Below are 57,671 nucleotides of genomic sequence, written 5' to 3'. Positions count from 1 at the left end.
TCGTGGGGTGCTGGTCCCAAGGAGCCTCCACGGGGGAAGATGGGGACGTGGCTTCAGGGTTTCATCTCGGCGCCGGGCAGGTTGGTCCGACACAGCAGAGTTCAGTCAGCTGTGGCGCGGCCTGCCTGGCTGTGGCCAGGATGTTACGAGAGCCGCAGATCGCTGAGTGGGTGTGTGCTGGGTCGCCGTACGATCGTCGAACTGCACTGGAACGCTTTGGCGAGTTGGAGCGCGCGTTGATGCGCCGTACGAACGGCGTGTTTTCCCCGACAGGTACGGCCCAATTGCCCTGGCCTCGGGAGTGGGGGACGTCACCGTGGGGCGCCAAAGCCGGGATGGAACGATGGGGTGCCGATCCAGGGACCCGTTACCGAGTGCTGCCAGCTCGTCAGATGTCGGCGGCGGCGCTGGGGGAGTTGTTCGACCGGACGGTGGCGCGCTCACGGCCTGGGGCGCCCGTGCTGGTGTACGTCGGCAACGATCTGGCCCCGCGACATGTGTGTCTGGCGTTTGCGGATCGTGATGGGCGGGACGTCTTGTGGTATGAACCCTCATCGGGACAGGTGGAGGTTCCCAGCCGGGAGGCGTTCCTGACCTCCCGGCTCGACCTCGGGGGATGGGACCGCCCTTGGCTGGTCGTGGCGCCAACGGCACAGCAGTCCCGGATAGCACAGCAAGCGCGCCGGTGGATGTCCCTCCCGGTGCCTAGCGCTCGTCCTATCTTGTTGCGGCAGCGATATTCGTCCAAGCAGTGAGGGCAGCCGATGGCAGCGCCAAGGGCGTTCGACGGCGCATCAGTGAGCGATGATGACGTTCTCGCCGGGCTGGATGTCGAGATTCTTCAGGTCGGCAAGCATCTTCTTAGCTTCGTCAAGGTCGCCAGCGGACACCTTCAGCACGATGAGGCCACGAGTCTGGTCGACGTAGGAGGATTGAAGCTTCGCTCCAAGCTTCTCCTCAGCCTTCTTGCGAGTGGTGGCGAGGTCATCGGCTTTGGCGCCGACGATCCGCGTTTCGATGCGGTGGTGGTTGATCTGGCGAGCGGCATCCTCATCGGCGACATTGACGACCAGTTTGCCGCGTTTCTGGTCGATGTAGGAGCCGGTGTAGCGAGAGCCGAGAATCCTGGCGACGTCGCGGGCGTTAGCAGCGTGATAGGGCTGTTCACGGACGCGGACGAGTGCGTCTTCCTGGCTGAGGCCGTGGGTCTTGGCCAAGTATTCAGCGGAAATCTTTTCGATGAGGTTCTGCTGGTCGGTGGCTGACGGGTCAGCCGTGGCCTGCCCGGGGGCGGAGGAGGTCGGAGATTCACCGGGGCTGGTTTCAGCAGCGGACGCAGGCAGCGCCGTCCCGGAGATCGCGGCGACAGCGAGCGCAGCGATGGCGGGAAGTCGACCGGACTGGAAGCGGGGTGTGGGGCGTCGGTGTTTCACGCCCCCTAATCTTCCTGATTCAGCTGGGATGAGCCTGGGTGAATCGGTGGTGATTACCTGGAAATCTATTGCAGGAGTAAGAGATTCAGTCTTACTTCAGTCGGCTTGGAGAGAGTTGACAAGGCTGAAGGGACCGAGCACCCCTCGGTGCCCGATCCCTTCAGCGCGATGACGACTACCGCGGTCAGTCGACCTCGGGTGCCAACACCTTGTTTTGCCCCTTGGGCTGGAGAGTCGTCCCGCTGATGGTGATGGTGCGTTCCTTCACCAGAGGCTGGTTCTTCTCATCCATGATGGTCCGCAGCGGTTCCCAGGCCAATCCGGTGGCCGCCTGGGCGAAGACCGAGATGTTGCGGGCGTTCGCCGGCAGCGTGATCACCGTGTTGAACGGGGCGGTACGGTCCTTGCCGTTGCCTTCCCATTCCTTGCGGGTCTTGAGCTCCTTGCCCTTGGGGTCGAAGGAGATCTCATCCCAGGAGACCTTGAATCGGCCGACGTAGCCGCCGACGTGGTTCAGCCGCAGGGATCCGTTGCGGTACTCGGTGACCTTGGTCTCCACGTACTCGGCGCGGTTGTTGATGACGGCCTGGGTGTTGTCCTTCAGGAACTTGGCCGTGTAGGAGATCGGAGCTCCCGGGTTGGTGCGGCTGTAGGTGGCATCATTTTCGATGACCTTCTTCAGCTCAGAGACCTTGCCGGTGAGGACCTTGACCTGCTCCTTGGAGGAGCCGCCGTAAACGACTGCTTTGAAGGAGGAGTTCTCGAGGATCTTCTTGTACTTGGTCTCGATCTTGCCGCCCTGACCACGCACGAGAGCCTTGAACGCCGCTTCGACCTCGTTGGACTTGGAGGTGGTCTCCAACTTCACAAAGATCTGACGACCGTAGGACATGCTGGAGATGTACGCCGGAGGCTTGGCGTCGGCGATCCCGCTGTCCTTGATGGTCTGGGTGCTGACCCCGTTGCCAAACATGTCGGAAGGAGCCTTGGGGTCGTCCACCGAGACGGTGTAGAAGACCTGCTTGAACGCCACCACGGCGCTCTGCTTCTTGCCCTCATGGATCGCGCCGAAGTCGAGGTCCAGCTTGGCCATCGGGATCTCGAAGCTGAGGCCAAACTTCGCCTTGAGCTGCGTTTCGCTGTACGCCATGGTCTCGTCGTACTGCATGGCCGCAGCCGGGTTCGGGTACTTCGGGGCGACGTCCTTATTCCACCGCTCCAGTATGGTGTTGACCGCACCGTTGACATCTGAACGGGTCGGGTTCTTCACCACTTCCCGGTTTGCCTGGCCGGCTAGACCGGGAAGGTCCACAGTCACCGTGGCCGGCTTGCGGTCAGTGCTGACGACCGTGGGACGGTTCTCCACCAGGTTCCGGTCGGCCAAGACGATCGCGCCAGGGAAGGCGGAGGTCGCGTTGGACGACGTGATGGCGATGTCAGTGTCTTTCGGGCCGATCGAGCGGACCTTCTTGCTGACGACGCGGAACACGCCGTTGTCCATGTCGCCCTGGTTGGGGACCGGGTTGGAGACCTTCTCGCCGTCGTACTTGAGCACGTCCTCGGGCTTGTAGTTCAAGCCGCGGATATACCGGTCGACGTCATTGCTCGACGGGCGGGTCGGAGCTGGCGGTTTGATCGGGGGCTTCGCCGGCTTGCTGGTCGGGGGAGCCGGTGGCTTCGGCGGTGTCCCGGCAGGTGAGGCCTGTGCGGCCGGCGCTACCAAGGTGATGGAGGCCAAGGCGGCAACAGCGGTCGCGGCCAGGGTGGGTTTAAATGTGATGGTCATCCTCGATCCTTCACGAGGTGGTCCTATGGGCAACCGCGGAAGTGGACCAAGGAATTGCGCCCTCGACCGCAGTGAACGCTGACGTTAGCACGCCTCGGTGAGGTCGATATGGGGCTTTCCAGCGGAGCCGGACGGGTGACCTGCTGTGCCGTCGTTGAGGGCACCCATCAGCGAGTACCCCTGCGGAGCAACAGTTTCCATATCGTTAGCTGGCTTGCTTGACCGGGCTCCGATGATCCTTGATCGAGATGTCCTTCGATGCAATAAGACGCATGCGTGGTGGTCTTATCCGACCCTTCTGCGTGCATATCGACATGACGTCACAACGGCCTGAAAATATCGAAGGTTTTCAACTACTTTTATGAAAAAGCGCGTGGGGTGGGCCATTTCGGTCCACCCCACGCGCTTGTTGTGGTCAATCAGGGCAGTGCCAGCTGCGCGTCGCGCACCTCCACCGAGGCTTCTTCGACGTAGGACGCCTGCTCGACTCGGCCCGCAGCGAACAGATCGCGCTCAGCAGCACGCAGCTGCCCCAAGGCTGCTGCGGGAGCAGCAACAGTGACCGAAGTCACGCTGGCTTTCATGCCCACCTTCGCATCCGACTTGGCTTTGCGAAGCCCAGCGAGGACTTGGCCCACCGTCCCCAGCAACGCAGCGTCACCGTCGGTCCCCGCTGCCAGACCAGGCTCCTGCGCGGACGGCCACGCCGCGCGATGCACCGATCCGCTGCGCCACCACGACCACACTTCCTCGGTGGCATAGGGCAGGAAGGGAGCCAATAGCCGCAACATCACGTCCAGAGCAATCCGCAATGCGGCTCGTGCGGACGCAGCCGCCGCTTCGCCCTGCCCGCCATGGGCACGTTCCTTGACCAGTTCGATGTAGTCGTCGCAGAACGTCCAGAAGAACTTTTCCGTGTCCTCCAATGCCCGGGTGTGGTCGTATGCCTCGAAGCCTTTCGTTGCCTTCTCGACCACTTCGGCCAGCGCAGCAAGCATCGCCCGATCCAGTGGTGCGGTCACCAGAGCTGCCATGTCACGATCCGCACCGGAGCCCGGTTCTCCGAAACCGAGTGCGAACTTGCTGGCGTTCAGCACCTTGATCGTCAGCCGTCGGCCGACCTTCATCTGCCCGGTGTCGAAGGCCGCATCAGTCCCCAACCGTGCGGAACAGGCCCAATACCGCACCGCGTCTGAGCCGTGCTGCTGCAACAGGCCTTCCGGGGTCTCTGCATTGCCCTTGGACTTTGACATCTTCTTGCGATCCGGGTCGAGGATCCACCCGCTGATTGCCGCGTGTTTCCACGGCAACGACTCCTGAAGATGGTGGGCTCGCACCACCGTCGAAAACAGCCAGGTACGAATGATGTCCTGGCCCTGCGGGCGCAAGTCCATCGGGAAGATAGTGGCGAAGAGCTTCTCGTCACCGCCCACCGCACCCCATCCGGTGGTGAACTGCGGGGTCAATGAGGACGTCGCCCAGGTGTCCATGATGTCCGGGTCGCCCGTGAAACCACCTGCGGCATCTCGCTGGTCAGCGGTATAACCTGCTGGAACATCCACCGACGGATCGACGGGAAGATTCTGCACCGGCGGGACAATCGGTGCCTCGTGCCGGATCTCACCCGCTTCGTCAATCGGATACCACAGCGGGATGGGGATTCCGAAGAACCGCTGACGGCTGACCAGCCAGTCACCGTTGAGGCCGCCAACCCAGTTTTCGTATCGGACCCGCATGAAATCAGGGTGGAAAGCCAACTCGCGGCCACGGGCGATGAGCGCATCCCGCAGCTCAGCGTCCCGGCCACCATTGCGGATATACCACTGACGGGTCGTGACGATCTCCAACGGTTTATCGCCACGTTCGTAGAAGTTTGCCATCCGCTTGGTCGGGGTCGGCTCACCGTCCAGGTCGCCGCTGCTGCGCAGCGCGTCCACAATGGCGGTCCGTGCGGCAAAGGTCGTGCGACCCGCCACGTTCTGCGCATAGAACTGCGCGCCCTCGCCGGTCAACCAGTCGGGGGTGTCCGCGGTCAACCGGCCGTTCCGCGAGATCAGCGAACGCATCGGCAATTGGAGTTCACGCCACCAGGTGACGTCAGTGAGATCACCGAAGGTGCAGCACATCGCGATACCAGCGCCCTTGTCCATCTCCGCGTCCGGGTGGGCGAGGACAGGCAACTCCACCCCAAACACCGGGGAGGTCACCGTCGTACCAAACAATGCGGTATAGCGCTCATCGTCTGGGTGAGCAATCAGCGCCACACAAGCCGGCAGCAGCTCCGGACGCGTGGTCTCAATGTAGATCGGCGACCCATCCGCACGGTGGAAAGCCACCCGGTGGTAATGCCCCGGGTAGTCACGAGCCTCCAGCTCAGCCTGTGCGACTGCCGTTTGATAAGTCACATCCCACAGGCCAGGCGCTTCGGACTGATAAGCACGGCCCGCCGCAAGATGCTCCAAGAACGCTTGCTGGCTGACCGCGCGCGAGCGTTCGTCGATGGTGCGGTAACTGATATTCCAGTCCACCGACAGACCCAGCCTGCGCCACAACGCCTCGAAGGTCTTCTCATCCTCCACCGTGCGCTCGTCGCACAGTTCGATGAAGTTACGTCGGCTGATGGCTTCCTGCTTGGACGCGTCTTTGACGTCCTTGGCGGACATCGTGCCGCGATACTTCGGTTCGTAACCTTCGACATACGGCAGCGAGGCGTCGCCCCGCACGCCGTAGAAATTTTGCACCCGCTTCTCCGTGGGCAGGCCGTTGTCGTCCCAGCCCATCGGGTAGAACACCTCTTTGCCAGTCATCCGCTGATAACGGGCCACGCAGTCGGTGTGGGTGTAGGAGAAGACATGGCCCACATGCAGGCTGCCGCTCGCAGTGGGGGGTGGCGTGTCGATCGAATAGATCTGCTCACGCGGCAGGGCGAGCGCCCGGTCACGATCAAACCGATAGACCCCTTGCTGCTCCCATACCGGCGCCCACTTGTCTTCGAGACCGTCTACCGACGGTTTCTCAGGGATGCGGCTCGTTCCGGTAGGTCGCTGGTGATCGGCAGGGTGCGTCATGAGGTGAATCCTCCCAGATCACCGGGCCCGGCATCCAATCGATTCGCTGAGGCGTATCGACACCTCCGCTGTCCGATTAACTCCGGGCCCAGTCCTGCGGGTGCAGCCCCAGCAGAGGATCTTGGGGTTCAATGCCGTGCACGTTCTTCTTGTACGCCGACACCTGCGCCGCCGGGTTGGGCAGCCACAGCACGGGCAGATCCTCAGCGATGAAGTCGTGATAGCTCCGTAGCGACTCGTCGTCGCCGACGGTCTGGGTGGCGGCGATGAGCTTGTCGGCCTGCCCGTTGCTGTATCCACCTAGGTTGGCGCTGCCATCCGCAGTGAACAATTTTTCTCCCGACGGGAACGGCGGGAAATACCACGACCCCTGAGCGCCGAAGAAAGACATGTCCCAGGGGCATTCCCCGCCCCCAGCTGAGCATTTCGGGCTGGCCGCCGCCACGTCGGAGACCTCCTTGAGGTTGACCTGGATTCCCGCTTTCGCGAATTCACCTTTCAGTGAGGTCATCATCGATGTGCTTGCAGAGAACCCCGACTGACTCACTACTGTGAAAGACAATGGCGTACCCGCAGCGATACCCTCTCCGCAGTTCTTGTCGCCCTTGCCGGCCTTCTCGCAGGTAGTTGTCCCGTTCGGCGCCACCTTCCAGCCGTGCTCGGTGAGGAGCTCCACGGCCTTTTGTGGCTCATAGTCGTAGGGGCAGGTGCTTTCGACGTCGGTGTCACCAGGTTTGCGCGGCACTGGGCCGCATGTCGGAGTGGCTGCGCCATGCCATGCCGTGCTGGACAGATTCTTCTGGTCGATCAGATACTGCATCGCTTGGCGGACGTACTTCTGTTTAAAGATCGGACCAGATTTCGGATTGGCGAAATTCACTGCCATATACGTGATCGACCAGCCGCGCCATGGAGACACCGTATATCCCTTCGCTTCGATCGCGGCGCGTTGCCCCAGATCGGGAGTGGGAATGTAGCCATAGTCGAGTTGGCCTGCCTGCAACACCGCGAACTGGGCCGCATCATCTGGATAAGGCTTGAACACCACTTCGCTGAGCTTGGGGCGATCTTCGCCTTCATAGCGAGCTGACGGTTTCAGGCGGGTCTCGCCGCGAGGATTGAACGAGGAGATCGTCCATGGCCCCGAGGTGACTTTCCATAGTGGATTCTTTGCATATGCCGCAGTGTCCTTGCTGGCCGCGGTCAGGAACGCGAAGATCTTCTTCGCACCCTCCGGTTTGCGGTCCAGATCGCCGACCGGTGCGTTCGCCGCTGTCTTGCCCCAGATATGCTGCGGCAACGGAGCCATCGTGTTCAGCTGAGTGCCCAGGAACCATCCGGGGGAGTAGGCCTTATCTGTGGTGAGCGAGAACTTCTTCGCGTCGATCACCTTGAAGGAAGTCACGTTGTCGGGGAAACCGCCTTTGCGGTAGTCAGCCCACTCGGTCTTATTGGCTTTGATCAGGTTCCACCACAGCTCAACATCCCGACTACTGATGGGCTTACCGTCAGACCACACTCGGTCCCGAAGCTCGATCGTGATGGTCTTGCCATCCCTGCTGAACTCAGGGTAGTGAGCCAGCGACCGTCGCTCGTTGATATTTCCCTTTGAACTTTCTCCTGCATTATGGACCACCCCCTCCACGGTGTACGAATACAACCCTGGGTACAGCGCGCTACGCAAAATGTCGTTCTCACCCTGGGCATGCCCGGTCGTGGTGATCGGCAAGATCCAGTTCGGAGTTCGCAACACGACGTTGACGCCGCCACCCACACCAGGGGATTCCGACGGTCGTGGAGGCGCTGTCTCCGGACTGGAACAACCGGCGAGCAGGATCACCACGCTCGCAGTCGCGGCCACGACCTGAACGGCGCGGTTCGGGGGCCGGTGGGCGAAGGTCACGGTGCTCTCCTCCGAGGTGACACATGTCGAACGGTGTCGGTCAAGACAATGAAGTGGTGCGCCTCAGACACGGCCTCGGGCCGCGCGCCGGACACACTCGGGGTCGCCACGAACGTAACAGTTCGGAGGCAGATGGCTCTCGTCGTCCTGGACGAGCATGCCATTCGCGCTTGCCGCACCGACTACATCTTGGACAAAACGGGGCCCGTCACCGGTGCCAACAGCTGTCGCCCGAAGGTCTGACCCAGGTGGGGGGCTTACGGTATCCGGTTATGTCTCACGCCCTCTGGTCAGGTCAGGCCGCCGTGGAAATCGGCGTCGTGGTCTTCTTCCTCGCCTTCCTCCCCATCGTCGTCTGGCAGCATCGCCGGTACGGCGACTGGAATCGCCGCCGACTACTGGGTGCTGCTCTCGTTTCGGTGTATGCGGCGTCCCTGGCGACGTACACCTTGTTGCCGCTGCCCGATGTCACCGAGGCCTGGTGCGACGCCCACGGGAAGACCCCTCAGTGGGAACTGTTTCACTTCGTCACCGACATCAGCACCCGAACGGCCGGACTGTCCTGGCGTAAAGCGATGGTGCACCCGGTGGTCCTTCAGGTCGTTTTCAACGTGATTTTCTTCGTGCCCTGGGGGATCTTCGCCCGCAGGTGGGCACACCTGTCGATCCTGGGATGTACGGCGAGTGGATTGGGCGCCACGGTCCTGATCGAAACAACCCAAGCCACCGGTTTGTGGGGAATGTATCCGTGTGCCTACCGCCTAGGGGACGTGGACGACCTGTTCCTCAACACTTCAGGAGCTGTCATCGGCGCCGTCCTGGCACCGGCGTTTTTGTGGTGGATGCCCGACGCCCGGGAACTGGTGCACACCCGGCAGCAGCCGCGACCGGTCACCGTACGGCGTCGATGGACCGGGATGGCCGTCGACGCCACGCTGGCGTTGGTCACGGCCTCCGTCGTCGTGATCAGCGGAGACTTCCTCGGCGAGATGATCTGGGGCCAGGACGCTGACGCTTTCTCCTGGGGGCCCTTCCTGGGCGCTGCTGTGGCCTGGCTGCTGGTGTGGTTGATCCCGGCCGTGGTCGGCGACGGTGCGTCTATCGGGCAGACGATGGTATGGCTGGCACCACGGTGGCCCGTTGCCGATCGGCCGATGCCCCGTCGAGGGTCAGTGGTGCTGCGGGTGCTGCGGGCTTCGGTGATTCCTGGGGTGTGGACTGCCAGTTTCCTCCTGCCAGAGTTGGAGCCGGTCTGGTTGATAGTCGCCTTGATTGCGGTGGTCTCCGTGCCGTTCACCCACCACCGCAGCTTGTCTGGACTAGTGACTGGGGCAGTATTCGTGGACGTGCGCGGTGAGTCCAGGCACGCGAAGGGACGTCATGCCCCGGTGTCCTGAGTGGACCCAGTGTGCTTGCACTTCGAGGCGCCCACCCGGCATGGTGAATCTTGGATAGAGGAGGAGCTGATGCTGCTGACCGGTAGGTCCAGTGCGGTGGAACTAGTCGATGGCAGGGTCCGTCTCTACCAACTCGTACCTGACGGGCGGGTCCTGCACATCGACACTCCAGTTGCCGACTTGGCCAGAGCAGACAGCGGCAAGGCGGTCAATCAGGACACCGGCATGCACCACGCCGTCCTCAGGTTGATCTTTGACTCGCCGAACCTGCGTTGGCTAGATGAAGTGGTGGGCCGAGACCCTGTTTTTGTTGTCTGCGACGGGGATGATCCAGCGCCCCACGACGCCGCGAGGGTGCTCACTCACGCCATCATCACGGCCCGACGGATCCGACTCGACTTGCCTGACGCGACGCCCGTGCCAGTGCTACCCGGCCAGCCTCGCAGCGACCTGCAAGCGGCAGCAGCCAGAGTCGTCGGGATCTGCCCAGGGCCAGACCTCCTGACAGAACTTCACCCGCTCCTGCTTCCCACCGAATTCGTTCTAGAGATCGCGCCGATCGCAAGAGGACTCCTCGTCGCTACCACCGCACGAGTCCTGGAGATGCCGTACCACCAACCTTTACTGCGAGAAGTCCCCGTCGACGCCCTGGCCGCGATGACCCTGTCACCAGACGGTCGTCAAGCCATCCTGATCTGGGTCCGTGGCCACACCCCGCTGGACCCGGGAGACCCCCGCGACCTGGCACGAATAGCCTCCGCCGTCGAATTCGCCATCAGCAGAAGACGAGACGACGACGTGGCGGGGCCAGCACGACCAGACGTACGAGTGTTGGCACAGGAATGGGAGACGCTTCACCAGTACTACGAACTGGGAATGACCACCCCTGAGGATGCCGCCCGCACCGCCGACGGCATCCTCAGCTCGCTGCCTTCCTAAGACCATTCGACGGCCTGGCACCTCAGCCGGCGACAACATATGCCTGAGGCGCCGGATCATGTGCCGGAGTCCACGGCAACGATGGGGCGCCAGCATGAAGCTCCAGTGCTCGCCACGGACTCAGCGGTGCCAGAAAGAGCATCTGGATGTCTTCTTGGCGGATCACACTGGCTGCGCTGGCTTCTGCGAGGTCACCCCGGGCACACCAAAATGTATATCCGGTGACGAATGACCGTCCGAACTGCGCCCAATTGCGGTGATACAGCCGTGCCTGCTCCAACGTGGCCAGCGCCAGCTCCCACCCTTCCTCAACTGCCAGATAACCGGCGGTGACTGAGGCGCGAACCACAAAAACAGCCCGAGCCTGATCCCATGCCCGGATCTGAGCTGGCAACGGCCCCGACATATGAGAGCAGGCTCCTAATTTGATCGCCTGGAGCCAGGATTCATAGGCCATGACGTAATAACTCTCTGAGACGTCTCGGTGACGTGCCGCAGCTTCCAAAAGATCATGGTGGCGCTTCCGGGCCGGGTTTGGATTGTCCCTCGGGAGAGGTAACGGTCGGGGTCCTTCGGCTTCGACCGCTTCAAGGACCAGGGGGTGGACGAGTTCGTAATCGGGGGCATGCATGCCGCGCACCAGCGATTGAATGGTCGAGACTGCCTCGTCATGACTCGTCACGCCCCACGAGCCGGACAACACTCGGATAGCCTCCCTCCGGGAGGGTTCGCCAGTCGTGGCGGAGATCATGTCGAGGGTGTCATGCGGTGCCTGCCAGTTGTTCGCATACCACGCGCTTAACGCCAACGCGCGGATTTTCTCCTCGCACAGCCCAGTGTTCTGCCACACCTGGGGATAAATGTCATCCTGCAAAAAGACGTCAAAGGTGTGGATCAGGCGAGAACTGGTCGGTGGCACGAGCCCAGGGTAGTGCGGTGACGCCCAGTGAGAGCCATGTGACGTAGACTTGGCTGCATAGGCGCTTGAGCCGTTATCAGCGGTGAGCCTCCGGAAGAACGGTGCGACCCATCTCCTTGAGCGACAGCGGGGATCCGTCGTACTCACTAGAACCGGACGGGAGGGCCCGTCACAGCCTTGGACCAGAAGAGCGGTCGTGCCGCATCCATGACAACGCGGCACGGCAAGCGAGGTGGTACCGCGGCACCCCCTGGGGCGTCGTCCTCGCGGCAGTAACGGGAGCGATCCCAGACGAGCCGAGACGACAGAACCGCGAAGGAAGCCCTCTCAGATGAGCTACCCCAAGGCCACCAGCGCCCCCGAGCAGTCCGGACAGCATGCGCCCGGCGCAAGCTTCGGCGTCCCGTCGTCCCCCTCGTTCCCCCGCATTGAAGAATCCGTGCTGGCCTACTGGGCTGACGACGACACCTTCCGCGCCTCCGTAGAGAATCGTCCCGCAGGTCAGGACGGATCCAACGAGTTTGTCTTTTACGACGGGCCGCCCTTCGCCAACGGCATGCCCCACTACGGTCACCTGCTTACCGGCTACGTCAAGGACGTTGTCCCGCGCTACCAGACGATGCGCGGCAAACGTGTCGAACGGCGATTCGGGTGGGACACCCACGGGCTGCCGGCCGAGTTGGAGGCGATGAGCCAGCTCGGCATCAAAACCACCGACGAGATTCGCGAGCTCGGCGTTGAGGCGTTCAACGCCAAATGCCGCGAGTCAGTTTTTAAATACACCGACGAATGGCGCACCTATGTGACCCGTCAAGCCCGGTGGGTGGACTTCGAAAATGACTACAAGACCCTTGACCCGTCCTTCATGGAGTCGGTCATGTGGGCCTTCAAACAGCTGTACGACAAAGGCTTGGCGTACGAAGGTTTCCGGGTCCTGCCCTATTGCTGGAACGACGAGACGCCGCTGTCCAACCATGAGCTGCGCATGGACGACGATGTCTACCAGGATCGCAACGACCCAGCGGTGACGGTGGGCTTGCGGATGGGGCCTGCCGCAGATGGCCGGGACGACCTCGCTGGTGCCCTGGCCTTGGTCTGGACGACGACACCGTGGACCTTGCCCAGCAACTTGGCCATCATGGTCGGACCGGACCTGGACTACGTTGTCGTGGAATCCGATGTGCCCACTGGCCGCCCCGAGCGGTATCTCCTAGGTGCCGAACGCGCTCAGGCCTATGCCAGGGAACTCTGTGGTGACGCCAAGGCCGATGTCAGCGACCGCATCGTGGCCCGTTACCGGGGAGCCGACCTGGTGGGTTATACCTACACCCCGCCGTTCGGATATTACCTAGGGCACGAGAACGCCTTCCGACTCGTTCCTGCTGAGTTTGTCACCACCACCGATGGCACCGGCATGGTCCACACGGCTGGCGCTTTCGGTGAAGACGACAAGATCGTCACCGACCGTGAGGGCATCGAGGCGGTCATGCCTGTCGGTATCGACGGACGGTTCACCGCGCCCGTCGACGACTATCTCGGCACCCTCGTCTTCGACGCCAACAGCCCTGTCCTGGAGCACCTCAAGGCCCGCACCCGGTATGACGCCGATGGCCCCACCGCAGTGGGTCTGACGGCGGATAGCGCCCAGGATGACGTCCGTCGCTCCCTGGGGGCGGTCACCGCCGGGACCGTTCTGATCCGCCGAGAGTCTTACACCCACTCCTACCCACATTGCTGGCGTTGTCGGCAGCCGTTGATCTACAAGGGCGTGTCCAGCTGGTTTGTCGCCACCACGAAGATCCGTGAGCGGATGCTTGAGCTCAACCAGGAGATCAGCTGGGTGCCCGAGCACATCAAGGATGGTCAATTCGGTAAATGGTTGGAGAACACCCGCGACTGGTCGATCTCGCGGAATAGGTTCTGGGGCAGCCCGATCCCGGTCTGGAAGAGCGATGATCCGGCGTACCCACGCGTGGATGTCTACGGCTCCTTTGCCGAGCTGGAACGCGACTTCGGGGTGGAGGTGCCCGACCTGCACCGGCCGTTCATTGACGAGCTGACCCGACCCAACCCAGACGACCCCACCGGTCAGTCCACGATGCGGCGGGTCACCGATGTCCTCGACTGCTGGTTCGAGTCCGGCTCGATGAGCTTCGCGCAGGTGCACTATCCGTTCGAGTCCAAAGAATGGTTCGAACACCACTTCCCTGGCGATTTCATCGTCGAATACATCGGACAGACCCGCGGCTGGTTCTACACCATGCACATCATGGCGGCCGCGCTGTTTGAACGTCCGGCGTTCAACACCTGTCTGTCCCACGGCATCGTGCTTGGTGATGACGGCGCCAAAATGTCGAAGTCGCTGCGTAACTACCCAGACGTCTCAGAGGTTTTTGACCGCGACGGCGCCGACGCGATGCGTTGGTTCCTGATGTCCAGCCCGATCCTGCGCGGCGGCAACCTGATCGTCACCGAGCAAGGCATCCGAGAGAGCGTCCGGCAGGCAATGCTGCCGCTCTGGTCAACCTGGTATTTCTTCTCGACATACGCGAACGCCTACGTCGAGTCCACTGATGGCAGCGGACCTACGGGGTACGACGCCCAGTGGTCGACCACATCGACCCATGTGCTTGACCGGTATCTCCTTGCCAAACTTCGTGAGGTTGTCGAGGAAGTTCAAGCAAAATGTGACGCCTTCGATATTGCCGGAGCGTGCGACACGATCCGAGGTTTCCTCGACGTCCTCACCAACTGGTATGTCCGGCGCAGTCGAGACCGTTTCTGGGACACCCGAGGAGCGTCCGCAATCCAGGCGCGGGCTGCGATGGACACCCTCTACACCACATTGGAGGTGCTCTGCCGGATCGCCGCTCCGCTGCTGCCGATGACCACCGAAGAGATCTGGCGCGGACTGACCGGGGGACGCTCGGTGCACCTGACTGACTGGCCGCAAGCCACTGATCTGCCTGCCGACCGAGACTTGGTGGCCAGGATGGAGCAGGCGCGGACCGTCACCTCAGTGGCGTCCAGCCTGCGCAAAGGCGCCTCGCTGCGGACCCGCCTGCCGTTGGCATGCCTCACCGTGGTCGTCGACGGCGCCGACGGTCTGCGCGAGTTCGCCGACATCATCGCCGATGAGGCCAACGTGAAACAGGTCGTGGTGCAAGACCTCGCTACCGCCAGCGAAGCAGACTTCGGGATCAGCACGCGCTTGACAGTGAATGCGCGGGTAGCCGGACCTCGGTTGGGTCGTGAGGTGCAGCGAGTCATTAAGGGCAGCAAGAACGGCGACTGGTCAGTGGGAGCCGACGGGACGGTTACCTGCGCCGGGTTGGCGCTGGTTGATGGGGAATACACCGTGGAGACGGTGGTCGACCAGCATCATGCAGCAGCCGGTGCCGTTGGGGTCCTGCCTGGCGGCGGCTTCGTGGTTCTCGACACCCATGTCACCGACGACCTGGCCCGGGAAGGACTGGCAGCGGATATCGCCCGAGCCGTCAACTCCCAGCGCCGTAATCTGGGACTGGATTACGGCGACGCTATCTCGCTGACCGTGTGCGGTGACGACGACCTGCGCGGCGTGGTCATGGATCACCAGAAATTCATTGAGACCGAGACCTTGGCCAGACAGATCGGTTTTGGACCGGTGGATGCCCTACCTGAGGGGCTCGGCGTAGCAGTAGAACTCGGTGATGGACGGGGCGTGCGCATCGTGGTGAAGCGCCTGTGACGCAGATATCGCCATGGTCCGGGCGCCTCGGTGACGAGCAGATGGTCGTCGTACGGGCAGCGTGCGGCGACGACCTAGACGCGCTGCGGGAATTCGGTCACGAAGCGGTTCCCGCGGCGTACGCCGGAGTGATCGAACCGGAACTGGTCGATTTACTGCTGGCAAAACGGTGGACTGGGGAAGCCCTGGCTCCGGCGATTGCTGCTGGTCGAACCATGGTCGCCTACGAAGCAGATCGGCTGGTCGGGGTCTGTACGGTGGGCATGCATGAGGGTGCGCTCGTGGTGTGGAAGTTGTATGTGCGCCCCGGTGACCACGGCCGGGGTATCGGCAGCGCCTTACTCGCCGTGGCCCGAGAACGAGCTGACCGTGCCCAGGTACGACTGCGGCTGACCTTCACCGAGGGCAACCGGTACGCCGACGCATTCTGTCGTCGGCACGGCTTCGTCGAGGTCGGACGCGAGGAGCAGGCGGGCATGCCCGACTTGGTATGGATGGCGGAGGAGGGCGCATGACCGAGAGTGCACGAGCGCAACGGCAGGCCGCTCGGCGTGCAGCTGAGGAGCTGGCGACGGCCCAACGGATGCGCGAAGTCGAACAGGCAATCCTGAGTCGAGCTCCTGAGCATGATCTGGAGCCATCGCTGGACCGGATCGCCGCCGTCATGGAACTCCTTGGCGACCCGCAGCGCAGCTGGCCCATGATCCACCTGACCGGCACCAACGGCAAGACCTCGACGACCCGGATGACCGAACGGCTGCTGCGGGAAATGGGATTGTCCACAGGACGTTTCACCTCGCCCCATCTGCATGACATCAGGGAACGCATCGCGCTCAACGGCGAGTCGATCACCCCGGAACGTTTCGTGGCGACCTTCGACGACATCGCTCCATACGTAGAGATGGTCGATGCGCGTTCGGCAGCCGCAGATGGCCCTCGGATGACGTATTTCGAGCTGGTGGTGGGATTGGCCTACGCGGCCTTCGCAGACGCCCCGGTCGATGTGGCCGTCGTCGAGGTCGGAATGGGTGGCTCGTGGGATGCCACCAATGTCGCTGACGCCGCCGTCTCGGTCATGACACCGATCGGACTGGATCATCAACATTTCTTAGGCCATTCGTTGACAGAGATCGCCACGGAAAAGTCGGGGATCATCGCAGCGGACGGCATCATGGTCAGCGCGGTGCAAGAGGGCGAGGTCGCTGAAGTCCTCTGGGAGAGGTGCCGTGAAGTCGGCGCTCGCGCAGTCTTCGAGGGTGCTGACATTGGGGTGCTGTCCCGCACTCAGGCTTTGGGGGGGCAGGTCGTCTCCCTGCGTGGTCTCGCTGGGGACTATGAGGACCTGTTCCTTCCGTTGCATGGTGGCCACCAGGCACATAATGCGTTGCTGGCGCTGACCGCGGTCGAGGCCTTTGTCGGGGGTGGGGAATCGATGCTTGACCGGGATGTAGTGGAACAGGCCTTCGGTAGATTCACGGCTCCCGGACGACTGGAAGTGGTCCGTCGCAGCCCGACGGTGATCGTCGACGCGGCACACAATCCGCACGGCGCGTCGCGGTTGCGGACGGCGCTAGAGGAAGAGTTTGCGTTTGCTCGGCTGATTGGCCTGGTCGCGGTGCTGGGTGACAAGGACGCCGAGGGCATCCTCACCGAGTTGGAACCGGTTCTCGACGAGGTGGTGGTCAGCAGGACCACATCGCCTCGGGCGATGCGTCCTGAGCGTCTCGGTGCGTTGGCGGCGGAGATCTTTGGTGAGCATCGGGTGACCGTGGTCCGTGACCTCCCCGATGCGGTGGAGATAGCGGCAGCCAAGGCGGATGCTGCGGCGGAGGCCGGTGGCAGCGCTGGTGGAGTCGTCGCTACTGGCTCGGTCACCACAGCAGCTGAGGTGCGGTTGATGGTTGGCGCGGGGGATGCGTCATGACCCCACGAGAGCCGTCTGCAGGTCACGACGGAGCCGAGACCGTTGAGGGTGGCCGGGGGCCGCTGAAGGCCCTCCGGTCTCGGGCGGTCTGGCCAGCGGTGTACGGCGCTCAGCGACGGATGACTCGCCGATTGGCGATGGTGGTGTTGATCTCGCAGTCATTAGTGGTGCTCTTTGGCGCGGTGGCTGCGCGGGCGTTGGCGCAGAGTTCGGGTCGTACGCTCGGGCCGGCCACCCCCCAGACGTACCTGTGGGTCGGGGTGGGGCTGGCCGTGGCGCTGGTGCTGGGATGCGGATTGCTCCGCCGTCGGCTCGGCGTGACTTTCGGCTGGATGTTGCAGCTGGCCACGCTCCTGTGCGGCCTGGTGATCCCAGCGATGGCGGTGATCGCCCTAATTTTCGCCGGCCTGTGGTGGATTGCGCTGGTGCAAGGCAGCCGTTTGGACGATATGTCGGAGGCCTATGCCAGGGAGCACCTGCAGGAAGGGTAGTCGGTCGGCGTAGGTGGTGCGCCAGCCAGCTCGGGCCAGGCTCGGGGATATGGGACTTTGGCCCCCGATCTGCTGAGGTGTCCTGGCGACCCCAGTCAGCCTCAGTAGGCTGGGCGGCATGACCGAACGTTCTCTCGTCCTCGTCAAGCCCGATGCCTTCGCGCGCGGACTTACCGGCGAGGTCATCCGCCGTATTGAAGCGAAGGGCTACACGCTCGTCGCATTGAAGGTCCTGACGCCGACCCGGGACATGCTTGCCCAGCATTATGCCGAGCACGAGGGTAAGCCGTTCTACGAGGGGCTGTTGGAGTTTATGGCCTCGGGGCCGGTGACTGCCGTATGTATCGAAGGGGTGCGGTGCATTCCCGGTTTCCGCTCGTTGGCGGGCAAGACCGACCCCACTGAGGCGCTTCCCGGCACCATTCGTGGTGACTTGGGACGTGACTGGGGCCAGGGCGCGACCCACAACATCGTTCACGGTTCGGACTCGCCTGAGTCTGCGGCTCGGGAACTGGGGATCTGGTTCCCTGAGCTGGGTTAAGTGCGTTCTCTCCGGAAGTGACCCGGTGCCAGCGGCGGTGCCGGGTCACGGTGGTGGTGGGTGTCATCCGAGCCGATGCAGCCTCCATGCTGCAGGAATGGTAGTCTTGACGACTGCCGTCGATCGGCCGCGGAGAGAGAGCGCCTGACAGACCGTCTGACAGGCACCGCGCAACGAGTCAAGGAGTCGCCCCATGCCACTGGATACTGCCACCAAGCAGAAGATCATGGCCGAGTACGCCACCAAAGAGGGCGACACCGGCTCCCCCGAGGTGCAGATCGCGATGCTGACGCAGCGCATCAAGGACCTCACTGAGCACGCCCGTGCGCACAAGCATGACCACCACAGCCGGCGCGGCCTGCTGCTGCTGGTCGGACGTCGCAAGCGGATGCTGCGTTACCTGGAGGCCACTGACATCGAGCGTTACCGTTCGTTGATCAAGCGTCTCGGCCTGCGCCGTTGACCTCATGCCGACTGGGGCGGCTCCCGACCGTTCGGGAGCCGCTCTTTTGGTATGTGATCGGGGAGCAGGACGTCGTCCGTGCGGATCGCTATTGTTACGGCGGGTCGCCGCGACGACGGATAGGTGAGGCGTGTAGCAAGACCCTGTAGCAAACTCCGCCTCGACCCGATCGGTGGGGGAGCAGGGGTGGCGGAGGAGACGCGGGCGCACAACGACGATGCGCCCCGCGACGACACAAAGAAGAGGAGGGCCCGATGGAGGGTCCAGAGATCACATACGCCGAGGCTGTTATCGATAACGGCCGGTTCGGTACCCGAAAGATCCGGTTCGAAACCGGACGTCTCGCCAAGCAGGCCGCCGGATCGGTGACTGCCTACTTGGATGACGAGACCACCTTGTTGTCCACGACGACAGCAGGGAAAAACCCCAAGGACCAGTTCGACTTCTTCCCCTTGACGGTGGATGTCGAGGAGCGGATGTACGCCGCCGGCAAGATTCCCGGTAGCTTCTTCCGCCGTGAAGGTCGCCCGTCAACTGACGCGATCCTCACCTGCCGTCTGATCGACCGCCCGCTGCGCCCGACCTTCACCAAGGGCCTCCGCAACGAGGTTCAGGTGGTCATCACGGTCCTCTCGTTGAACCCGGACCACCAGTACGACGTCCTCGCTATCAACGCTGCGAGCGCGTCCACCCAGATTTCCGGACTGCCTTTCTCGGGGCCGGTCGGTGGGGTGCGAGTCTCCCTGATTGATGGTCAGTGGGTGGCTTTCCCGAATTTCAGTGACATTGAGCGTTCTTGCTTCGACATGGTTGTGGCTGGTCGGATCGTGTCCCAGGGCGCGACGGCTGCTGATGACGATGTGGCCATCATGATGGTGGAGGCTGAGGCCACCGATTCCACCTGGTACCTGGTCAAGAAGCAGGGTCGTCAGGCGCCGACCGAAGAGGTCGTGGCTGAGGGTCTTGAAGCCGCTAAGCGTTACATCGCGACGCTGTGCCGTGCGCAGGATGAACTGGCGGAGAAGAAGCGGGCCAAGGATGGGATCGCTCCGCTGGAGTTCCCGATCTTCCTGGACTATGAGCAGGACGCTTATGACGCGGTCGAGAAAGCTGCCGAGGAGTCGCTGCGGGATCTGCTGGCTATTGCTGGCAAGCAGGAGCGAGAGAGCAAGCTTGATGAGCTGAAGGATCAGCTCAAGGCTGACCTGGCCGGTGAAGGGACGCCGTTCGAGGGTCGGGAGAAAGAGATCTCCGCGGCGTACCGCTCGGTGCAGAAGAAGCTGGTCCGGGAGCGGATCCTGCGAGACAAGGTGCGCATTGACGGGCGTGGCTTGGCTGACATCCGCGCCTTGGGCGCTGAGGTCGAAGTGTTGCCCCGTGTGCACGGTTCAGCGATTTTCGAGCGTGGCGAGACCCAGATTATGGGTGTGACGACGTTGAACATGCTCCGGATGGAGCAGCAGCTGGACACGTTGTCGCCGGTGTCGCGTAAGCGGTACATGCACAACTACAACTTCCCGCCGTACAGCACTGGTGAGACCGGTCGGGTCGGTTCGCCGAAGCGCCGGGAGATTGGGCATGGCGCGCTTGCCGAGCGGGCGTTGATGCCGGTGCTGCCGTCCCGGGAGGAGTTCCCCTACGCGATCCGTCAGGTGTCCGAGGCGCTCGGCTCTAATGGGTCGACGTCAATGGGGTCGGTCTGTGCCTCCACGCTGTCGCTGCTGAACGCGGGTGTGCCGTTGCGCGCGCCGGTGGCAGGTATCGCGATGGGTCTGGTGTCGGCGCAGATCGATGGTGAGACGCAGTATGCGGCGCTCACGGACATCCTTGGTGCCGAGGACGCATTCGGTGACATGGACTTCAAGGTTGCTGGTACCCGCGAGTTCGTCACGGCGATTCAGCTGGACACCAAGCTGGATGGTATTCCGGCGTCGGTGCTGGCGGGGGCGTTGACGCAGGCCCGTGATGCTCGTCTGTACATCCTCGACGTGATGAACGAGGCCATCGATTCTCCAGATGAGATGAGCCCGTTTGCTCCTCGGGTGATCTCGGTGAAGGTGCCGGTCGACAAGATCGGTGAGGTCATTGGCCCGAAGGGCAAGATGATCAACCAGATCCAGGAAGACACCGGTGCAGACATCACCATTGAGGACGATGGCACGGTCTACATCGGCGCGACTGACGGCCCGTCGGCGGAAGCGGCTCGGACGGCGATCAACGCCATCGCCAACCCGACGATGCCGGAAATCGGCGAGCGTTTCCTGGGAACGGTCGTCAAGACGACCACCTTTGGTGCTTTTGTGTCGTTGTTGCCGGGTAAGGACGGCTTGCTGCATATCTCTGAGGTGCGCAAGTTGGTCGGCGGCAAGCGGATCGATTCGGTGGACGATGTGCTGTCGATCGGTCAGAAGGTCCAGGTCGAACTCAAGGAGATCGACCCGCGGGGCAAGCTGTCTCTGGCCGCGGTGCTGACTGAGGAGCAGCAGGCGGCTCTTGACGCTGGCGCTGCCGAGGACAGCGAGCGCCGTGGGCACCGTGGTGACCGTGAGCGGCGTGACTTTGGGGCGGAGCGCCGGGACCGCCGTCCGGCCCCTCGGGAGGCCGAGCCTGAGGTTGACGTTGCTGCGGACGTGGAGGAGTCAGCGGATGCCAATGGCTCTGGCGAGAGCCGGGAGCGTCGCAGTCGCGGCCGTCGCCGCCGTCCCCGTCGGGACAATGGCGATGCGACAGGTGCGTCGCAGGATTCTGCTGACGAGCAGGATGCCTGATCTGACGACGTGATCGCGAAGGCCTGGACATCAATGCGATGTCCAGGCCTTCGTTGTCGGGTCATATCAGGATGTGACGAAAGGCGTGATTCATTGAGGGTCAAAGGGGGCTGCTGTGTCGCAGGGGTGTGGGGGAGACGAGGCGAGCTTCCGGAGTAGTGCTGTGGCACAACAAGTTTGGCGGGATGATGGCGCTGAGGTGACCCATTCCTCCTTTACTGACGAGGGGGCCCCTGCCAGGGGCTTTGGCGTGGGGCGCGCATTGTTTCAGGGGTTACTTACCGATCACTGAAGTGTCGGTGACTAGTGATCGAACGTTTTCTTGCGGTGCATGGGTAAATAAATGGCGAAATGGTTGATGCAGGTTATTCTCAGTTCGCCTTAGGGTTGCGCTCAGTTACCTCGTTCGCAGGTGACATGAGGCAAGGAGAGACCCCGTGACCATTTCCCCCCGCAAGATGTCCCGTTCTCTCGCAGTTCTCGCCGTGGCTATCGGCGGCATCGGCATCGTGGCCCCGAGCGTCGCCTCGGCTGTCGACGGTGGCCGTGACGGCGCGGCACCAGTCACAGCTAAGGTCCCCACCTACGACGAGTTCTACAAGTCCACCTACCGGGACGCGGACGGCCAGTGGATCGTCGATGGCGACATGCCGATCAGTTCAGGGGCAGCGCTCAAAGCGTTCTATGGCAACGTGTTCAGTAAGACACAGAGTCAGCGGCTCATCGTCAACCAGGTCAACGGACGCGACGATGTGTGGTCGGCCCGTCAAGCACGTAACCTGACCTACTGCGTGAGCGACAAGTTTGGGTCAGACAAGCAGACGGTCATCGACGCGATGGAGGGTGGCGGCCAAATCTGGTCCGATGCCACCAGCGCCATCCGGTTTGTCTACGTCCCAGCGCAGGACAAGAGCTGCAACACCCGCAACACCAAGGTCGTCTTCTCGGTGGAGCCGGTCAGCTATGCGTCCTACATCGCTCGGTCCTTCTTCCCAAGCTCACCGAAGTCCCAGCGCAACATTCTCATCAACATGAACCAGTTTGGTTCGAGCAGCTGGCCGGTCAACAACATCTTGGCTCACGAAATGGGCCACATCCTCGGTCTGCGCCACGAGCACACCCGCCCTGAGGCCGGGACATGCTTCGAGGACAACAACTGGCGTCCGCTGACCCCGTATGACTCGTCGTCGATCATGCACTACCCGCAGTGCAATGGCACCTCCTCGGATCTGTCCTTCACCGAAACAGACGGTGAAGGCATCCGCACCCTGTACGGCGAGTGATCTGCTGGCGTCGTCGCCAGGACAGCGGCGATGCCATGAAAACCCATCGGATGGTGAGGGCCTCGGCTATGCCGGGGCCCTCACCGGCGTACGGAATTTCGTTCTGATGATGCCTGCGGGGCAGATGTGACAGCAGAGGCTGTCACCAGGACACTTGACCACTCTTTGACCTGACATGGACGAGTGAACAACTGATTCTTGGACAAGTGATGAAGAAATGGGGACACCGAGTTGAAGCTGTCAGACAGCTGTGATCCCTAAGGTGGCGGTCAGTCGTCCAGTTTCGGGACGACACGACCCTAGGAGAGACATCGTGGTCCCTTCCCCCCGCACCGTGTCCCGCTCTCTTGCCGCCGCCTCTGCCGCCGTCGTTGGGCTCTGCCTGGTCGTCCCCGGTATCGCCTCGGCCACTGGGAGCAGCGCCGCGCCCACCCCGCGCCCCAAGGCCCCGACATACCAGGATTTCTACAATTCAACCCATCGGGATGCCGATGGCCAGTGGATCGTCGACGGTGACACCCCGATGAAGTCCGCCCCAGCGCTGAAGAACTTCTTCAAACGCGTCACGTCACCTGACCTTCCCAGCGGCACCGACCGGCTGATCGTCAACCAGGTCAACGGCAAAGACGACGTATGGTCCGCCAGCCAAGTCGGCAACCTCACCTACTGCGTCAGCGACAAGTTCGGGCCCATCAAAGAAGACGTCGCCACCGCGATGCGCCAGGGAGGCGGCCTGTGGTCCGCCGCATCCAGCAAGATCCGGTTTGTCCATGACGCCACTCAAGACGCCACCTGCAGCACCGCCAACACCAAGGTCGTCTTCTCGGTCGAGCCGATCGCTAAAGCGCCATATATCGCCCGGGCGTTCTTCCCCAGCAGCGCCAAGAGCGAACGCAACATCCTCGTCAACCTCAGCGACTGGGGTAAGGGCAGTTGGGAAGCCAAGAACGTCCTTGGGCACGAGATGGGCCACATCCTCGGCCTGCGCCACGAGCACACCCGGCCCGAGGCTGGCAAGTGCTTCGAGGACAACAACTGGCGGCCGCTGACCCCCTACGATTCAGCGTCGATCATGCACTACCCGCACTGCAATGGCACCTCCAAGGAACTGTCCTTCACCGAGTCCGACGGGGTAGGCATCCGCAAGCTCTACGGCAAGTGAGATCCATCGCGATCACCACGGCGTGCTGCCCCGGCGGGGAACATCCCCGGGGCAGCACCACATCCGCCAGCGGCACGCTGACATCACTGGACGGTGCTGCGCTCAGCCAGCGCAGCACCGCCAGCTAGTCTCAGTCGAGTCGGCCGTACCTGCTCTTTGCTTTCTCCAGCGCCGAGACATATCCGGCCCGTCCGTACCCGTCTGCATCCGCCTCTGCTGGCACTGCCAGCAGACCCCGAGCGGCATTGACGTCAGCACATCCCTTCCGGTCCAGCCAGGCGTCCAGTCCGGCGATGAGGTCTGCGGTATATCCCTCACCCCGACGTATCAATGCGGACGTCGTCATCACCACATCCGCACCAGCCAACAGATATCGCACCACGTCATCGGGGCTATCCACCCCGGTGGAGCCAGCCAGTGACGCCGAGACACGACCTCGCAACGCGGCGATCCAGGTCTGTGGTAGTCGAGATTCTGTCGGGGAAGACAATTCCACCCCAGAGACCACCGACAACGCCTCACTGTCGATCTGCGGCTGAATCCACCGGTTAAACAACACCAGTCCGTCTGCACCGGCGTCGACCAATCGGCGAGCAAACGAACCAAATGCGCTGAAATACGGCGACAACTTCACCGACACCGGCACTGACACTGCGGCCTTGACCCGTTCGACGATCTCGAGATGACGATCCTCTACCACGGTCCCGGCGATAGTCACATCCCCCGGGATCAAGTAAACATTCACCTCGATCGCTGCTGCCCCGGCGTCCTGCAACTGCCGAGCGATATCCGCCCAGCTGCCCACCGTCGACCCGTTCAACGACGCGATCACTGGGACATCCACGGCCGCGGACGCCTGCTCGACCAATCTCACGTAATGCGTCGACAACCCCGACGATCCGGTCGGCACCGTCGGAAAATACGACAGCGACTCCGCGAAAGACTCTTCGTGAAGTTCTTCCAGCAGCACATCTCGTGCCGCTTCGTGACGCAGCTGCTCTTCAAACAGGGAATACAGGACCACCGCGCCCGCACCCCCCTCGGCGAGCCGACGTACGCCGGCAACGCTTTGACTCAACGGTCCAGCCGACGCGACCACCGGGTTGCGCAGATCCAGCCCGAGATACCGAGTCCGCAGATCAGCCATCGCTCAGCTCTCCTTCCGAGCGTCCGCCGCGAATGACTCCGCCCCGCGCGTGGCCATCTGCTCGTACTCTTCCCAACGCCGGGCAACCTGCTCCTGGCCCAATTCCAGCAAGCGTTCGGCCTCGGCCGGGTCGGCGCCGGCCAACATCCGGAACCGCAACTCGCCACCGTGATAGTCCCGCAAGGTGACTCGCGGACGCGGGCTGTCCAGCAAGAACGGGTTACGGTCTGCCATCCGCAGAATCGGGTTGTAGCGCATCAGAGGCCAATGCCCCGAGGCCACTGCCTTGTACTGCTGCTCCAGACCTAGACGCATGTCAATACCGTGAGCGATGCAGTGGCTATAAGCGATGATCAAGCTCGGCCCGTCATAGGCTTCGGCCTCCCGGAATGCCTTCAGCGTCTGCTGCGGATCGGCGCCCATCGCCACCCTGGCCACATACACATGGCCATACGCGGTGGCCTGCAACGCCAAATCCTTCTTGGCCGTGGTCTTGCCCGCCGCAGCGAACTTAGCTACCGCACCCAGCGGGGTTGACTTGCTGGACTGTCCGCCAGTGTTCGAATAGACCTCGGTGTCCATCACCAGCACGTTGACATTGCGGCCGGAGGCCAGCACGTGGTCCAGTCCACCCGAGCCGATGTCATAGGCCCACCCGTCACCACCGACGATCCACACCGACCGGCGTACCAGATGATCCACCACTGACACCAGATCCTGCACCGCGACACCATCCAGATCGTCCAGCCGCTCTCGCAACTGTGCGACCCGCGCTTGCTGGGCGTGGATCTCATTTTCGCGTTCCTGGGGGGCGTCCAGGATCGCATCGACCAGGTCCTCCCCGATCTCAGCGCGCAACGATTGGAGGCGCTTGCGCGCCAAGCCAGCCTGCAAGTCGGCCGCCAATCGCATCCCCATCCCAAATTCGGCGTTGTCCTCAAACAACGAGTTACTCCACGCCGGTCCGCGCCCCGCTGAGTTCTTTGTCCACGGCGTGGTGGGCAGGTTACCGCCGTAAATCGACGAACACCCAGTCGCATTCGCCACCATCGCCCGGTCGCCAAACAACTGCGTCAACAACTTCAGGTACGGCGTCTCCCCGCACCCGCTGCATGCCCCAGAGAACTCAAACAACGGCTCCAAATATTGAATGCCACGCACGGTGCCAAAATCCACTTTGCTGCGGGTGTTAACCGGGATCGACTCGAAGAAGGCCACCTTCTCCCGCGCGGGCTCCCGATCCGGGACCGGCGCCAGGTTGATCGCCCGCCGATGGGGCTGATCGATGGGAGTCACCGGACACGCCTGCACACACAACCCACAACCGGTGCAGTCCTCGGCATACACCTGCAAGGTGTAATGCTCGCCAGGAATGCCTGCAGCATTCAACGGGGCCGTTTCAAATCCCTCCGGTGCACCGTCCAGATGTTTCCCGCGATACCGTTTTGCCCGCAGCACTGCATGGGGACACACCATCGAGCAGTTGCCGCACTGAATGCACTCCTGCGGATCCCATACCGCGATGATCTCCGAAATATTACGTTTCTCGAATGCGGTGGTGCCACTGGGATAGGTGCCATCCACCGGCAATGCCGATACCGGCAAGTCATCGCCGCGACCTGAGAGCATCGCTGCCGTGACATCTCGGACAAACTCTGGGGCATCCGAGGGCACCGGTGGCACCATCGGCACCGCGCCCCGGGCGACCTCCGGCACATCAACCTGATGCAAAGCGCTGATCGAGGCATCGACCGCCGCCTCGTTTCGGGCCACCACCTCAGCGCCACGGCGACCGTAGGTCTTCCGGATGGAGGTCTTCACTGCCGCGATGGCGTCCTCCCTGGGCATCACCCCGGAGATCGCGAAGAAACATGTCTGCAACACCGTATTGGTTCGACCGGCCAGACCAGCCTCTCGCGCCACCGCTGTCGCATCAACGACGTACAACTGCAGGCCTTTGGCGACGATGCCGTCCTGCAACGGCCGCGGTAACCGGTCCCACACCTCATCGACCGGGAACGGTGCGTTCAACAACAAGGTGCCACCGGGCTCGGCGTACTCCAAGACATCGACCCGCTCCGCGATCGACAGATGGTGGCAACCCACAAACCGGGCATGACGCACCAGGTACGGCGCTTGAATGGGCGCCGGACCGAATCGCAAATGGGAGACCGTACGGGAACCCGATTTCTTCGAGTCGTAGACAAAATACCCTTGCGCATATGTCCCCGGACGAGACCCAAGAATCTTGATGGTGTTTTTGTTGGCTCCGACTGTACCGTCACTGCCCAAGCCGTAGAACACCGCCGCAACGGTCCCCTCCGGCATGATGTCCGGCTCCGGGCCGACCGACAACGACAAATGAGTCACATCGTCGGTGATTCCGACCGTAAATCGCGGCCGTGGCGAGCTCGATGCCAGCTCGGCGAAGATCGCCTGCACCATAGCCGGAGTAAATTCTTTGCTGGACAAGCCATACCGGCCGCCCACAATCAACGGCATCGTGGACCGCTGCCCCCGCGACACGGCCTCACCCATGGCAGCGACCACATCAAGGAACAACGGCTCACCCAACGAACCTGGCTCTTTGGTGCGGTCCAAGACCGCCACCCGTCGTACCGACTCCGGCATCGCCGCAATCAGCTCCTCCGCCGGGAACGGGCGGTACAACCTGACCTGCAATACCCCCACTTTGGCGCCCTCAGCGCAGGCTCGCTGCACCGTTTCCGCCGCTGTTTGTGCGCCCGACCCCATCACCACGACGACGTCTTGGGCATCCGGGGCACCGATGTATTCCACCAAATGGTAGGAACGGCCAGTGCGCGCAGCGAGCTCATCCATAGCCTGCTGAGTGATCTGCGGCACCGCATGGTAGAACGTGTTCGCTGTTTCCCGGGACTGGAAATAGGTGTCCGGGTTTTGCGCCGTACCCCGAATGAATGGATGCTCTGGAGACAGGGCCCGACCCCGATGCGCCCGCACCAGATCGGTAGGCACCAAGTGGCGCAAATCGTCATCACTCAACATCTCGACGGTGTTGAGTTCATGGCTAGTGCGGAAACCATCGAAGAAATGGATAAATGGCACCCGGGAGCGCAAGGTCGCCAACTGAGATACCAGTGCCATATCGTGAGCTTCCTGCACTGATGCGCTGGACAACAGGGCCCACCCGGTCTGCCGGACCGCCATGACGTCCTGGTGATCACCGAAGATCGACAACCCCTGCGTTGCCAATGACCGCGCCGCCACATGGATGACAGCGCTGGTCAACTCGCCAGCGATCTTGTACATATTCGGGATCATCAACAACAGACCCTGGCTGGCAGTGAACGTCGTGCTCAACGCCCCCGCCTGCAAAGCCCCATGGGTGGCGCCCGCAGCCCCACCTTCAGACTGCATCTCCACCACCGAGGGCACCGTGCCCCACACATTGGTGCGTCCCTGCGCCGCCCACTCGTCGGCCAGCTCGGCCATCGTCGAACTTGGCGTGATCGGGTAGATAGAGCACAGCTCGTTGAGGCGATAGGCCACCGAGGCTGCTGCCTCGTTTCCGTCCATGATTGCCCTGGTCATCACAGCAGTCCTCCCGCGCGCACGTCGTCAGCGCTAGCTCCCGGGCGCACCGGCCCGACACATCCTGGCCCGGTCAACGGGATATCTGGTCTTCCTTCGGGCACCATGTCGATCGCATGGACCGGACATTGCTCATAGCAGGTGCCACACCCGGTGCATCGGTCATAGTCATAGCGGTACCGGTGGCCCTTACCGAGTTTGATGACCGCCTTCTCCGGACACGAGCCCAAGCATCCGTCGCACTCGATGCAGTTGCCGCAGGACAGACACCGCTGCGCTTCAAACATGGCCTGCTCGGCATCCAAGCCGCCGACGACCTCGTCGAAGGCGGACACCCGGGCGTCGGGGTCCAGTTCGGGTTGGGCTCGCCGCGTGAAATCACCGAAATACCACAGATGTAGGTCGTCGAGGTGGACGACCGGATGCTTCGGGGCACGTTCGTCACGCACCGAGTTGAGCCAGGCGTCGATGCTGCGGGCCGCACGCTTGCCATGACCCACCCCGATGGTGACCGTCCGTTCGGAGGGGACAGCGTCGCCACCGGCGAAGATCCCTGGTACGTCGGTCATTAAGGTCACCGGGTCAACCTGCACCACGTCATCGTCAAATCGCATCCCCGGGATGGACCGCAAGAAATCGCTGTCCGTCTCTTGACCCAAGGCCAGGATCACCGTGTCTGCGGCCAGTTTTTCGTAGCGGCCAGTACCTCGGGCCCGTCCGTGATCATCGAGCTCCATGATCTCCACCGTCAGGTCCTCGTCGACCTCGGTGATGGTGCGCAGCCAATTCATCCGCACCCCTTCACGCTCGGCCTCTGCGGCCTCCTCAGCGTGCGCGGGCATCTGCTCGGCGGTACGGCGGTAGACGATCATCGTCTCGGTGGCTCCCAGCCGACGAGCCACCCGCGCAGCATCCATGGCGGTGTTGCCAGCGCCATACACCGCGACCCGGCGACCCATGACGGGGCGTTCACCACTCGCAACGGTGCGCAGGAAACTGACCGCGTCCACGACTTTTTCCGCGTCTTGCGCTGGCAGGTCGATCTTCTTGCTCAAGTGGGCGCCAATGGCCACGAAGACGGCATCGAATTCGCCATCTCGCTGCTCAGCGACGAGATCTTTCACCGGGTGGTCGGTGATGATGCGCACGCCCATCCGCACCAATCGACCGATCTCCCCGTCGAGGACATCGCGGGGGAGCCGATACTCGGGGATGCCGTATCGCATCATGCCCCCGGGCAGCGGCGAGCTGTCATGGATGTGCACCTCGTGCCCCAGCCGCGCCAGATGGTACGCCGCAGACAGTCCAGATGGTCCCGCGCCCACCACCAAGACGCGCCGTCCAGACGGTGTGGGTGGGGGTGGATAGTCCCAGCCCTCGGCCAACGCTAGGTCACCCAGATAGCGTTCCACTCCGTGGATGGAAATCGAGCTGTCGAGATCGGCGCGGTTGCAAGCGTTTTCACAAGGGTGATAGCAGACACGGCCGTGGATCGCCGGGAACGGGTTATCGCGGGTCAACTGGAGCCAAGCCTCATGGGCTTGGCCCTCTTTCACCAGTCGCAGCCACTCCTGGATGTTTTCCCCAGCCGGACAAGCGTTGTTGCATGGTGGCAGGAGGTCCACATACACCGGCATCCTCGAACGGACTGGGGCAACCCGGCCCGATGCCTGACTGAGGTCGGGCAATTTGGTGATGTCGCGGCGGGACAAGGACATGCGGGCACCTCGCTGTGCAATTCGACTCGGCCTAGGCGCAGGCTAGCTTCGAGTTCATCGGATCATCAGGGACTTTCCGCCCGCGTTGGTCAGTGACGCAAGAGGGCGCGTACCGCGGCAGAGACCACCCGGTCGACCGTGGTGTCGGTGGCGGTCGGGACACCCACCGGTTCGTCGACCAGGACGACGTACGCCGTCGCCGCGTTGAGTACTGCTTTCTGCCCGGAGGTGAAATGTGGCCATCCGGCGCGCAGCGCCCCCAGGTCACCGGCACGGGTTAACACCGACCCGATGGAGGCATCGGAGGTGCGGGCGTGGCGGGTGGCGGCGACGTACAGCTCGTGGAGCCGAGCACTCTCTTCTTCACCCCAGGGGCGGGCCCAGGGCTGGAGCTCTGGCCAGAGCGTGCCCAGCTCGTCGGCGAATCGTCGGATGTCCCGGTCCTCGGACAGCGCGAGCGGCGGCTGTGTGTCGGACAGGCTGGGCATCTTACACCTCGAAGGTCTGGGAATAGCGATGGGACGACAATGAATTTTGAGAAGCGAGAACAACTTTCGTCCGATCATAGGCAACGTCGATGAACGTCGGGAATATTCCCTGGGAACCCGCGGGAGTATTCCCCAGCGGCGAGACCCGATCTGAGGCCTCCTAGGCTGGGGGGGTGAGTGAGACACCAGCAGTGATCCCTGTCGCCGTGATCGGAGCCTCTGGACGGATGGGCTCCACCGTGTGCGCCGCCGTCCGTGCTGCCGACGACCTCAAACTCGTCGGCACCTTTGACGCCGGTGACGACCTCGGCGACCTCGGCGGTGCGGCCGTCGCCGTCGAGTTCAGCGTCCCCGATGCCACTGTCGACAACGTCGTGCACTGCCTTTCCCGCGGCGTGCACGTCGTCGTGGGCACGACGGGTTGGGATGCCGCCGCCCTGGATCGTGTCCGGGGCGAGATCGACCGGGCCCGACACGATGACGGTAGCGATCTCGGTGTCCTGATCGCCCCGAATTTCGCCATCGGTGCTCTGCTGATGATGTCGTTCGCCCGCACTGCCGCTCGGTTCTACGAATCTGTAGAGATCGTCGAACTTCATCACCCCCAGAAAGTCGATGCGCCCTCCGGGACCGCTGCCCGCACCGCTCAACTCATCGCCGCAGCCCGCGACGAAGCCGGACTAGGTCCGGTCCCGGACGCCACCACTAGTGACCCTGGTGGTGCTCGTGGCGCCGACATTGATGGCATCCACGTGCATGGGGTGCGGCTGCGCGGTTATATCGCTCACCAGGAGGTGCTGTTCGGTGCCGACGGGGAGGGGCTGACTGTGCGTCACGACAGCTTCGACCGGGTCAGTTTCATGCCGGGAGTTCTCGCGGGCGTCCGCGGGGTCGCGGCGCATCCGGGTCTGACCGTCGGCTTGGAGCACTACCTCGGCCTGGACTGACTTTCTGCCCTGATCACACTGTCAGCTACTGGGGTGGGTACGACGAGGGGGCGTCCTGACAGATGTCAGAACGCCCCCTCGTGATGTCCGGCTAGGCCGGGATCAGGCCTACCTGGTCAACAGCATCGGGCTTTCGGGTTGCGGTCCATCTCGGCGTATTTGTCGCGCCAGAACTGTTTTTCCGAAGGCACTGGTTGGTCGGGGTGATGCCGCTGCAGGTGGTCGACGTAACGCTCGTAGGCGTCTGCACCGGTCACTCCGCGCCAGAACCATCCCAAAGTGCTCACCGCCTGGCGGCCGCGGACCCACAGGTCCCGACCAGAGACGGCGTTCAATGGTGCGCCTTGACCGGCGTCGGATCCAGACCCGCTGCTTTCCACTCAGCGAGGACTTCCTTCTCCAGCGCGGTGGGCACGAACGACGCTGGCGCGAAGATCCGACTCGGCGTCGCTGGCTCTTCGCTGGTGTGGAACTCTTTGCGGGAGAAGGCCTTCCACGCAGCGATCACTGCCGTCACAAAGACCACCAGCACCAGCGCCGCATACATCACCGACAAGGTGCCTTGAATGAAGGTATTAGTGATGACTTGATCGATCTGGGATGCTGTCTTGGCGTCCCCGAAGACGGTTTTGCCTGCTGCTTTGGCATCCTTCGCGGCCTGATGCAACGCCCAGTAGCCGATCGAGGTGTTATCCGAGAAGATTTTCTGGAATGACGCAGTCTGGGTGACGATCAGCAACCACACCAACGGCAAGCCTGGAACCCAGGCGTACTTGGCTTTGCCCATTCGGACCACGATGGCGAAGCACACACACAAGGCGATGCAGGCGAGCAGCTGGTTGGCGATACCAAACAGCGGATACAACGTTTTGATGCCGCCCAGTGGGTCCGTGATGCCCATGTAGAGCAGCCCGCCCCATCCCATCACCACAATGAGTGAACATACCCATGCGCCAACTCGCCACGAGGGGTCGGAGAATCGTTCCAATGCGGGAAGTTTCCACGCCTTGCCCAAGGCCCCAATCGCATCGGAAAACATGAACCGGGCGACTCGGGTGCCAGCGTCGATCGTGGTGAGGATGAACAACGCCTCGAACATCACCGCGAAGTGATACCAGAATGCCTTGTTGCCCAGCAGCGCGATGACAGGCACCTTGTGCATCACGTCAGCCATGCCCATGGCCAACGTGGGGGCGCCTCCGGTGCGGGAGACGATCGAGCGTTCTCCGACGTCCTTCGCGGCTTGCGAGAACAAGGATGCATCAACGTCAGGCAGCGGAGCCCCGCCAGGGCCGGTCAAGTGCAGACCATTGACATACTGCGCCGCGCTCTGCGGGGATGGCGCAGGGAGCCCCGCCGGGGTGACCTGTCCCATTGAGGTCGCTGCCGCTGAGGCGTTCATTCCGAAATACAGGTGCTGATCGAGGATGGACGCCGCCACCAAAGCCATGATTGCCACGAACGACTCCGTGAGCATTCCGCCGTACCCGATGACTCGGGCCTGGCGTTCTTTCTCCACCATTTTAGGTGTGGTCCCTGAACTGATCAGCGCATGGAAGCCAGAAATGGCACCGCACGCGATGGTGATGAACAGGAAGGGGAACAAGTCACCAGCAAAAGCCGGACCCTTGCCTGTCGAAGCGAACGATGTCGTCGCTGGCATCTGAATCATGGGACCGACCGCGATGATGCCCACCGCCAGCAGCACGATCGTGCCGACCTTCATGAAGGTTGACAGGTAGTCGCGCGGGGCCAGTAGCAACCACACCGGTAGCACCGATGCGATAAATCCGTACGCCGCCAACCACAAGGCCAGCGATGACCCGGACAGTCGCAGCACCTCAGCGAAGGAGGAATCTGCGACGTACTTGCCCCCGATGATCGAGGCCAACAAAAGGGCTACCCCGATCAGTGATACCTCATTGACTTTGCCTGGCCGCAGGTATCGCAGATAGACGCCCATAAACAATGCGATCGGAATGGTGCAGGCGATGGAGAAGACAGCCCAGGGGCTTTCTGCCATTGCGCCGATCATGACGACGCCGAGCACTGCGATCAGGATGATCATGATGGACAGCACTCCGACGATGGCTGCCCAGCCGCCGATGGGACCCAACTCGTCGCGGGCCATCTGCCCCAGTGAGCGGCCGTGACGACGCATCGAGAAATGCAACACCATGTAGTCCTGCACAGCCCCGGCCAGGATCACGCCAAGAATGATCCACAGGGTCCCTGGGAGATATCCCATCTGGGCAGCAAGGATGGGACCTACCAGCGGTCCTGCTCCAGCGATCGCCGCGAAATGATGCCCGAAGAGGACTCGGCGGTCCGTGGGCATGAAGTCTTTGCCGTTGTCGAAGACCTCAGCGGGAGTGGCCCGCCGGTCGTCCGGCTCCAAGATCTTGTTTTCGATGAACTTCGCATAGAAGCGCAACGCGATCAGATAACTTCCGACGGCGGCGAAGACAAACCAGCGTGAACTGATCTCCTCACCGCGGACGAATGCGATCATCACCCAGCCAGTCGCGGCCAGGAGGGCACAGAGGGCCAGATAGACCTTGGTGCGCCCGGACATTCGCTCAGGTTCTCTGACGGCGATGGGGGGTAGAGCGGGATCGTTGACGATCTTCCGCTCCGGAACTGAGGTGTCGACAGCCATGGTCGTTCCTTCGTCGGGGCAGATTCAACGGACGTTCGGACGTGCACGTTCGTTGTGTGGCCCGACCCTACGACGGCATCCTGAAGGGTGTGGAGTATCATCCCGCATCCGGCCGCATCTTGAGACAGGCGGTACGGCGGGATGACGCATCAAGGCGTGGTGTCTGTGCTGCTTAGCTGGGCGACCATCCTGGCTTCACCGAGCGTGCGCCCCTGCGGGTCCACGACACGAGTACGGCGCGCGCCATCGGGGGCGAATCCGGCACCCTGCAGAAACGCGCGAACCGTCTCCTGGGAGAACGGAACCCACGCCACTAGTAGTGCTGCGCTGAGAGTGCGAGCTTGCTCCACAGACGCTGCTAGCAAGCGGCTCCCGTGCCCGCGTTCTCGGTGATCCACGTCGACGCCCATGACCAAGATCTCTGCTGCGTTGTGCAGATCCGGGTCGTCACTCGGACCGACTGCGGAAAGACCCACCACTGTCGAGCCCTCATGAGCCAGCCATAACACGTGCCCTGGGCTAGGAGGGTCGCTCAGGGATGTTCGCCACGCTGCGCTGAAGGCAGCTGGGGTGCACTGCGCCAGCACCGCCTCCGGGAGATCTGCAGCAAAAGCGTCCGCCCACAGTGCTGCTTGCAGCCGACCCACGTCGTCAGCATCGGCGGGGAGGGCGCCGCGGACCCCGCGGTCACTGGTCATCGGTGGCCTCATCTCGTCGTCGGTAGGTCACAAAAGCCATCGCAAAACGGTCGTCCCGGTGCGTCTGCACCCACTGGGACGGCTCCAGGCGAGGGAAATGAGTCTCGCCTTCCGCCTCGGCATCCACCTCGGTGAGCTCGACCCGATCCGCGTGCGGGAGCGCCTCGGTATAGACCTGCCCGCCTCCGATGATCATCACCTGGTCACCGCCAGGCAGCGCGGCTGCGATGCTGATCGCCTCGTCAATGTCGTGTGCGACGTGCGCCTCCTGCGCACTCCACCTGCGGTCTCGGGTCAACACCACGCTGGCTCGTCCGACCAGGGGTCCGCCGATCGACTCCCAGGTACGCCGCCCCATCACCACCGGACGTCCCATCGTCAGGGCGCGAAAATGTCGGTGGTCTTCTCGCAGGTGCCAGGGCTGATCGGTGCCGTCACCGATGACGCCGTTGGCGGCGACAATAGCGACCATGACGACCTCGCTGCTGGCGCGGGAGGATCCGATAGCGCTGGTCATACGGCGATCGGGGCAGGAATCGAGGGGGCAGGGTCATAACCCACCAAGGTGATGTCCTCGATCCGATAGTCCTCCAGGCGGTCCCGGCGGGGCAGCGTGAGGGTCGGCAGCTTCCGGGGGGTGCGCTCCAGTTGGAGTCGGGCCTGGTCGAGGTGATTGAGGTACAGATGGGCATCGCCGAAAGTGTGGATGAAGTCACCGACGGCTAATCCGGTGACTTGGGCGACGAGGTGGGTTAACAGTGCGTAGGAAGCGATATTGAAAGGCACCCCGAGGAAAACGTCAGCGCTGCGCTGATACAGCTGGCAGGAAAGCTTCCCCTGGGCGACGTAAAACTGGAATAACGCGTGGCAGGGTGGCAAAGCCATTGCGTCGACGTCGGCGACATTCCAGGCGGTCACGATGTGACGGCGGCTCTCCGGGTTCGTCTTGATCGACTCCACGACCTGGGTGATCTGATCAATCTGCCGCCCGTCCGGGGTTGGCCAGGACCGCCACTGACGACCATAGATCGGACCGAGCTCACCCTCATGGTCTGCCCACTCGTCCCAAATCGTGATGCCTTGTTCTTGCAGCCAACGCACATTGGTGTCTCCCCGCAGGAACCACAGCAATTCCCCGACGATCGAGCGAAGGTGCAGCTTTTTCGTCGTCAGCGCGGGAAAGCCCGCCGCCAGGTCGACGCGCAGTTGGTGACCAAAGACCGACAGGGTGCCGGTGCCGGTGCGGTCGTCACGGCGGACACCCTCGGTCAGGATGCGCTGGAGAAGGTCGTGGTAGGCCTGCATCCGACCAGGGTAGGCGGCGCAAGGTCGGAGCGATGCAAGGGTCTCGCCGACGACAACACTCAGCGCCGTCATCACCACTCATCACGTGATGTGAGCATCATCACACAAGCTGTGGGCGTGGTGAACGCGCGTCACGCCCCACACATCGACAACGATGGCGCTCGCGGCGTCGTCTGAATCCCCCGAGCAGGCGGCGCCGCGCTCCTGCCTCCGATCCGCTCCGGCACGCCCGGTCGGCGTACCGACGGTGAGCCCAACGCCGGGCAGCGATACCGTTGAGAGTTGAGCAGTGGTCACCACCACCCCACCGACAGGAGCCGAAGTCACGTGAGTCACCCGCATCCGGAGTTGTCCGCCCCGCCGCCCCTTCCCACCTCAGGTATGCGCATCGTCGCCCTGGGTGGCCTCGGCGAGGTAGGCCGCAACATGACGGTCCTCGAGCACGAAGGCCGTCTACTCGTCGTCGACTGCGGAGTCCTCTTCCCCGACGACCACCAGCCCGGGGTCGACCTGATCCTCCCCGACTTCGACTACATCAGCGACCGCCTCGACGACATCGAAGCGGTCGTCCTCACCCACGGACACGAAGACCACATCGGCGCACTCCCATACCTGCTGCGCCTGCGCGGTGACATCCCCCTCCTCGGATCTCACCTGACCCTCGCCCTCGTCGAAGCCAAACTCAAAGAACACCGGATCAAACCGGTCGTGACCTATGTCACCGAAGGCGACCGGCGTACTGTCGGCGGCTTTGACCTCGAATTCCTCGCCGTCAACCACTCCATCCCCGATGCGCTAGCCGTGGCCATCCGCACCGACGCAGGCCTGATCCTGCACACCGGCGACTTCAAGATGGACCAACTTCCCCTGGATGGCCGCGTCACCGACCTGCGCGGTTTTGCTCGACTCGGTGAAGAAGGGGTCGACCTCTTCCTCACCGACTCCACCAACGCCGAAGTCCCCGGCTTTACGATGCACGAAAAGGACATTTACCCGGCGCTGGAACGAGTTTTTGAACACGCCGACCGGCGCATCATCGTCGCCTGTTTCGCCTCCCACGTGCACCGCGTCCAACAGGTCTTCGACGCTGCTGAAGAGTTCGGCCGCAAGGTCGCCATGGTGGGCCGCTCCATGGTGCGCAACATGACGATCGCTGAAGAACTTGGCTACCTGCGCGTCCCGCAAGGCATCCTCGTCGACGCGCGGAAACTTGCCGACTATCCCGACGACGAACAGGTGCTCATCTGCACCGGCTCGCAAGGGGAGCCGATGGCCGCCCTGTCCCGCATGGCCAACCGCGACCACTCCATCGAAGTCGGCGCCGGCGACACTGTGATCCTCGCGTCCTCCCTGATTCCCGGCAACGAAAACGCCGTCTTTCGGGTCATCAACGGCCTGATGCGTCTCGGCGCGAACGTTGTCCACCGCGGCAACGCCAAAGTGCACGTCTCCGGACATGCCAGCGCCGGTGAACTCCTCTACTGCTACAACATCGTCCGCCCCACCAACGTCATGCCGGTCCACGGCGAATGGCGCCACCTGGTCGCCAACGGAGCGCTCGCCCAAGCCACCGGAGTCGCCAAGGACCGCGTGGTGCTCGCCGAGAACGGCGTGGTCGTCGACCTCGTAGATGGGGTGGCCCGAATCGTGGGGGCCGTGGACTGTGGGTATGTCTACGTGGACGGATCGTCAGTCGGTGCGACAGACGAAGCTTTGTTGAAAGATCGGCGGATCCTGCGCGACGAAGGGTTCGTCACCGTGATCGTCCCGGTCGACGCCAGCCGAGGCAAAGTTGCTAGCGAACCGGAGATCCTCGCTCGAGGTGTCGCCGAGGAAGAAGACGCTTTCGTCAAGGTCCGTCCAGTGATCGTCGCCGCGGTCGAGGAAGCGATGGGCAAGGGCGTCATGGATTCCTACCAGTTGCAGCAGGTCATACGACGTGCGGTCGGATCGTACGTCGGGGGCAAACTGCGGCGGCGTCCGATGATCATCCCGGTGGTCATTGAAGTCTGATCCTGGCCGAGAGCCCTACCCGCCCAGCGGTGCCCGCCTCCCAGATGTCCGGGAGGCGGCGCGCCTCCCCACCGTGCCCGGGTCGTCGCCTAGTCTGCGACCGTGGTGAAACGTGCCTCTTCTTCATCGCGACCCAAGTCGAGTCGAGCAACGTCGTCTCGGGGGGCTTCCTCCCGGACGACTTCCGCGCGTGCCGGATCAGGCAGAGGGAGCAGCACAGCCGGTCGCGGCCCCAGTCGCCCCGCCACCACGAAATCCAATCCGTCGCTGCCCACCCGGGCACTGCGTGGCACGTTCAGTGGGGTCGCGCACGTGACTGGCAACGCCGTACGGCGGGTCGGACATACCGCTGGAGACCTTGAACCCGAACACCGTCGGGATGGTGCCGGACTGCTCGTCCTCGCAGTGGCCTTCCTTGTTGCCGCACGCGAATGGTGGGGGCTGCCCGGTCCGGTCGGTGTCGTCGTCCACGCTGTTGCTGCCGGGACGCTCGGGCGGATCGCTCTCGTCCTGCCGGTGGTGCTGCTCGGCTTCTCCGGGCGGATCCTGCGGCATCCGGACGACGTCCACGGCACCAATCGGGTGCTCATCGGGCTGACTGCGCTGGCGATGTCTGCCTGCGGAATCACCCACATCGTCTACGGCGTCCCGGCGCCTGCAGACGGTTTTGACCGGGTTCGCGATGCCGGAGGCATGATCGGCTATTTGCTGGCCGCGCCGCTGGTCACAGGAGTGCGGACCTGGGGAGCGTTGCCGCTGTTGGCCTTGTTGGGATTCTTCGGGCTCCTCGTGGTCACCGCCACCCCCGTCTACCGGATCCCCGACCGCATCGCTGAGGCCCACGATCGGCTCTTCGGTATCCATGACGACAACGCCATCGCCACCGGACGCCGCAGCCGCGCTGGACTAGACGGTCCCCGCGACGGTGACGAAGCCTTCGAGCAGGCCGCCCAAGTGCACCGTGCTGCCCGGGCACCCAAACCTCGCCGGGAACCGGCCATCGCTGAACCTGCCGTGCCTGACACCCCAGCGCCAGACACCACCGCGACGCCCCCCGAGCGGAGTCGGCGCCGCGACACCGCCACAGCACCCACGGTCCCGGTCGCCGCTGCCGAGCCCCCCCGCGCGGAGACCCCGCCCCCGCCAGCCCCGCCGACCGAACCGATGCCGCAGCGCGTCGAACAGCTAGCGCTCGCCGGGGACATCGCCTACACCCTGCCGGACCCGGCCGTGCTGGCTCCAGGCACCCCGTCCAAGGCACGCAGCGCTGTGAATGACCAGGTGGTCGACGCCCTCACTCAAGTGTTGGACCAGTTCACCATCGACGCGCAGGTCACTGGATTCTCCCGCGGCCCCACCGTCACCCGTTACGAGGTCGAATTGGGGCCCGGGGTCAAAGTCGAGCGCGTCACTGCACTGTCGAAAAACATCGCCTACGCCGTCGCCTCCGCCGACGTACGCATCCTCTCGCCGATCCCCGGCAAGTCCGCCATCGGCATTGAGATCCCCAACACCGACCGGGAGAAAGTCAGCCTCGGCGACGTATTGCGCAGCCAAGTCGCGCGCAACAACACTCACCCGATGGTGATGGGCGTCGGTAAAGACGTCGAAGGCGGATATGTCATCGCCAACCTCGCGAAGATGCCGCACATCCTGGTCGCTGGTGCCACCGGCTCTGGAAAGTCCAGCTTCGTGAACTCAATGATCACGTCGATCCTGATGCGGTCCACCCCCGATGAGGTCCGGCTCATCTTGGTTGACCCCAAACGAGTGGAACTCACCGCGTACGAAGGCGTCCCACACCTCATCACCCCGATCATCACCAACCCGAAGAAAGCTGCCGAAGCCCTCCAATGGGTGGTCCGGGAGATGGACGCCCGCTACGACGACCTAGCCGCATTCGGTTTCAAACATGTCGACGACTTCAACAAAGCTGTCCGATCCGGCGCTGTCACCCCGTTGCCCGGAAGTGAACGTGTGCTTCAGCCCTATCCCTACCTGCTCGTCGTCGTGGACGAACTCGCCGACCTGATGATGGTCGCCCCCCGCGACGTCGAAGAATGCATTGTGCGGATCACCCAGTTAGCACGAGCCGCCGGAATCCACCTCGTGTTGGCCACCCAGCGACCCTCCGTGGACGTGGTCACCGGGCTGATCAAAGCCAACGTGCCCTCACGAATGGCATTCGCGACGTCCTCACTGGCAGACAGCAGAGTGGTGCTCGACCAGCCAGGCGCCGAAAAACTCATCGGCCAGGGTGACGCCCTGTTTTTGCCGATGGGCGTCAGTAAACCGATGCGCGTGCAAGGCGCCTGGGTCACTGAGTCCGAGGTGCAACAGGTCGTGGCGCATGTCACCGGCCAACTCACCCCCACCTATCGAGAAGATGTCGTAGTCAAGGCGGAACGCCGCCACATCGACGAAGAAATTGGCGACGACCTCGACCTGCTCCTCCAAGCCACGGAGCTCATCGTCAACAGCCAATTTGGTTCGACATCAATGCTGCAGCGCAAGCTCCGGGTGGGCTTCGCCAAAGCCGGTCGCCTCATGGACCTGCTAGAGACGCGCGGTGTGGTCGGACCCAGCGAAGGCAGCAAAGCCCGCGACGTCATGGTCAAACCCGAGGATCTTCCGGCCACGCTCGCAGCGATCCGGGGAGATGACCCGCCGCCAGCGGCAGCAGCCCCGGCGTACGGCCCGACCGGTGATCTGTCCTCCGACGGAGGCGCCGTGGTCGAGGAGAGCAGCGAAGATGCGTGGGAGTTGACTGACCGGCGCGGTGAACGCTACTGAACTACTGGTCGGCCACGCCGAGGCGCTGCTGGCCTCGCTCCCAGTTGGCGCGATGGCAGCGGACGCGATGGCAGTCGGCGGCATTCAGCCGTTCACGGTACCGTGACCTGCGACGCAGCGACGCCGTATCCAGGCGTCACGATTTCGACCCTTAGAGTGGAGAGTATGACCTCACCAGGGCCACAGCAGGCCTCGTCCGCACCGACCCGTGGGGCTGTTGCCATTGTCACCTTGGGTTGCGCCCGTAATGACGTGGATTCCGAAGAGTTAGCCGGTCGGCTGCACTCGCACGGATGGCATCTCGTCGACGACCCCAGTGACGCCGATGTCGCCATCGTCAACACCTGTGGTTTTGTGGAGCAGGCCAAGAAGGACTCCATCGATGCCCTCCTTGAGGTCAACGACTACAAGCAGACCGGACGGGTCCAAGCTGTCGTGGCCGTGGGATGCATGGCAGAGCGGTACGGCGAAGAGCTCGCCTCCTCGCTGGAAGAAGCCGACGCGGTCCTCGGCTTCGACAGTTACGCCGATATGTCATCGCATTTGACTGACATCCTGCGCGGACACCGACCGCCCTCCCATATCCCCAGGGATCGGCGACAACTGCTACCTCTGAGCCCCGTCGATCGGCAGCAAGCCGCTCCCGACGTGGCACTGCCGGGACATGGCAGCACTGTGACGACGCCATCGCGGCCCCTCACCGATGACCTTCCCCACCCGGTGACCGTGAACCCGGTGTTGCGGACCCGCCTGAACGACCGGCCGTGGGCCCCACTCAAAATCGCCAGTGGATGCGACCGCCGGTGCGCTTTTTGTGCCATCCCCGGTTTCCGCGGCGCTTTCGTGTCTCGTCGCCCAGAGGACATCCTCGCCGAAGCACGATGGCTGGCTGAAGATGGCGTCCGCGAGATCTTTTTGGTCAGCGAGAACTCCACGTCGTACGGCAAGGATCTGGGCAACCTGCGGGCCTTGGAAGAGTTGCTGCCTCGCCTCGCTGAGGTCGACGGCATCGAACGCATCCGGGTGAGCTACCTCCAGCCTGCTGAAATCCGACCGGGCCTGGTCGAGACCATCGCTGCCACTCCAAAGGTCGTGCCCTATTACGACTTGTCGTTCCAACACGCGAGTGAATCGGTGCTCCGCGGGATGCGGCGGTTCGGCTCGCCTGAGGCGTTTCTCGACCTGATCGGCAGGATTCGGCTGTTTGCCCCGCAGGCGGGGATTCGCTCCAATGTCATCGTCGGATTCCCTGGCGAGCACGAATCAGATCTTGACCTGCTCAGCGACTTCCTTCAAGAGGCCAGGCTGGATGTGTGCGGGGTCTTCGGTTATTCCGATGAGGAAGGCACGGAAGCCGCTGGGTACGTCGAGAAGATCGACCCGGGCGTCGTGGCCGAACGCGTCGAACGCATCACGACGCTCACTGAGGAACTCACCGCCCAACGTGCCGAGGATCGGATCGGCAACGCCGTGGATGTCCTGGTTGAGGAGATCGACCCCGACGGGTCTGTGATCGGCAGGGCCGCCCATCAAGGCCCGGAAGTCGACGGCCATTGTGTGGTGGTCGGTGCGTCTGATCTGACGCTGGGACGGATGGTCACCGGCACCGTCATCGCCTCCGAAGGCGCAGATCTGACGGTGACCGTGTCATGACCTCCCAGCCGCCGTCCGATGCAGGGTCGGCTGTGCCTGCGCCGCCTAGCCCGTGGAACCTTCCCAATGCGTTGACTGTTCTTCGGATCCTGATGGTGCCGATCTACGGTTGGCTGTTGCTCACTGACGAGGGCAACGATGTCGACATGCGCTGGTGGGCTTGCGGAGTGTTTGTCCTGGCGATGATCACCGATCGACTCGACGGTGATATCGCCCGGGCTCGGGGCCTCGTCACTGACTTCGGTAAGCTCGCCGACCCTATTGCTGATAAAGCTCTGACCGGGATGGGTTTCATCGGTCTGTCCCTGATTGGTGATTTGTGGTGGTGGGTGACCTTCCTGGTGCTGTTCCGGGAGATCGGCATCACCGTGCTGCGCTTGGTGATCATCAGGTATGGCGTCATGCCAGCTAGCCGCGGCGGCAAGCTCAAGACAACATTGCAAGCTGTCGCATTGGGTCTGATGACAGCGCCACTTGGCGGGCTGTGGGAGACCAGCGCAATCGTGGTGATGGCCGCAGCGGTGGCGGTGACCTTGGCTACAGGCGTCGACTATGTGCTCAAGGCTCGGGCGATGGTGGTCGCGGGGCGGTCATGACATCGCCACCTGTCTCGCAGAGTGGCAGTGTCAGGACGTACGACGTTCTGACACTCTCCGGCCCCGAGATGTCCCGGTGGACAGAGGAGCGGTCCGCCAGCCTGATCACCGCGCTGGCGGATCGTGGCGAGACCGTGGCGACGGGGGAGTCCCTCACCGGCGGCTTAGTCATCGCGGCTCTCGTGGATGTGCCTGGTGCATCACGGGTTGTCCGCGGCGGCGCAGTCGTCTACCACAACGATCTCAAACATGACCTACTCGGCGTGGACGCCACCCTCTTGGCGACGGCCGGACCGATCCAAGCCGCTGTAGCCGAGCAACTCGCTGAGGGGGCTCGTCATCAGTGTCGGGCGACGTGGGGGATCGGCACCACTGGCATCGCTGGACCAGAGCCGTACGATGGTCATCCCGCAGGCACTGTGTTTGTGGCGGTCGTCGGCCCCGGACACCACCACATCCGTCACCTCCACGTTGCTGGCAGCCGTCACGAAGTGCGCTCTGCCGCATTAAGCGTCGTACTGGACGTGCTGTTCCACGTAGTGGGTCCCGGGTGACTCTGCACTGTGGGGTCTGTACGGAAGATCACTGGGCGATGTCAGGCCGGGCCGTTATCCTGGGGTCGTCGTCCTGTGCCATGGCGGCACCGCCTTTCGACATCACCAGGCGGACGACAAGCGTGGACGGGGTGAGATGACGCGAACCCCACCGGTCCCAGGGAGGTGCAGCATGGTCCTGCTTCGGCGCGAGATGGGCGATGCCCTACGTGAATGCCGAATGGGGCAACGTCGCACCCTCAGGGATATTTCCTCCATTGCCTCGGTATCGCTGGGCTACCTCAGCGAAGTGGAGCGCGGCGAAAAAGAAGCCTCCTCCGAGCTGTTGGCGTCGATTTGTGCCGCTCTCGAGCTGCCGCTCTCTGAACTGCTCAGCCGCGTCGCGGTGCGTGCAGCGATCGCCGAACGCGATGGCGCTCCAGTGGCACTGCCCCTGGTCAGTGACGTCACGACGCCGCTCAACGTTCAGGCCTCCGCCGCCTGATCGGGCGAGTCGACACCCACGCGACCGGAGAGGACAGCCCCCCAGGGGTCGTCACCCGCTGGCATCGCGGGCAAAAAAACATCACTCGTTCCACGGCGGCGTCACCGATGGGTGCCACCGCGACGGTGTGACCGCAGCGCCGACATGGCTGCCCTGACCGGCCGTGCACGTACGTGCCTTCCCCACGTCGCATGCTCCCCGTCAACGAACGCACCGCCCGATCTCGTTGCCCATTCAACGCTCGATGTGCTCGCCGCACCACCCGACGTAACCGCTCCGGCCCCAACTTCTCGACAGGCAGCCAGGGATCAATCTGTTCTAAAAACAGCACCTCGGCGGCATACACCGTGCCGATCCCAGCGAGATGGCGCTGATCCAACAATGCCGCTCCCACTGCGACCCCACCGTCTGCGGCCAACCTCGAGACCGCGCTTTCCTCATCCCAGTCTGGTCCCAGCAGATCCGGTCCCAGATGACCGACGACCCGATTTTCCTCTGCTGTTGGCAGCACTTCCAGCAATCCCAATCGCAGCCCCCAACACCACCAGCGGTCAGTGCCGACCACTGCCCGGACCTGCCCTTGCTCACCTCGTCGGATCGGCTCACCAGCCCGGCGCACCGACCAGGACCCCTCCATCCGCAGATGGCTGTGCACTGTCCAGCCACCGTCCACCCGATGCAACAGATGCTTCCCTCTGCTGACCACCGCCACCGTGAGGCGGCCCCGCAAATCCACGGTGGCGGCGTCTCCCCAGCGAAAATCCGTCACGGTCAGGAGCTGTCCTGTCAACACCTCGTCCAACCGGCGAGCAGTCCGCCAGACGACATCCCCCTCAGGCATCCCTCACCTCCGTAGCCGCAATCCCCGAGGTGTCAGGTGAAAACCCGCATTGAGTAGCGCTGCCACCACGGGATGATCCGAACCCAATGCCGCTGCACCATCGACACGTTCCACGCACAAGCCTGGCACCACGTGGTGATGCACTGCGTGGGCCAGAGTTTCGGCTGCCCGCGCCAACACGTGTGGACGGACGTCGTAAACCACCATGCTGCGTCCGCCCCGCTCCAGAAAAAACACCAACCGGCCGTCCTGCACCGCCACCAACGCGCCCGCCCGTCGAGCCGGACGGCCAGGAGAGCTCCCTGCCGTGGCCTGCTCAGTCAGTACTGGATCGGTGGTGACCATCGCCCGCGCTGGCCATGGCAAGGCCGCTCCGAACGGTTGCGCCGGATCCACGGCCGCCAGGAGCAGGACCGCCTCCTGCTCACCCGCATCGCTGCCCGGCAGGCCTCTGCCCGCTGCTCGCAATCGATCCACCACCCCCGACGACGCGAACTGGGCCGCGCCTAAACCCTCCACGAAATAGCCGCGACGGACCTGTCCGGCTTCCTCCGCTAACGACAACACCCGATACACCGAAGAAAACCCGCCCGGCACCGGATCCGCAGCCACCACGTCCCGAGTCACGACGCCGTACCGCTCCAGGAGCAGCTGGGTCGCCACATGGATCCGTTCGGTCGGATCGGTGATCGGTGCAGGAAGCGCTGCCCACCTGCCCACGCCGGTCGACGGTGTGGGGTTGGCCATTCCCGGGCGGATGCCGGCAGTGGAACCCGCCCAGGTCCGCCCGGACCAACCCCGATGACCAGAGATGCGTCCTATGCGTGGGGAGGCTGACCCGTCACGACGGGCACGTCTAGTCGGACGTCGACTACCGACCAATGCCCGCACCGGGGCGAACGAGTCATTACTGACCCGGCCTGCCCACACCAGCTCCCACAGCAGGTCCAACACCTCCTTCTCGGTGCCTTCCACTGTGTCCTGCAACGACCTGAAGTGATATCCGCCAGCTCGGTCAAACACCGACGCCAGCTGCTCGGCAGCTGATGACACCTGCGTTGGCTGCGCCAATGTCCACGGCGCGCCGCTCATCGGATGCCAGGACACCCACCCGCCGTCGATCCCGGAAGACCCTTGCCCTTGCCAGCACACCTCCCCGGTGGATAACAACTCGTCCAGATCTCCTGGGACGTATCCCTTCACTCGGGTGGGAAGGACCATCGACTCCCACGCTGACGCCGGCAATGCGAGCCCCGCTAGCTGCTCCAGTACTGACAGCACCCCGTCGGGGCCTCGCGCCGATCCACCCACTCCGTGCCAGGCCGGTAAGAAGCGCGCCAACTCCTGCTGAGCGACAGGCTCCACCTCCGCACGCAGCGCTGCCAACGACCGTCGCTTCAGGAGCCGCAACACCTCTGGATCGCACCATTCGACGTGCTGATCTCCAGGGGCTGTCGTTGGCATTGGCCTAGTGGGCAGCACATGTTCTGGGCGCATCTGGCCGTGCACCAGCCGTCGGGCTCCCGTTAACCGGGTCAGCACATCGACAGCGACCGCTGTGCCGAGACCCGTCCATGCCGCGAACTCCCCAGCTCGGAAAGGACCATGCGTGCGGGCATAACGCACCGCCAGGTCAGCCAACGGATCAGGCACCACCTCTAAAAAGGGGTCCGGCACCCCCGGCGGCGGCACTACTCCTAGAGCGTCACGCACCCTGCCCGCATCTTCGACGACCGCCCATCGAGGTTCGCCAGCCACCCGGATCTCCATCAGACGCCGTGCCCCAGCCAGCTGCGTCAACCACGACGTGACCTCCGGTCGACAGGACAACACCGTGCGCTGCTGGATGTCGTCGGTACTAATCGGACCGAGACGACGTACCAGGTCGGCGATGTCCTCCTCTGTGCGGCACTGACGGTCCTCCGCCAGATGTTGCAGGGCCGCTTCGGTGTCGATCACCACCTGCGGGTCCAACAAGTCAGCCAGTGCGGCGCCATCCTGGCGACCCAACAGGTCGGCTAACAGGTCAGGGTCGACAGATAGTGCTGCTGCCCGCCGTTCGGCCAAGGGGGAATCCCCCTCATAGAGAAACTGGGCCACATACCCAAACAGCAGATGGCGAGCGTACGGCGACGGCGCACAGGTGTGCACGGTGTGGACGGCGATCTCACGCGAGCGTAATCGTCGCAGGAGATCTGTTAGCGCGGGGACGTCGAAAACGTCCTGTACACACTCCCGGAGTGCTTCCAGAATGATGGGAAAGGTGGGGTACGCCGAAGCCACCGTCAGCAACTGAGCCGAGCGTTGTCGCTGTTGCCATAGCGCCTGGCGACGCCCGGGGTGGCGGCGTGGCAGCAATAAGGCCCTGGCGGCGCACTCCCGGAAGCGGGCCGCGAACAGAGCTGACCCACCGATTTGGGCGGTAACCAGGTCAGCCACATCATCTGGGTCGACTAGCAGGAGATCCACGACGTCAGCCAGAGGATCGTCTTCGGACGGGCCGGTGTCAGTGTCGGGTAGACGGATCACGATCCCGTCGTCGGCGTGCATGGCTTGGACGTCCACCCCGTGTCGTTCCCGTAGCCGTGCCGCGAGGATCATCGCCCACGGAGCGTGCACGGCAGATCCGTAGGGGGAGTGAATTACTACTTGCCAGTCACCAATCTCGTCGCGGAATCGTTCGACCAGCAGGGTCCGATCATCAGGGACTCGACTGGTGGATTCGCGTTGTTCTCCGAGGTAGGTGATGAGATTGTCTGCAGCCCAGGGGTCGAGCCCGTCGGTGACGAGACGGTCTCGTGCTGCTGCGGGGGGCAGCGCACAGAGCTCACGGGTGTATTCGCCGATGGCGCGACCCAGATGGACCGGACGCCCTGCTGAGTCGCCTTTCCAGAACGGGAGCCGGGCGGCGCTGCCGGGTGCCGGGGTGACTAAGACCTGGTCGGTGGTGATGTCCTCGATCCGCCAGGATGAGGTGCCCAAGGTGAAGACGTCACCGACCCGGGACTCATAGACCATTTCCTCGTCGAGTTCTCCGACCCGTCGACCGCTGCCCTCGCCGACTAAGAAGACGCCGTACAAACCCCGGTCGGGGATGGTGCCGCCGCTGGTGACGGCGAGTCGTTGCGCTCCAGGGCGGGCGCTGATGGTCCCGGCGAGGCGGTCCCAGACGATGCGGGGTCGCAGCTCGGCGAACTCTTCGCTGGGGTAGCGCCCCGCGAGCATATCCAGGACTGATTCGAGGACTGGCAGGGACAGCGTGCTGTACGGCGCACTGCGTCGGAGCAGATCCAGTAGGTCGGTGACCGCCCAGTCGTCCATCGCGCTCATCGCCACGATGTGTTGGGCGAGTACATCGAGGGGGTTTGCTGGGATGTGTACCGGTTCGATGTGGCCGTCCCGCATGAGGCGAGTCACCACCGTGGTCTGCATCAGGTCGCCGCGGCTCTTGGGGAAGAAGACACCGTGCGAGACCGCTCCGACCTGGTGGCCGGCGCGTCCAACGCGTTGTAGCCCACTGGCAACGCTGGGCGGTGCCTCGACCTGCACCACGAGGTCGACGGCTCCCATATCGATCCCTAGTTCGAGGCTGTTGGTGGCGACGACGGCAGGTAAACGTCCTGCTTTGAGGTCATCTTCGATGATGGCGCGTTGTTCTTTGCTGACGGATCCGTGGTGAGCGCGGGCCAGTGCTGCGGGAGCGCCCCGGGAGAAGGTGCTGGGAGCGGGGCTGTCGTGGGTCCCGTTCCCGTTGCGAGGGGTATCGTTTTCGGCTGCGATGCGATCCTCGTTGATTTCGTTGAGTCGGGCGGTGAGTCGTTCAGCCAGACGACGACTGTTGGCGAAGACGAGGGTGGTGCGATGAGCGGTGATGAGGTCGACGAGGCGTTCTTCGACGTGGGGCCAGATTGAGGTACGTCGGGGGTCTCCTGCGGCTGGTCCGCTGAGGTCGCCGGTAGGGGTGCCCATCTCAGCAAGGTCAGGGACGGGGACGACCACGTCGAGGCGCCACTGTTTGGTGGTGGGTGGGGCGACCACGGTCACGGGTCGGGGACCCCCGAGGAACCGGGTGACCTCGTCGACGGGACTGACCGTGGCAGAGAGCCCGATGCGTTGGGCGGGTTGGGGGAGGAGCGCGTCGAGGCGTTCCAGGGTGACTGCGAGGTGGCTGCCGCGTTTGGTGCCGGCCACGGCGTGGACTTCGTCGAGGATCACGGTGTGCACGCCAGCGAGGACTCGTCGTGCTTGGGAGGTGAGCAGCAGAAAGAGTGACTCAGGCGTGGTGATGAGGATGTCACTGGGGTGGCTGACGAAAGCGCGACGTTGCTCCGGTGGGGTGTCGCCGGAACGGACCGCGATGCTGATCGCCGGTGGGGGCAGTCCGAGTCGGTGGTGCTCATTGCTGATCCCGGCCAGTGGGGCGCGCAGGTTGCGTTCGACGTCGACAGCCAGGGCTTTCATCGGGGAGACATAGATGATGCGGCAGCGGTGGGCGGGGTCTTCTGGAGCCGGCTCCCGGGCGAGTCCGTCGAGGGCCCATAGGAAAGCAGAGAGGGTCTTGCCAGAGCCGGTGGGTGCGATGACGAGGGTGTGGTCGCCGCCGCTGATAGCGGTCCACGCTCCTTGTTGGGCTGGGGTGGGTATGGCGAAGGCCCCGGTGAACCAGTTACGGGTCGCGGGGGAGAATCGCTGCAGGATGTCCGGGTCGTCCGCCATGGTGAATCCAGCGTGGCATGCGGCACCGACATCGCAGGCTGCTGTGGCGGGGCCGTCCCCGCGTTCAGGGCAGATCTGGTTGACTTCTTCGATGCGATTGATGGAGTTTTGGCGGTTGATGGAGGAGGAGTTCGGTCGGGGGCGGGCCAGGATGGTCGCAGACCATCAGGCATTGTCCGAGCTGGGGAGCATGACGGCTTCGGAAGCGTTGGCTGCGGGGGTGGCGCCACGGCAGATCTGGGAGGCGGTGTGCGTGGCAATGGCGGTGCCACCAGAACGCCAATGGGGCCGGGACAGGCCGGTACGGCGGGGACCGATTGACTAAGCGCGCCCAGCCGACGTTCGAACACAAGTTCGGCTAAGGTGTCGTCCACAGGGGGGTCGGCCGGTCTTCGTTCCGTCCACATCAGTACGCCGTGACGGGGCGTTGTCGGTGCCGACCTTTAACGTCTGACCGGACGCCGAGGCGCTGATCGCGCACCGGTCATGGTCGCAGGTAGACGGCCGATAACGAGTGTTGAGATGGGCAGGTGCGAGATGGCTGCTTCGGCAGATCAGAAGGTGAAATCGCTGGAAACGGTGATGGCGCAGATCGAGAAGTCCCACGGTAAGGGGGCGGTGATGCGCTTGGGGGATGACGTTCGCCCTCCGATTGAGGTCATCCCGACCGGGTCGATCGCGTTGGACGTGGCGTTGGGGATTGGTGGGTTGCCGCGGGGGCGGATCGTGGAGATTTATGGCCCAGAGTCTTCGGGTAAGACGACGGTTGCTTTGCACGCGGTAGCAAATGCGCAGAAAGCCGGTGGTATCGCGGCATTCATCGACGCCGAGCACGCTTTGGACCCGGAGTATGCAAAGAAACTGGGCGTCGATACGGATGCGCTGTTGGTCAGCCAGCCTGACACCGGTGAGCAGGCGTTGGAAATCGCGGACATGCTGATTCGCTCCGGCGCGCTGGACATCATCGTCATTGACTCGGTGGCGGCGTTGGTGCCGCGTGCTGAAATCGAGGGCGAGATGGGTGATTCACATGTCGGTTTGCAGGCTCGGTTGATGAGCCAGGCGTTGCGGAAGATCACTGGTGCGCTCAACAGCACTGGGACTACGGCGATCTTCATTAACCAGCTGCGCGAGAAGATCGGCGTGATGTTTGGCTCCCCGGAGACCACGACCGGTGGTAAAGCATTGAAGTTCTACGCTTCGGTGCGGATGGATGTGCGGCGGATTGAGACATTGAAGGACGGCTCGGAGCCGGTTGGTAACCGCACCCGTTGCAAAGTTGTCAAAAATAAAGTGTCCCCGCCGTTCAAGCAGGCGGAATTCGACATCATCTATGGTCAGGGCATTTCCCGCGAGGGCGGCCTCATTGATATGGGTGTGGAGCACGGCTTCGTGCGAAAGTCCGGCGCTTGGTATACGTACGAAGGTGACCAGCTGGGACAGGGCAAAGAAAATGCGCGGAACTTCCTGCGAGACAACCCTGGTCTGGCTGACGAACTAGAACGCAAGATCAAAGCGAAGCTGGGAGTCGGCCCGGGGGCCAAGGAGCCGGTGACATCTGCTGCTGGTGACACGGCACCGGCGCCGGAGAAGCCTGCCCGTAAGGGCCGGGGCAAGGCTCCCGCCGACGTGCCGTTGGCCACGGTGCCGACGTCCTTCTGAGGGTGATGTGAGCTCATCGGTGCCGCAGGGGCAGGACGCACTGTCCCGCGTCGAGGTGGCGCGTCGGGCCTTGGCAGAGGCTGAGGCCCGACATGCCATCGGATCGACGGGGAGCACTCCAGGGGCAGATCGTCCCGGCGGGGTGAAGCGATCCTCATCGACAGAGAAGGAGCAGCAGGGGTCGTCAGCGCCCGCTGCTGATCCGTATGAGACAGCTCGGCACTACGTGCTGCGGCTGTTGACTGCGGCGCCACGCAGCCGGGCTGACTTGGCTGAGAAATTACGCCGCCGAGGTATCCCGCTCGAGGTAGCCTCCTCCGTCCTGGACCGGATGGAGGAGGTCGGCTTGGTCGATGACCGGGAGTACGCCGGAATGTTGGTGCGCAGCGTGCAGAGTGGTCGTGGGCTGGCCCGGCGGGGGTTACGCGTCGAGTTGCGTCGTCACGGTATCGACCCGGAACTCGCCGAAGAGGCACTAGCCCAGGTCGACGAGGTCACGGAGCGGGACGAGGCGCGTCGAGTAGTCGACAAACGCTTACGTACCATGCACGGGCTGCCACGCCCAACTCAGATACGACGACTGGCTGGGACGTTGGCTCGGAAAGGCTACTCGGCGGACGTGTCTGCGGCTGTGATCCGAGAAGCACTGCAAGACAGCCCAGAGCATCAACGGGATTGACGTGGGGAGGCACACATCTCCTCCTGAACCGACAGTGATGTCCTCACGGGGCTCAAATGGTGGAGATCCAGTCGTGCCGCAAAATCGGGAAGACCTCAATGACGTCTCGGCGGGTCTGAGGGTCCAAGATGTACCAGGTGCTGACCAGCAAGATACTGGTCAGCGCGGGGGCGATCACGTTTCGTTCCATGCGGCTGTTGGTCGTGAGCAGAGGCAGCCCGAACCGTTCCTTCGTCCAGATCCACACGATAGGGACGGGGACCTTACGTTTGGTGATGCTGTCGCCCAGGATGTGGCTGATGATTCCCAGCGCTGCGGCAAAGGGAAGGTGGGTGTCCGCTGACGCGACATGCTCGAGCATCCACCAGGCACCGACCCAGGAAACCCCAGCGTTGACTCCAGCACCCATATAGGTCCCGCCGAGCATCGTGACAGCACGTAACGCCAACCCGATGGCTAAGGCCAGCGCAAATAATCGGGTCGGGTAGGACCGGGCGGCGTAGGTGAAGAGCATGTACGCCAACGGCGGCGCTAACAGTAAGTCGTGGGTGCCCCAACGATGTCCTCTGCTGACAGCGGTGACGATGTGGGCGAGCGCTTCAGTGACGGGTCCCCACATCCGGGCGACGCTCGCTTTGGGGTGATCTAGGTCAGCGAGCAGGCCAAACCCTCCGCATTCGATCACCCACACGGCGGCATCTATACCGGAAGCCGGCTGCACGAGGGGGATCGTGAGGACCCCGGCGATCATCGTCATGGTGGCGTGGTTATAACCCATCATGACTAGCACCGTATGTGCCGCCAGGGACAACACTTGCGCAAGGGTCCGTTGAGTTGCTCGGTGCAGGTGATATCGGCTGAGGTGGGGAGGCATCACCGAGTCCCACAGAACCCCCGTACCCTGGAGTGTCGACGTCGTACCGGAGATGTCGGGAAGCAGCAGTTCCCGACGTACCTGCGCTGCCGCAGCCGGTGTCGCCGACCGATCCCGCCGCTCTCTCAACGGAAAGATGCCGTGAGCAAGACCTATGACGTGCGCACCCACGGGTGCCAGATGAACGTGCACGACTCCGAACGTCTCGCCGGTCTCCTCGAGGCCGCCGGGTACGTCGACCTCGCCAGCATCCCTGAGGCACAGCGACCAGAGACCGCCGACGTGGTCGTCTTCAACACCTGTGCCGTCCGCGAGAACGCCGACAACAAGCTTTACGGCAACCTCGGTCAGCTCCGCCCCGCCAAAACCCGCAACCCGCAGATGCAGATCGCCGTGGGTGGTTGCATGGCTCAAAAAGACCGCGACCTCATCGTGTCTCGAGCGCCATGGGTCGATGTGGTCTTTGGCACGCACAACATCGGCCATTTGCCGGCGCTGCTCGACCGGGCCCGACACAATAAACGCGCCGAGGTGGAAATCCTCGAAGCGCTCGAAGTGTTCCCGTCGACCCTGCCCACGCGCCGGGACTCGACGTACGCCGGATGGGTGTCAATTAGCGTGGGCTGCAATAACACCTGCACCTACTGCATCGTCCCAGCGCTGCGCGGCAAAGAACAGGACCGGCGACCCGGGGATATTCTCGCTGAGGTGCAGGCCCTCGTCGACCAAGGCGTCGTGGAAATCACCCTGCTCGGACAAAACGTCAACACCTACGGCGTGGAATTCGGCGATAAAGGTGCCTTCGCGAAGCTGCTCCGCTCCTGCGGACACATCGACGGCCTGGAGCGAGTGCGATTCACCAGCCCACATCCGGCGGCGTTCACCGAGGACGTCATTGAGGCGATGGCGCAGACTCCGAATGTCATGCCACAACTACACATGCCGTTGCAGTCGGGATCGGACAAAGTGCTGCGAGAGATGCGACGTAGCTACCGCAGCGACCGATTCCTGCGGATCCTGGACGATGTGCGAGCGCAGATCCCGCACGCCGCGATCACCACGGACATCATCGTGGGTTTCCCCGGGGAGAGCGACGCCGACTTCGAAGACACCCTGAACGTGGTCAGACAAGCCCGGTTTGCCGGGGCGTTCACGTTCCAATACTCGGTGCGCCCCGGAACGCCGGCCGCCACGATGGACCGGCAGGTACCCAAAGAGGTTGTCCAGGAACGATTCGAACGGCTCGTCGCCGTACAAGATGACATTTCCTGGGCGGAAAACCGCGCCATCGAAGGACGCACTGTGGAAGTGCTCGTCGCCCCCGGCGAAGGCCGCAAAGACGCTGAGACGGCCCGAATGTCCGGAAGGGCACGGGATAACCGGCTCGTCCATTTCGCCGTCCCAGAACAGGCCCGGCACACCGGGGACCTTCCTCGACCCGGGGACCTCGTCGAGGTCGCAGTCACATATGGCGCCCCACATCACCTGGTCGCCGATTCGGCTCTCCACGGTGGCCCGTACGCCGTACGACGTACCCGTGGCGGCGACGCTTGGGCGCAAGCGCAAGACAATCCGGTTCCCGGCCGACCGACGGTCACGTTGGGGTTGCCACAAGTCGGGCCGCCCGCGCCAACACCGGCTTCTCACACCGAATGCGGCACCAACTGCTGACCGCCCGCTGCCAACCGCAACGAGCAATCCGGGGTCCTCGACAATAGCTACGTCGAGGACCCCGCCAGGTCACTCGTTGCCTAGCCGACCGTCAAGCACCTCACGAGCCTTGTCGACCTTGTCCGCATGGTCACCAGCAACGCCCTTGGCAAGGTCAGCGACCCGGTCCAAAGCCTGGTCAGTGAGTTCCTCGTTGCGCAGGACCTCGCTGGCTTTGTCCTTGAGGTTGTCGAAGATGCTCATTGGTGCTCCGTTCATGACGATGCCGGGACGCCCGGCCCTGCAGACAGGACCCCAAGCGGGGACGACTCATCGTAGGGGCAGGACACGCCGCACACCGCCACGCTGTCTATTCTGACCAGGGCGCTACGAGACGACATCATGGGAGGTCACCGTGAACGCAGTGGTGACGGTGGTCGGTGCGACAGCCACCGGCAAGTCCGCGCTGGCGATCGCCATCGCCTCAGCACTCGACGGTGAAATCGTCAACGCAGATGCCTCCCAGCTGTACCGCGGCATGGACATTGGTACCGCGAAAGTCCCCCCAGCCGAACGAGATGGCATCGCGCACCATCAACTCGACGTCCTCGACATTCACGACGACGCCTCCGTTGCCGCCTACCAAACACACGCCCGCACCGACATCGACGCGATTCTCGCCCGCGGACACCTCCCCGTGATCTGCGGCGGATCCGGACTCTACGTCCGAGCCGCCATCGATGTCCTGGAGATCCCCCCCACCGACCCCACCGTGCGTGCCGCCTGGCAAGCGCGCCTCGACACCGTCGGCATTGACAACCTGTACGCCGAACTCACCCGCCGCGACCCTGTCGCTGCACACGCCATCGAACCCCGCAACGCACGCCGTATCGTCCGCGCCCTCGAAGTGATTGACCTCACCGGCCGCCCCTTCTCCGCCACCATGCCCCGACGGGAATACTTGCGCCCCACCGTGCAGATCGGGTTGCGACTCCCACGGCCCGACCTCGACGCCCGCATCGAACGACGTACCGCACAGATGTGGCACCACGGCCTCCTCGACGAAGTCACTGACCTCCAGGCCCGCGGTCTCGCCGAGACCCGCACTGCCTCCCGCGCCGTCGGATACGCCCAAGCACTCGCTCAACTCGACGGTCGCTGCACTGAAGCCGATGCCATCACCGACACCACCCGCGCCACCCGGCGCCTCGTCCGCCGCCAAGAATCCTGGTTCGGCGCTGACCCCCGCATCCACTGGCTAGACGCTGACCGTGACGACCTCCTCGACGCCGCCCGACACCTCATCGACAATCCCAGCCCAACAACAGTCACCACCCCCGTCCACCCCACCAAGGCAGAATGATCCAGTGACCCCCACCACGCTGACTTTCACCAAAGGCCACGGCACCCACAACGACTTCGTGCTCGTCCCCGACCCCGACGGCACCCTCGACCTGGGACATGACCTGGTGCAGGCGCTCGCTGATCGACATGCAGGGATCGGCGCGGACGGGGTGATTCGGGTAGTCCCCACCCGGTATGCCGCCGAAGAACACGTACGAGCGCAGGCTGAGCGAGCCGAGTGGTTCATGGATTACCGCAACGCTGACGGCAGCGTCGCCGAAATGTGCGGCAATGGCACCCGTGTTTTCGCTGCGTACCTTCGTCGGGAAGGGTGGAGTCACGGTAATTCGTTCGCTATCGCTACTCGTGCGGGCATTAAAACGGTCTGTGTCACCGACCAGGACGGGCAAGACGAGTACGCCGTCAACCTCGGTCCGTGGCGCATCGACCACCCGGACGCTTTCACCGAGCATGGCCACGACGCGTTAGTGCACCTGCCAGGCCACGAACCCTGGCCTGGCCTGTCACTGAATATGGGCAATCCGCACACCGTCGTCGCGCTCCCCGAGAGCATCGACCTGGACAGCCTCGACTTGGCCACGCCACCGCAGGTCAACCCGATGCCCGAGCACAGCACTAACGTCGAATTCGTGCAGGTCCTTAGGGCAGGTCACCTGCGGATGCGGGTCGTGGAACGTGGTGTCGGAGAAACCAAGTCCTGCGGCACCGGAGCCTGCGCAGCAGCCTTGGCCTGCATGATGTGGAGCGGCGCCGCTGCGGAGCACACCTCGTGGCAGGTCGACATCCCTGGGGGCACCGTCCACGTCACCGCCCTCCCTGGTGGCGAGGTCGAACTGCGCGGCCCGGCCGTCTTGGTCGCCGATGGTCAGTGGCGGTCCCACATGGCCTGAGGCATGCGCACGTTGACACGTGAAGCCAGATTTGCGAGGAATTAGTCGAGCAGCCACGGCCCGTAGCGCCAGGGGAATGTGACGTCCCTGGCGCTACGGGCTTTTTTGCTGACGTTGATGATCACCATCAGGCCTTGGCGCAGCCACTGCTAGTGGCATGGGTGAATGGCGGTTTGGTGCAGGGGTAGCGTGTCATGATGCTGTGAGTTGGTCGTTCGACTTGGTGTGCTGGTGTGAGAGCTCAGAGGAAGCGTGGGGACTGATGGCTGACATGGCAAAGTACGACGGGATTGATGGGCAGAAGCTGAAGGCCATGGTTGCCACTTTTGACCCAGAGGAAATGAAGGGGGCGATGGATTATTTCCAGAACTCTAAAGCGGTGTTGATGGAGTCCTTCACTGACTTTATGCGGGACATGAAGTATTTGCATGACCAGGGCTGGTCGGGGGAGGCCTCGAATGCGGCTTTCATGGAGAATCTGAGCACTTCAAAGGTGGGTGGTGAAGTTGCGCAGTCCTCACATCAGATAGGTGAGGCGGCTGGCGTGATGGGTCAGGAC

46 protein-coding genes are annotated in these 57,671 nt (G+C 63.4%); 26 read left to right on the top strand and 20 right to left on the bottom strand.

Annotation, left to right across the window (positions count from 1 at the left end; translation table 11 throughout):
• Window positions 1-47: 47 nt before the first annotated feature.
• Window positions 48-755: a hypothetical protein gene (locus KEM60_RS13245; protein WP_219108041.1), complete on the top strand. Its 708-nt coding sequence runs from the start codon at window positions 48-50 to the stop codon at window positions 753-755.
• Between the two features lie 39 nt (window positions 756-794).
• Here KEM60_RS13245 and KEM60_RS13240 read toward each other — a convergent pair whose 3' ends face one another.
• From KEM60_RS13240 to KEM60_RS13225, 4 genes are all read right to left on the bottom strand, one after another.
• Entirely contained in the window at window positions 795-1,433 is a 639-nt protein-coding gene (locus tag KEM60_RS13240) for a hypothetical protein (RefSeq protein WP_219108040.1), read from the bottom strand.
• A 184-nt stretch (window positions 1,434-1,617) separates the two neighbouring features.
• On the bottom strand, window positions 1,618-3,219 hold the full coding sequence (locus KEM60_RS13235; protein WP_219108039.1) for a thiol-activated cytolysin family protein: 1,602 nt from the start codon (window positions 3,217-3,219) through the stop codon (window positions 1,618-1,620).
• Between the two features lie 419 nt (window positions 3,220-3,638).
• Entirely contained in the window at window positions 3,639-6,287 is a 2,649-nt protein-coding gene (valS, locus tag KEM60_RS13230; RefSeq protein WP_219108038.1) for a valine--tRNA ligase, read from the bottom strand.
• Window positions 6,288-6,363: 76 nt separating this feature from the next.
• Window positions 6,364-8,190, bottom strand: a complete 1,827-nt coding sequence (locus KEM60_RS13225; RefSeq protein WP_219108037.1) for a peptide ABC transporter substrate-binding protein — start codon at window positions 8,188-8,190, stop codon at window positions 6,364-6,366.
• A 272-nt stretch (window positions 8,191-8,462) separates the two neighbouring features.
• Between KEM60_RS13225 and KEM60_RS13220 the strand changes: the two genes are divergently transcribed.
• Both KEM60_RS13220 and KEM60_RS13215 read left to right on the top strand, forming a co-directional pair.
• Entirely contained in the window at window positions 8,463-9,587 is a 1,125-nt protein-coding gene (locus KEM60_RS13220) for a VanZ family protein (RefSeq protein WP_219108036.1), read from the top strand.
• 69 nt (window positions 9,588-9,656) lie between these two features.
• Window positions 9,657-10,526 carry a hypothetical protein gene (locus tag KEM60_RS13215; RefSeq protein ID WP_219108035.1) on the top strand — a complete coding sequence of 290 codons (870 nt, stop codon included), beginning with the start codon at window positions 9,657-9,659 and terminating at the stop codon, window positions 10,524-10,526.
• Between the two features lie 22 nt (window positions 10,527-10,548).
• Here KEM60_RS13215 and KEM60_RS13210 read toward each other — a convergent pair whose 3' ends face one another.
• Window positions 10,549-11,445: a DUF1266 domain-containing protein gene (locus KEM60_RS13210; protein WP_219108034.1), complete on the bottom strand. Its 897-nt coding sequence runs from the start codon at window positions 11,443-11,445 to the stop codon at window positions 10,549-10,551.
• A gap of 331 nt (window positions 11,446-11,776) precedes the next feature.
• On the opposite strand from KEM60_RS13210, the gene ileS reads away from it, so the two are divergent.
• From ileS to KEM60_RS13165, 9 genes are all read left to right on the top strand, one after another.
• Complete coding sequence (gene ileS / locus KEM60_RS13205; RefSeq protein ID WP_219108033.1) at window positions 11,777-15,175, top strand: isoleucine--tRNA ligase; 3,399 nt, start codon at window positions 11,777-11,779, stop codon at window positions 15,173-15,175.
• Window positions 15,172-15,690: a GNAT family N-acetyltransferase gene (locus KEM60_RS13200; protein WP_219108032.1), complete on the top strand. Its 519-nt coding sequence runs from the start codon at window positions 15,172-15,174 to the stop codon at window positions 15,688-15,690. Before ileS ends, KEM60_RS13200 begins: the two co-directional genes overlap by 4 nt.
• Window positions 15,687-17,099, top strand: a complete 1,413-nt coding sequence (locus KEM60_RS13195; RefSeq protein WP_219108031.1) for a folylpolyglutamate synthase/dihydrofolate synthase family protein — start codon at window positions 15,687-15,689, stop codon at window positions 17,097-17,099. The genes KEM60_RS13200 and KEM60_RS13195 overlap by 4 nt, the downstream gene beginning before the upstream one ends.
• Window positions 17,096-17,590, top strand: a complete 495-nt coding sequence (locus KEM60_RS13190; protein ID WP_255574621.1) for a DUF4233 domain-containing protein — start codon at window positions 17,096-17,098, stop codon at window positions 17,588-17,590. Before KEM60_RS13195 ends, KEM60_RS13190 begins: the two co-directional genes overlap by 4 nt.
• 118 nt (window positions 17,591-17,708) lie before the next feature.
• Window positions 17,709-18,131 (top strand): nucleoside-diphosphate kinase, encoded by a 423-nt coding sequence (ndk, locus tag KEM60_RS13185; RefSeq protein WP_219108030.1) that lies wholly within the window; start codon window positions 17,709-17,711, stop codon window positions 18,129-18,131.
• 193 nt (window positions 18,132-18,324) lie between these two features.
• On the top strand, window positions 18,325-18,594 hold the full coding sequence (gene rpsO / locus KEM60_RS13180) for a 30S ribosomal protein S15 (RefSeq protein WP_219108029.1): 270 nt from the start codon (window positions 18,325-18,327) through the stop codon (window positions 18,592-18,594).
• Between the two features lie 254 nt (window positions 18,595-18,848).
• Window positions 18,849-21,362, top strand: a complete 2,514-nt coding sequence (locus KEM60_RS13175; protein ID WP_219108028.1) for a polyribonucleotide nucleotidyltransferase — start codon at window positions 18,849-18,851, stop codon at window positions 21,360-21,362.
• Window positions 21,363-21,799: 437 nt separating this feature from the next.
• Complete coding sequence (locus KEM60_RS13170) at window positions 21,800-22,645, top strand: M57 family metalloprotease (protein WP_255574620.1); 846 nt, start codon at window positions 21,800-21,802, stop codon at window positions 22,643-22,645.
• A gap of 313 nt (window positions 22,646-22,958) precedes the next feature.
• Window positions 22,959-23,807: a matrixin family metalloprotease gene (locus KEM60_RS13165; protein ID WP_255574619.1), complete on the top strand. Its 849-nt coding sequence runs from the start codon at window positions 22,959-22,961 to the stop codon at window positions 23,805-23,807.
• A gap of 130 nt (window positions 23,808-23,937) precedes the next feature.
• Here KEM60_RS13165 and KEM60_RS13160 read toward each other — a convergent pair whose 3' ends face one another.
• The 4 genes from KEM60_RS13160 to KEM60_RS13145 form a co-directional block, all read right to left on the bottom strand.
• Window positions 23,938-24,954 (bottom strand): dihydroorotate dehydrogenase-like protein, encoded by a 1,017-nt coding sequence (locus KEM60_RS13160; protein ID WP_219108027.1) that lies wholly within the window; start codon window positions 24,952-24,954, stop codon window positions 23,938-23,940.
• 3 nt (window positions 24,955-24,957) lie between these two features.
• Complete coding sequence (nifJ, locus tag KEM60_RS13155) at window positions 24,958-28,527, bottom strand: pyruvate:ferredoxin (flavodoxin) oxidoreductase (protein ID WP_219108026.1); 3,570 nt, start codon at window positions 28,525-28,527, stop codon at window positions 24,958-24,960.
• Complete coding sequence (locus tag KEM60_RS13150; RefSeq protein WP_219108025.1) at window positions 28,527-30,245, bottom strand: NAD(P)-binding protein; 1,719 nt, start codon at window positions 30,243-30,245, stop codon at window positions 28,527-28,529. Before KEM60_RS13150 ends, nifJ begins: the two co-directional genes overlap by 1 nt.
• Before the next feature lie 89 nt (window positions 30,246-30,334).
• Window positions 30,335-30,733, bottom strand: a complete 399-nt coding sequence (locus KEM60_RS13145; protein ID WP_219108024.1) for a hypothetical protein — start codon at window positions 30,731-30,733, stop codon at window positions 30,335-30,337.
• A gap of 227 nt (window positions 30,734-30,960) precedes the next feature.
• On the opposite strand from KEM60_RS13145, the gene dapB reads away from it, so the two are divergent.
• Entirely contained in the window at window positions 30,961-31,680 is a 720-nt protein-coding gene (dapB, locus tag KEM60_RS13140; RefSeq protein WP_370626374.1) for a 4-hydroxy-tetrahydrodipicolinate reductase, read from the top strand.
• Between the two features lie 116 nt (window positions 31,681-31,796).
• Here the strand turns inward: dapB and KEM60_RS13135 are convergent, their stop codons facing one another.
• The 6 genes from KEM60_RS13135 to KEM60_RS13110 form a co-directional block, all read right to left on the bottom strand.
• A complete protein-coding gene (locus KEM60_RS13135) occupies window positions 31,797-32,015 on the bottom strand; it encodes a YbdD/YjiX family protein (RefSeq protein ID WP_255574618.1) in 219 nt (72 codons plus the stop codon).
• A complete protein-coding gene (locus KEM60_RS13130; protein WP_219108022.1) occupies window positions 32,012-34,339 on the bottom strand; it encodes a carbon starvation CstA family protein in 2,328 nt (775 codons plus the stop codon). Before KEM60_RS13130 ends, KEM60_RS13135 begins: the two co-directional genes overlap by 4 nt.
• Before the next feature lie 149 nt (window positions 34,340-34,488).
• Complete coding sequence (locus KEM60_RS13125; RefSeq protein WP_219108021.1) at window positions 34,489-35,037, bottom strand: GNAT family N-acetyltransferase; 549 nt, start codon at window positions 35,035-35,037, stop codon at window positions 34,489-34,491.
• Window positions 35,027-35,554, bottom strand: a complete 528-nt coding sequence (locus tag KEM60_RS13120; protein ID WP_219108020.1) for a dihydrofolate reductase — start codon at window positions 35,552-35,554, stop codon at window positions 35,027-35,029. Before KEM60_RS13120 ends, KEM60_RS13125 begins: the two co-directional genes overlap by 11 nt.
• Entirely contained in the window at window positions 35,551-36,342 is a 792-nt protein-coding gene (locus KEM60_RS13115) for a thymidylate synthase (RefSeq protein ID WP_219108241.1), read from the bottom strand. Before KEM60_RS13115 ends, KEM60_RS13120 begins: the two co-directional genes overlap by 4 nt.
• 81 nt (window positions 36,343-36,423) lie before the next feature.
• A complete protein-coding gene (locus KEM60_RS13110; protein ID WP_219108019.1) occupies window positions 36,424-36,669 on the bottom strand; it encodes a hypothetical protein in 246 nt (81 codons plus the stop codon).
• Between KEM60_RS13110 and KEM60_RS13105 the strand changes: the two genes are divergently transcribed.
• Window positions 36,670-38,355 carry a ribonuclease J gene (locus tag KEM60_RS13105; protein WP_304502180.1) on the top strand — a complete coding sequence of 562 codons (1,686 nt, stop codon included), beginning with the start codon at window positions 36,670-36,672 and terminating at the stop codon, window positions 38,353-38,355. It abuts the gene before it with no gap.
• 89 nt (window positions 38,356-38,444) lie between these two features.
• Here the strand turns inward: KEM60_RS13105 and KEM60_RS16660 are convergent, their stop codons facing one another.
• Window positions 38,445-38,648: a hypothetical protein gene (locus KEM60_RS16660; protein WP_255574617.1), complete on the bottom strand. Its 204-nt coding sequence runs from the start codon at window positions 38,646-38,648 to the stop codon at window positions 38,445-38,447.
• 19 nt (window positions 38,649-38,667) lie between these two features.
• On the opposite strand from KEM60_RS16660, the gene KEM60_RS13100 reads away from it, so the two are divergent.
• From KEM60_RS13100 to KEM60_RS13080, 5 genes are all read left to right on the top strand, one after another.
• Window positions 38,668-41,148 (top strand): DNA translocase FtsK, encoded by a 2,481-nt coding sequence (locus KEM60_RS13100; RefSeq protein WP_255574615.1) that lies wholly within the window; start codon window positions 38,668-38,670, stop codon window positions 41,146-41,148.
• A gap of 165 nt (window positions 41,149-41,313) precedes the next feature.
• A complete protein-coding gene (gene rimO / locus KEM60_RS13095) occupies window positions 41,314-42,801 on the top strand; it encodes a 30S ribosomal protein S12 methylthiotransferase RimO (protein ID WP_219108018.1) in 1,488 nt (495 codons plus the stop codon).
• A complete protein-coding gene (gene pgsA, locus KEM60_RS13090) occupies window positions 42,798-43,397 on the top strand; it encodes a CDP-diacylglycerol--glycerol-3-phosphate 3-phosphatidyltransferase (RefSeq protein ID WP_219108017.1) in 600 nt (199 codons plus the stop codon). The genes rimO and pgsA overlap by 4 nt, the downstream gene beginning before the upstream one ends.
• Before the next feature lie 68 nt (window positions 43,398-43,465).
• Window positions 43,466-43,951, top strand: a complete 486-nt coding sequence (locus KEM60_RS13085; protein ID WP_219108016.1) for a CinA family protein — start codon at window positions 43,466-43,468, stop codon at window positions 43,949-43,951.
• 172 nt (window positions 43,952-44,123) lie between these two features.
• Window positions 44,124-44,435 (top strand): helix-turn-helix domain-containing protein, encoded by a 312-nt coding sequence (locus KEM60_RS13080; protein WP_219108015.1) that lies wholly within the window; start codon window positions 44,124-44,126, stop codon window positions 44,433-44,435.
• Here the strand turns inward: KEM60_RS13080 and KEM60_RS13075 are convergent.
• A complete protein-coding gene (locus KEM60_RS13075) occupies window positions 44,410-45,276 on the bottom strand; it encodes a DNA-formamidopyrimidine glycosylase family protein (protein ID WP_219108014.1) in 867 nt (288 codons plus the stop codon). The genes KEM60_RS13080 and KEM60_RS13075 overlap by 26 nt on opposite strands.
• A 3-nt stretch (window positions 45,277-45,279) precedes the next feature.
• Window positions 45,280-49,992: an ATP-dependent helicase gene (locus KEM60_RS13070; RefSeq protein WP_219108013.1), complete on the bottom strand. Its 4,713-nt coding sequence runs from the start codon at window positions 49,990-49,992 to the stop codon at window positions 45,280-45,282.
• Here KEM60_RS13070 and KEM60_RS13065 point away from each other — a divergent pair.
• The 3 genes from KEM60_RS13065 (at window position 49,973) to KEM60_RS13055 (ending at window position 52,333) form a co-directional block, all read left to right on the top strand.
• Complete coding sequence (locus KEM60_RS13065) at window positions 49,973-50,317, top strand: DUF3046 domain-containing protein (protein WP_370626367.1); 345 nt, start codon at window positions 49,973-49,975, stop codon at window positions 50,315-50,317. The genes KEM60_RS13070 and KEM60_RS13065 overlap by 20 nt on opposite strands.
• A gap of 212 nt (window positions 50,318-50,529) precedes the next feature.
• Window positions 50,530-51,654, top strand: a complete 1,125-nt coding sequence (recA, locus tag KEM60_RS13060) for a recombinase RecA (protein WP_219108012.1) — start codon at window positions 50,530-50,532, stop codon at window positions 51,652-51,654.
• A gap of 7 nt (window positions 51,655-51,661) precedes the next feature.
• Window positions 51,662-52,333 carry a regulatory protein RecX gene (locus KEM60_RS13055; protein ID WP_255574614.1) on the top strand — a complete coding sequence of 224 codons (672 nt, stop codon included), beginning with the start codon at window positions 51,662-51,664 and terminating at the stop codon, window positions 52,331-52,333.
• 52 nt (window positions 52,334-52,385) lie between these two features.
• On the opposite strand, the gene KEM60_RS13050 is transcribed toward KEM60_RS13055, so the two are convergent.
• Window positions 52,386-53,336 (bottom strand): metal-dependent hydrolase, encoded by a 951-nt coding sequence (locus tag KEM60_RS13050; protein ID WP_219108011.1) that lies wholly within the window; start codon window positions 53,334-53,336, stop codon window positions 52,386-52,388.
• A gap of 12 nt (window positions 53,337-53,348) precedes the next feature.
• On the opposite strand from KEM60_RS13050, the gene miaB reads away from it, so the two are divergent.
• Complete coding sequence (gene miaB, locus KEM60_RS13045) at window positions 53,349-54,878, top strand: tRNA (N6-isopentenyl adenosine(37)-C2)-methylthiotransferase MiaB (RefSeq protein WP_219108010.1); 1,530 nt, start codon at window positions 53,349-53,351, stop codon at window positions 54,876-54,878.
• 69 nt (window positions 54,879-54,947) lie between these two features.
• Here the strand turns inward: miaB and KEM60_RS13040 are convergent, their stop codons facing one another.
• Complete coding sequence (locus KEM60_RS13040; RefSeq protein WP_219108009.1) at window positions 54,948-55,121, bottom strand: antitoxin; 174 nt, start codon at window positions 55,119-55,121, stop codon at window positions 54,948-54,950.
• Between the two features lie 151 nt (window positions 55,122-55,272).
• Between KEM60_RS13040 and miaA the strand changes: the two genes are divergently transcribed.
• The 3 genes from miaA to KEM60_RS13025 all read left to right on the top strand — a co-directional run.
• A complete protein-coding gene (miaA, locus tag KEM60_RS13035) occupies window positions 55,273-56,220 on the top strand; it encodes a tRNA (adenosine(37)-N6)-dimethylallyltransferase MiaA (protein ID WP_219108008.1) in 948 nt (315 codons plus the stop codon).
• Between the two features lie 4 nt (window positions 56,221-56,224).
• On the top strand, window positions 56,225-57,112 hold the full coding sequence (gene dapF, locus KEM60_RS13030; protein WP_219108007.1) for a diaminopimelate epimerase: 888 nt from the start codon (window positions 56,225-56,227) through the stop codon (window positions 57,110-57,112).
• A 262-nt stretch (window positions 57,113-57,374) separates the two neighbouring features.
• The coding region (locus KEM60_RS13025; RefSeq protein WP_219108006.1) for a hypothetical protein at window positions 57,375-57,671 on the top strand (297 nt) is incomplete at its 3' end.

Origin of the sequence: Austwickia sp. TVS 96-490-7B, assembly GCF_019331795.1 — a bacterium.
Lineage (GTDB): Bacteria > Actinomycetota > Actinomycetes > Actinomycetales > Dermatophilaceae > Austwickia.
The sequence above is the reverse complement of the archived record's forward strand: the minus strand, read 5'-3'. Positions and strand labels throughout refer to the sequence as shown.

Bases quoted from the DNA above. Each gene is read 5' to 3' on its own strand.
- KEM60_RS13130 (WP_219108022.1), bottom strand. From the start codon at position 34,339: ATGGCTGTCGACACCTCAGTTCCGGAGCGGAAGATCGTCAACGATCCC.
- rimO (WP_219108018.1), top strand. From the start codon at position 41,314: ATGACCTCACCAGGGCCACAGCAGGCCTCGTCCGCACCGACCCGTGGG.
- KEM60_RS13190 (WP_255574621.1), top strand. From the start codon at position 17,096: ATGACCCCACGAGAGCCGTCTGCAGGTCACGACGGAGCCGAGACCGTT.
- KEM60_RS13120 (WP_219108020.1), bottom strand. From the start codon at position 35,554: ATGACCAGCGCTATCGGATCCTCCCGCGCCAGCAGCGAGGTCGTCATG.
- KEM60_RS13115 (WP_219108241.1), bottom strand. From the start codon at position 36,342: ATGCAGGCCTACCACGACCTTCTCCAGCGCATCCTGACCGAGGGTGTC.
- ileS (WP_219108033.1), top strand. From the start codon at position 11,777: ATGAGCTACCCCAAGGCCACCAGCGCCCCCGAGCAGTCCGGACAGCAT.
- dapB (WP_370626374.1), top strand. From the start codon at position 30,961: ATGGGCTCCACCGTGTGCGCCGCCGTCCGTGCTGCCGACGACCTCAAA.
- KEM60_RS13075 (WP_219108014.1), bottom strand. From the start codon at position 45,276: ATGCCTGAGGGGGATGTCGTCTGGCGGACTGCTCGCCGGTTGGACGAG.
- KEM60_RS13080 (WP_219108015.1), top strand. From the start codon at position 44,124: ATGGTCCTGCTTCGGCGCGAGATGGGCGATGCCCTACGTGAATGCCGA.
- KEM60_RS13070 (WP_219108013.1), bottom strand. From the start codon at position 49,992: ATGGCGGACGACCCGGACATCCTGCAGCGATTCTCCCCCGCGACCCGT.
- KEM60_RS13215 (WP_219108035.1), top strand. From the start codon at position 9,657: ATGCTGCTGACCGGTAGGTCCAGTGCGGTGGAACTAGTCGATGGCAGG.
- rpsO (WP_219108029.1), top strand. From the start codon at position 18,325: ATGCCACTGGATACTGCCACCAAGCAGAAGATCATGGCCGAGTACGCC.
- KEM60_RS13160 (WP_219108027.1), bottom strand. From the start codon at position 24,954: ATGGCTGATCTGCGGACTCGGTATCTCGGGCTGGATCTGCGCAACCCG.
- KEM60_RS13195 (WP_219108031.1), top strand. From the start codon at position 15,687: ATGACCGAGAGTGCACGAGCGCAACGGCAGGCCGCTCGGCGTGCAGCT.
- pgsA (WP_219108017.1), top strand. From the start codon at position 42,798: ATGACCTCCCAGCCGCCGTCCGATGCAGGGTCGGCTGTGCCTGCGCCG.
- KEM60_RS13065 (WP_370626367.1), top strand. From the start codon at position 49,973: ATGTCCGGGTCGTCCGCCATGGTGAATCCAGCGTGGCATGCGGCACCG.
- KEM60_RS13125 (WP_219108021.1), bottom strand. From the start codon at position 35,037: ATGACCAGTGACCGCGGGGTCCGCGGCGCCCTCCCCGCCGATGCTGAC.
- KEM60_RS13150 (WP_219108025.1), bottom strand. From the start codon at position 30,245: ATGTCCTTGTCCCGCCGCGACATCACCAAATTGCCCGACCTCAGTCAG.
- KEM60_RS13085 (WP_219108016.1), top strand. From the start codon at position 43,466: ATGTCCCGGTGGACAGAGGAGCGGTCCGCCAGCCTGATCACCGCGCTG.
- valS (WP_219108038.1), bottom strand. From the start codon at position 6,287: ATGACGCACCCTGCCGATCACCAGCGACCTACCGGAACGAGCCGCATC.
- KEM60_RS13175 (WP_219108028.1), top strand. From the start codon at position 18,849: ATGGAGGGTCCAGAGATCACATACGCCGAGGCTGTTATCGATAACGGC.
- KEM60_RS13040 (WP_219108009.1), bottom strand. From the start codon at position 55,121: ATGAGCATCTTCGACAACCTCAAGGACAAAGCCAGCGAGGTCCTGCGC.
- recA (WP_219108012.1), top strand. From the start codon at position 50,530: ATGGCTGCTTCGGCAGATCAGAAGGTGAAATCGCTGGAAACGGTGATG.
- KEM60_RS13220 (WP_219108036.1), top strand. From the start codon at position 8,463: ATGTCTCACGCCCTCTGGTCAGGTCAGGCCGCCGTGGAAATCGGCGTC.
- KEM60_RS13235 (WP_219108039.1), bottom strand. From the start codon at position 3,219: ATGACCATCACATTTAAACCCACCCTGGCCGCGACCGCTGTTGCCGCC.
- nifJ (WP_219108026.1), bottom strand. From the start codon at position 28,527: ATGACCAGGGCAATCATGGACGGAAACGAGGCAGCAGCCTCGGTGGCC.
- ndk (WP_219108030.1), top strand. From the start codon at position 17,709: ATGACCGAACGTTCTCTCGTCCTCGTCAAGCCCGATGCCTTCGCGCGC.
- KEM60_RS13145 (WP_219108024.1), bottom strand. From the start codon at position 30,733: ATGCCCAGCCTGTCCGACACACAGCCGCCGCTCGCGCTGTCCGAGGAC.